The 55,118-nt window shown below is 60.5% G+C and carries 55 protein-coding genes; 32 read left to right on the top strand and 23 right to left on the bottom strand.

Annotation, left to right across the window (positions count from 1 at the left end; all coding sequences use genetic code 11):
- Positions 1-31: 31 nt before the first annotated feature.
- The gene (gene radC / locus JBO08_RS13365; RefSeq protein ID WP_065875475.1) at positions 32-706 is read left to right on the top strand and encodes a DNA repair protein RadC; all 675 of its coding nucleotides are present in this window, start codon (positions 32-34) and stop codon (positions 704-706) included.
- Between the two features lie 27 nt (positions 707-733).
- Here radC and JBO08_RS13360 read toward each other — a convergent pair whose 3' ends face one another.
- Positions 734-2,326 carry an ABC transporter substrate-binding protein gene (locus JBO08_RS13360; RefSeq protein WP_065875474.1) on the bottom strand — a complete coding sequence of 531 codons (1,593 nt, stop codon included), beginning with the start codon at positions 2,324-2,326 and terminating at the stop codon, positions 734-736.
- Between the two features lie 458 nt (positions 2,327-2,784).
- Between JBO08_RS13360 and rpmB the strand changes: the two genes are divergently transcribed.
- Both rpmB and rpmG read left to right on the top strand, forming a co-directional pair.
- Positions 2,785-3,018 (top strand): 50S ribosomal protein L28, encoded by a 234-nt coding sequence (gene rpmB, locus JBO08_RS13355; RefSeq protein WP_003176907.1) that lies wholly within the window; start codon positions 2,785-2,787, stop codon positions 3,016-3,018.
- 11 nt (positions 3,019-3,029) lie between these two features.
- Positions 3,030-3,185 carry a 50S ribosomal protein L33 gene (gene rpmG, locus JBO08_RS13350; protein WP_003176906.1) on the top strand — a complete coding sequence of 52 codons (156 nt, stop codon included), beginning with the start codon at positions 3,030-3,032 and terminating at the stop codon, positions 3,183-3,185.
- Positions 3,186-3,256: 71 nt separating this feature from the next.
- On the opposite strand, the gene JBO08_RS13345 is transcribed toward rpmG, so the two are convergent.
- Positions 3,257-3,619 (bottom strand): cupin domain-containing protein, encoded by a 363-nt coding sequence (locus tag JBO08_RS13345; protein WP_065875473.1) that lies wholly within the window; start codon positions 3,617-3,619, stop codon positions 3,257-3,259.
- Positions 3,620-3,849: 230 nt separating this feature from the next.
- Here JBO08_RS13345 and JBO08_RS13340 point away from each other — a divergent pair, with 230 nt between their 5' ends.
- Both JBO08_RS13340 and JBO08_RS13335 read left to right on the top strand, forming a co-directional pair.
- Entirely contained in the window at positions 3,850-5,343 is a 1,494-nt protein-coding gene (locus JBO08_RS13340) for an aldehyde dehydrogenase (RefSeq protein WP_065946060.1), read from the top strand.
- 179 nt (positions 5,344-5,522) lie between these two features.
- On the top strand, positions 5,523-6,665 hold the full coding sequence (locus tag JBO08_RS13335) for an MFS transporter (protein ID WP_065875471.1): 1,143 nt from the start codon (positions 5,523-5,525) through the stop codon (positions 6,663-6,665).
- A 125-nt stretch (positions 6,666-6,790) separates the two neighbouring features.
- On the opposite strand, the gene JBO08_RS13330 is transcribed toward JBO08_RS13335, so the two are convergent.
- Together JBO08_RS13330 and JBO08_RS13325 are read right to left on the bottom strand one after the other, a co-directional pair.
- Positions 6,791-8,359: a phospholipase D family protein gene (locus JBO08_RS13330; protein WP_065875470.1), complete on the bottom strand. Its 1,569-nt coding sequence runs from the start codon at positions 8,357-8,359 to the stop codon at positions 6,791-6,793.
- 62 nt (positions 8,360-8,421) lie between these two features.
- The gene (locus tag JBO08_RS13325) at positions 8,422-9,846 is read right to left on the bottom strand and encodes a PLP-dependent aminotransferase family protein (RefSeq protein WP_065875469.1); all 1,425 of its coding nucleotides are present in this window, start codon (positions 9,844-9,846) and stop codon (positions 8,422-8,424) included.
- Positions 9,847-10,013: 167 nt separating this feature from the next.
- Between JBO08_RS13325 and JBO08_RS13320 the strand changes: the two genes are divergently transcribed.
- Entirely contained in the window at positions 10,014-10,238 is a 225-nt protein-coding gene (locus JBO08_RS13320; RefSeq protein WP_065875468.1) for a DUF1127 domain-containing protein, read from the top strand.
- A 1-nt stretch (position 10,239) separates the two neighbouring features.
- On the opposite strand, the gene JBO08_RS13315 is transcribed toward JBO08_RS13320, so the two are convergent.
- The gene (locus JBO08_RS13315) at positions 10,240-11,532 is read right to left on the bottom strand and encodes an FAD-binding oxidoreductase (RefSeq protein ID WP_220074669.1); all 1,293 of its coding nucleotides are present in this window, start codon (positions 11,530-11,532) and stop codon (positions 10,240-10,242) included.
- 114 nt (positions 11,533-11,646) lie between these two features.
- Here JBO08_RS13315 and JBO08_RS13310 point away from each other — a divergent pair, with 114 nt between their 5' ends.
- Entirely contained in the window at positions 11,647-12,000 is a 354-nt protein-coding gene (locus JBO08_RS13310; RefSeq protein WP_016975913.1) for a YkgJ family cysteine cluster protein, read from the top strand.
- A gap of 117 nt (positions 12,001-12,117) precedes the next feature.
- Here the strand turns inward: JBO08_RS13310 and JBO08_RS13305 are convergent, their stop codons facing one another.
- Entirely contained in the window at positions 12,118-12,606 is a 489-nt protein-coding gene (locus tag JBO08_RS13305) for an Lrp/AsnC ligand binding domain-containing protein (protein WP_003176896.1), read from the bottom strand.
- Positions 12,607-12,762: 156 nt separating this feature from the next.
- Between JBO08_RS13305 and dadA the strand changes: the two genes are divergently transcribed.
- From dadA to JBO08_RS13275, 6 genes are all read left to right on the top strand, one after another.
- Complete coding sequence (gene dadA / locus JBO08_RS13300; RefSeq protein WP_065891318.1) at positions 12,763-14,064, top strand: D-amino acid dehydrogenase; 1,302 nt, start codon at positions 12,763-12,765, stop codon at positions 14,062-14,064.
- A complete protein-coding gene (locus JBO08_RS13295; RefSeq protein WP_065875465.1) occupies positions 14,036-14,389 on the top strand; it encodes a RidA family protein in 354 nt (117 codons plus the stop codon). The genes dadA and JBO08_RS13295 overlap by 29 nt, the downstream gene beginning before the upstream one ends.
- 78 nt (positions 14,390-14,467) lie before the next feature.
- On the top strand, positions 14,468-15,541 hold the full coding sequence (gene alr, locus JBO08_RS13290; RefSeq protein ID WP_065880281.1) for an alanine racemase: 1,074 nt from the start codon (positions 14,468-14,470) through the stop codon (positions 15,539-15,541).
- A gap of 116 nt (positions 15,542-15,657) precedes the next feature.
- Positions 15,658-16,206: a cupin domain-containing protein gene (locus tag JBO08_RS13285; RefSeq protein ID WP_003176893.1), complete on the top strand. Its 549-nt coding sequence runs from the start codon at positions 15,658-15,660 to the stop codon at positions 16,204-16,206.
- Positions 16,207-16,388: 182 nt separating this feature from the next.
- Positions 16,389-16,799: a cytochrome c5 family protein gene (locus JBO08_RS13280; RefSeq protein ID WP_003195451.1), complete on the top strand. Its 411-nt coding sequence runs from the start codon at positions 16,389-16,391 to the stop codon at positions 16,797-16,799.
- A gap of 137 nt (positions 16,800-16,936) precedes the next feature.
- Positions 16,937-18,859 carry an acetyl-CoA hydrolase/transferase C-terminal domain-containing protein gene (locus tag JBO08_RS13275; RefSeq protein WP_065875463.1) on the top strand — a complete coding sequence of 641 codons (1,923 nt, stop codon included), beginning with the start codon at positions 16,937-16,939 and terminating at the stop codon, positions 18,857-18,859.
- 128 nt (positions 18,860-18,987) lie between these two features.
- Here JBO08_RS13275 and JBO08_RS13270 read toward each other — a convergent pair whose 3' ends face one another.
- On the bottom strand, positions 18,988-19,560 hold the full coding sequence (locus JBO08_RS13270) for a xanthine phosphoribosyltransferase (RefSeq protein ID WP_003195447.1): 573 nt from the start codon (positions 19,558-19,560) through the stop codon (positions 18,988-18,990).
- A 57-nt stretch (positions 19,561-19,617) separates the two neighbouring features.
- A complete protein-coding gene (gene rep / locus JBO08_RS13265; RefSeq protein WP_049710948.1) occupies positions 19,618-21,627 on the bottom strand; it encodes a DNA helicase Rep in 2,010 nt (669 codons plus the stop codon).
- A 256-nt stretch (positions 21,628-21,883) separates the two neighbouring features.
- Between rep and JBO08_RS13260 the strand changes: the two genes are divergently transcribed.
- On the top strand, positions 21,884-23,548 hold the full coding sequence (locus JBO08_RS13260) for a bifunctional diguanylate cyclase/phosphodiesterase (protein ID WP_065875462.1): 1,665 nt from the start codon (positions 21,884-21,886) through the stop codon (positions 23,546-23,548).
- A gap of 29 nt (positions 23,549-23,577) precedes the next feature.
- Here the strand turns inward: JBO08_RS13260 and JBO08_RS13255 are convergent, their stop codons facing one another.
- A complete protein-coding gene (locus JBO08_RS13255; protein WP_065880279.1) occupies positions 23,578-24,981 on the bottom strand; it encodes a NorM family multidrug efflux MATE transporter in 1,404 nt (467 codons plus the stop codon).
- Positions 24,982-25,118: 137 nt separating this feature from the next.
- Here JBO08_RS13255 and JBO08_RS13250 point away from each other — a divergent pair, with 137 nt between their 5' ends.
- Together JBO08_RS13250 and JBO08_RS13245 are read left to right on the top strand one after the other, a co-directional pair.
- Entirely contained in the window at positions 25,119-26,039 is a 921-nt protein-coding gene (locus JBO08_RS13250; RefSeq protein WP_065875460.1) for a LysR substrate-binding domain-containing protein, read from the top strand.
- 176 nt (positions 26,040-26,215) lie between these two features.
- Positions 26,216-28,192 (top strand): methyl-accepting chemotaxis protein, encoded by a 1,977-nt coding sequence (locus tag JBO08_RS13245; protein ID WP_065880278.1) that lies wholly within the window; start codon positions 26,216-26,218, stop codon positions 28,190-28,192.
- A gap of 139 nt (positions 28,193-28,331) precedes the next feature.
- Here the strand turns inward: JBO08_RS13245 and JBO08_RS13240 are convergent, their stop codons facing one another.
- From JBO08_RS13240 to JBO08_RS13230, 3 genes are all read right to left on the bottom strand, one after another.
- Positions 28,332-29,828 carry a YifB family Mg chelatase-like AAA ATPase gene (locus JBO08_RS13240; protein WP_065875458.1) on the bottom strand — a complete coding sequence of 499 codons (1,497 nt, stop codon included), beginning with the start codon at positions 29,826-29,828 and terminating at the stop codon, positions 28,332-28,334.
- A 92-nt stretch (positions 29,829-29,920) separates the two neighbouring features.
- The gene (locus JBO08_RS13235) at positions 29,921-31,201 is read right to left on the bottom strand and encodes an MFS transporter (protein WP_065880249.1); all 1,281 of its coding nucleotides are present in this window, start codon (positions 31,199-31,201) and stop codon (positions 29,921-29,923) included.
- A 17-nt stretch (positions 31,202-31,218) separates the two neighbouring features.
- Positions 31,219-31,479, bottom strand: coding sequence for an accessory factor UbiK family protein (locus tag JBO08_RS13230; RefSeq protein ID WP_065880248.1), 261 nt, complete (start codon positions 31,477-31,479; stop codon positions 31,219-31,221).
- Positions 31,480-31,901: 422 nt separating this feature from the next.
- Between JBO08_RS13230 and glnK the strand changes: the two genes are divergently transcribed.
- The 4 genes from glnK to sutA all read left to right on the top strand — a co-directional run bounded on the left by glnK (position 31,902) and on the right by sutA (position 34,685).
- Positions 31,902-32,240, top strand: coding sequence for a P-II family nitrogen regulator (glnK, locus tag JBO08_RS13225; protein ID WP_002555808.1), 339 nt, complete (start codon positions 31,902-31,904; stop codon positions 32,238-32,240).
- A gap of 34 nt (positions 32,241-32,274) precedes the next feature.
- The gene (locus JBO08_RS13220; RefSeq protein ID WP_220074670.1) at positions 32,275-33,612 is read left to right on the top strand and encodes an ammonium transporter; all 1,338 of its coding nucleotides are present in this window, start codon (positions 32,275-32,277) and stop codon (positions 33,610-33,612) included.
- A gap of 211 nt (positions 33,613-33,823) precedes the next feature.
- On the top strand, positions 33,824-34,249 hold the full coding sequence (locus JBO08_RS13215) for a secondary thiamine-phosphate synthase enzyme YjbQ (RefSeq protein WP_049710956.1): 426 nt from the start codon (positions 33,824-33,826) through the stop codon (positions 34,247-34,249).
- Positions 34,250-34,352: 103 nt separating this feature from the next.
- The gene (gene sutA, locus JBO08_RS13210; protein WP_065875455.1) at positions 34,353-34,685 is read left to right on the top strand and encodes a transcriptional regulator SutA; all 333 of its coding nucleotides are present in this window, start codon (positions 34,353-34,355) and stop codon (positions 34,683-34,685) included.
- Positions 34,686-34,810: 125 nt separating this feature from the next.
- Here the strand turns inward: sutA and JBO08_RS13205 are convergent, their stop codons facing one another.
- From JBO08_RS13205 to JBO08_RS13180, 6 genes are read right to left on the bottom strand one after another with little or no spacing between them, the layout of a single operon-like run.
- The gene (locus tag JBO08_RS13205) at positions 34,811-35,506 is read right to left on the bottom strand and encodes an HAD family hydrolase (RefSeq protein ID WP_065875454.1); all 696 of its coding nucleotides are present in this window, start codon (positions 35,504-35,506) and stop codon (positions 34,811-34,813) included.
- Positions 35,503-36,402, bottom strand: coding sequence for a tyrosine recombinase XerC (gene xerC, locus JBO08_RS13200; protein WP_065875453.1), 900 nt, complete (start codon positions 36,400-36,402; stop codon positions 35,503-35,505). Before xerC ends, JBO08_RS13205 begins: the two co-directional genes overlap by 4 nt.
- 2 nt (positions 36,403-36,404) lie before the next feature.
- Complete coding sequence (locus tag JBO08_RS13195) at positions 36,405-37,121, bottom strand: DUF484 family protein (RefSeq protein WP_049710960.1); 717 nt, start codon at positions 37,119-37,121, stop codon at positions 36,405-36,407.
- A gap of 13 nt (positions 37,122-37,134) precedes the next feature.
- Positions 37,135-37,965 carry a diaminopimelate epimerase gene (gene dapF / locus JBO08_RS13190; protein ID WP_065875451.1) on the bottom strand — a complete coding sequence of 277 codons (831 nt, stop codon included), beginning with the start codon at positions 37,963-37,965 and terminating at the stop codon, positions 37,135-37,137.
- Positions 37,966-37,968: 3 nt separating this feature from the next.
- Positions 37,969-39,216: a diaminopimelate decarboxylase gene (lysA, locus tag JBO08_RS13185; protein ID WP_065880245.1), complete on the bottom strand. Its 1,248-nt coding sequence runs from the start codon at positions 39,214-39,216 to the stop codon at positions 37,969-37,971.
- Positions 39,217-39,225: 9 nt separating this feature from the next.
- Entirely contained in the window at positions 39,226-39,393 is a 168-nt protein-coding gene (locus JBO08_RS13180) for an LPS translocon maturation chaperone LptM (RefSeq protein WP_017845169.1), read from the bottom strand.
- A 238-nt stretch (positions 39,394-39,631) separates the two neighbouring features.
- On the opposite strand from JBO08_RS13180, the gene cyaY reads away from it, so the two are divergent.
- From cyaY to rnk, 3 genes are all read left to right on the top strand, one after another.
- Positions 39,632-39,964 (top strand): iron donor protein CyaY, encoded by a 333-nt coding sequence (gene cyaY, locus JBO08_RS13175; protein ID WP_065875449.1) that lies wholly within the window; start codon positions 39,632-39,634, stop codon positions 39,962-39,964.
- Positions 39,965-39,966: 2 nt separating this feature from the next.
- On the top strand, positions 39,967-40,185 hold the full coding sequence (locus tag JBO08_RS13170; RefSeq protein ID WP_065910078.1) for a DUF1289 domain-containing protein: 219 nt from the start codon (positions 39,967-39,969) through the stop codon (positions 40,183-40,185).
- 131 nt (positions 40,186-40,316) lie between these two features.
- Positions 40,317-40,730, top strand: coding sequence for a nucleoside diphosphate kinase regulator (rnk, locus tag JBO08_RS13165; RefSeq protein WP_065875448.1), 414 nt, complete (start codon positions 40,317-40,319; stop codon positions 40,728-40,730).
- Positions 40,731-40,742: 12 nt separating this feature from the next.
- Here rnk and JBO08_RS13160 read toward each other — a convergent pair whose 3' ends face one another.
- The 3 genes from JBO08_RS13160 to JBO08_RS13150 form a co-directional block, all read right to left on the bottom strand.
- Positions 40,743-43,583 carry a class I adenylate cyclase gene (locus JBO08_RS13160; RefSeq protein ID WP_065891322.1) on the bottom strand — a complete coding sequence of 947 codons (2,841 nt, stop codon included), beginning with the start codon at positions 43,581-43,583 and terminating at the stop codon, positions 40,743-40,745.
- 167 nt (positions 43,584-43,750) lie between these two features.
- Entirely contained in the window at positions 43,751-44,005 is a 255-nt protein-coding gene (locus tag JBO08_RS13155) for a TIGR02647 family protein (RefSeq protein ID WP_049710966.1), read from the bottom strand.
- A gap of 96 nt (positions 44,006-44,101) precedes the next feature.
- Positions 44,102-44,386: a hypothetical protein gene (locus JBO08_RS13150; protein WP_065875446.1), complete on the bottom strand. Its 285-nt coding sequence runs from the start codon at positions 44,384-44,386 to the stop codon at positions 44,102-44,104.
- A 126-nt stretch (positions 44,387-44,512) separates the two neighbouring features.
- Here JBO08_RS13150 and JBO08_RS13145 point away from each other — a divergent pair, with 126 nt between their 5' ends.
- Complete coding sequence (locus tag JBO08_RS13145) at positions 44,513-45,172, top strand: glutathione S-transferase family protein (RefSeq protein WP_065880242.1); 660 nt, start codon at positions 44,513-44,515, stop codon at positions 45,170-45,172.
- A 93-nt stretch (positions 45,173-45,265) separates the two neighbouring features.
- Here the strand turns inward: JBO08_RS13145 and argH are convergent, their stop codons facing one another.
- A complete protein-coding gene (gene argH / locus JBO08_RS13140) occupies positions 45,266-46,660 on the bottom strand; it encodes an argininosuccinate lyase (protein ID WP_065875444.1) in 1,395 nt (464 codons plus the stop codon).
- 503 nt (positions 46,661-47,163) lie between these two features.
- Between argH and JBO08_RS13135 the strand changes: the two genes are divergently transcribed.
- From JBO08_RS13135 to JBO08_RS13105, 7 genes are all read left to right on the top strand, one after another.
- Entirely contained in the window at positions 47,164-47,910 is a 747-nt protein-coding gene (locus JBO08_RS13135; protein ID WP_065875443.1) for a LytTR family DNA-binding domain-containing protein, read from the top strand.
- A 138-nt stretch (positions 47,911-48,048) separates the two neighbouring features.
- Positions 48,049-48,990, top strand: a complete 942-nt coding sequence (hemC, locus tag JBO08_RS13130) for a hydroxymethylbilane synthase (RefSeq protein WP_065875442.1) — start codon at positions 48,049-48,051, stop codon at positions 48,988-48,990.
- Positions 48,987-49,736, top strand: a complete 750-nt coding sequence (locus tag JBO08_RS13125; protein WP_065875441.1) for a uroporphyrinogen-III synthase — start codon at positions 48,987-48,989, stop codon at positions 49,734-49,736. The genes hemC and JBO08_RS13125 overlap by 4 nt, the downstream gene beginning before the upstream one ends.
- Before the next feature lie 41 nt (positions 49,737-49,777).
- Positions 49,778-50,902, top strand: coding sequence for a uroporphyrinogen-III C-methyltransferase (locus JBO08_RS13120; RefSeq protein WP_065910076.1), 1,125 nt, complete (start codon positions 49,778-49,780; stop codon positions 50,900-50,902).
- A gap of 5 nt (positions 50,903-50,907) precedes the next feature.
- Entirely contained in the window at positions 50,908-52,149 is a 1,242-nt protein-coding gene (locus JBO08_RS13115) for a heme biosynthesis protein HemY (RefSeq protein ID WP_065910073.1), read from the top strand.
- A gap of 237 nt (positions 52,150-52,386) precedes the next feature.
- Positions 52,387-52,908: a disulfide bond formation protein B gene (locus tag JBO08_RS13110; protein ID WP_065910071.1), complete on the top strand. Its 522-nt coding sequence runs from the start codon at positions 52,387-52,389 to the stop codon at positions 52,906-52,908.
- Positions 52,909-53,116: 208 nt separating this feature from the next.
- Positions 53,117-53,575, top strand: coding sequence for an Rsd/AlgQ family anti-sigma factor (locus JBO08_RS13105; RefSeq protein ID WP_065875437.1), 459 nt, complete (start codon positions 53,117-53,119; stop codon positions 53,573-53,575).
- A 53-nt stretch (positions 53,576-53,628) separates the two neighbouring features.
- On the opposite strand, the gene JBO08_RS13100 is transcribed toward JBO08_RS13105, so the two are convergent.
- Entirely contained in the window at positions 53,629-54,306 is a 678-nt protein-coding gene (locus JBO08_RS13100) for an FKBP-type peptidyl-prolyl cis-trans isomerase (protein ID WP_220074671.1), read from the bottom strand.
- Positions 54,307-54,498: 192 nt separating this feature from the next.
- Here JBO08_RS13100 and JBO08_RS28170 point away from each other — a divergent pair.
- Positions 54,499-55,118: AlgP family protein (locus JBO08_RS28170; RefSeq protein WP_258407217.1), on the top strand; the 620-nt coding region annotated here is incomplete at its 3' end.

The raw sequence follows: 55,118 nt of genomic DNA, 5'->3' as shown, positions 1-55,118 counted from the left end.
CGCATAGGACGCATAGGGAAAGGGAGGCGGGATGAGTATTCGCGATTGGCCAGCAGCAGAGCGGCCGCGAGAGAAGCTTTTGGAATGGGGCGCGGCGAGCCTGTCGGATGCCGAGCTGCTGGCGATCTTCCTGCGTACCGGGGTCGCTGGCAGGAGCGCGGTGGACTTGGCGCGCCATCTGTTGGCGCAATTCGGTGGCTTGCGCCCATTGTTGGAGGCCAGCCAGGTGCTGTTCAACCAGCAATTGGGCCTTGGGCCGGCGAAATTTGCCCAGTTGCAGGCAGTGCTGGAAATGTCCCGGCGACATATGGCCGAGCGCCTGCGTAAGGATTCGGTGCTGGAAAGCCCGGTAGCCGTGCGTGATTACCTGAAGGCTTTGCTGCGCCATGAGCCTCACGAGATCTTCGGTTGCCTGTTTCTCGACTCAAAACACAGGGTGCTGGGTTTCGAAGCGTTATCCCAGGGCACCATTGACGCGGCGATGGTTTACCCCCGGCAAGTGGTCAAGCGCGCCCTGGCGTATAACGCGGCGGCCTTGATCCTGTGCCACAACCATCCTTCCGGCAGCGCAGAGCCCAGTGCGGCTGATCGAAAATTGACCAAGTTGCTGCAAAAGGCCTTGGAAGTAGTGGACGTGCGGGTACTGGATCACATCATTGTGGGCGATGGCGATCCGTTGTCGATGGCGGAATACGGGTGGATGTAAGCCCGCCCATGGGGGCGGGCTTGGTTGTCAGGGCTTGACGCTGACCTTGGAGAAATCCTGGCGCCCGAACGGGCTCACCTGATAGCCCTCGACATTCTTGCGGGTCAGGGCAAATGCCGTAGGGTGCGCCAGCGGCAGCCACAACGCTTGCTGCTGGATCTGCGCCTGGGCCTGCTGATACAGCTTGCTGCGTACTCCCTGCTCGCTGGTGGTCTTGCCGGCGCTGATCAGCTTGTCCAGGGCGGGGTCGCAGTAGCGGGCGAAATTGGTGCCGGATTTGACTGCCGCACAGGAGAACTGCGGGGTAAGGAAGTTATCCGGGTCGCCGTTGTCGCCGGCCCAGCCCATGAACAGCAAGTCGTGCTCGCCGGCTTTGGCGCGGCGAATCAACTCGCCCCATTCGATCACGCGGATCTCGGCCTGGATGCCGACCTTGGCCAGGTCAGCCTGCAGCAGTTGTGCGCCGAGGTTCGGGTTGGGGTTCAGCAGGCTGCCGGTGGGGCGGGTCCAGATAGTGGTCTTGAAACCATCCTTGAGCCCGGCACGGTCCAGCAGCCCCTTGGCCTTGGCGAGGTCCTGTGGATAACCGGGCAGCTCTTTGGCGTAGCTCCAGGTGTTGGGCGGGAAAGGTCCGTTCGCGGCTTCGGCAGTGCCTTCAAACACGGCCTTGAGGTAACTGCCCTTGTCGAAGGCCAGGTTGATCGCCTGGCGTACTTCGGGCTTGTCCAGGGGCGGGTGCTGGCTGTTGATGGCCACGAAGGCGGTCATGAAGGCGGCGGTTTTCTCCACCTTGAGCGCCGGGTCCTTTTCGGCCTCGCCCACGTCCAGCGGCTTGGGCGAAAGGGCAATCTGGCATTCATTGCGGTGCAATTTCTGCAGGCGCACGTTGGCGTCCGGCGTGATCGCGAAGATCAAGTTATCCACAGCCGGTTTGCCGGCGAAGTAGTCCGGGTTGGCCTTGTAGCGCACCACGGCATCTTTCTGGAAGCGGCTGAAGATGAACGGCCCGGTGCCGATGGGCTGGCTGTTGAGCTTCTCCGGCGTGCCGGCCTTGAGCAGTTTGTCGGCGTATTCGGCCGGGTAGATCGAGGCAAAGCCCATGCTCAGGGCGGCGAGGAAGGTGGAGTCGGCGTGATCCAGGGTAAAGCGCACGGTCAGCGGGTCAAGAGCGTCGATCTTCTTGACCAGTGCGGGCAACTGCAGCGACTGCGCATGGGGGAAACCGCTCTGGGCGATCTTGTGCCACGGGTTGGCCGGGTCGAGCATGCGTTCGAAGCTGAAGCGCACGTCTTCCGCGGTCAGGGTACGGCTTGGGGTGAAGTATTCGGTGCGATGAAACTTCACATCCGGGTGCAGCTTGAAGGTATAGGTCAGGCCATCCGGCGAGACTTCCCAGCTGTCTGCCAGGCTTGGCACCAGCTTGCCGCTGGCCGCGTCGTAGTCCACCAGGCGGTTCATCAGCACGTCGGCTGAAGCATTGGTGGTGGTCAGTGAGTTGTATTGCACCACATCGAACCCTTCGGGGCTGGCCTCGGTGCAAACGCTCAGATTGGTGGCAGCAACAGCCGCCGGAGCGATAAATAGAGGGGCAAGCAATAGCGGTAGGGCAGCGAGGCGCATGTTCGGTTTCCTTTGCAGATCGAAGGCCCATCTGCGAGTGCAGTCTGGAAAAGTCCTACCGTAGAGGTCTGACAGATAAATGACTAGCCCATTTTTGCCTGTGCTTTTGCCTGAAATGCTGTTTTGATGGCGCCTCAGCGCGTTCCGCCGTGCGCTTCACTGCGCGCGCGGGCGCTGTAAATCATTCTGTGCGACGAGTGGTCGATTGTTACTGCGGCCCCTATTAGCAACGGTTCAGGCGTTTGCCGCCGAGATTTACGCCGGTAAAAACACACGGGCTGTTGTTGCACTAGGGTCTTTCTGGTATAAAGCAGCGCTCTTTTCTAGGGGCCCGGTTCCTTCGCTTGTAGGTGTAGCCGGTAAGACCCTAAAGAAACGCGGCGCCTGGCGCCAAATGACTGAGAGATTAAGCGGCCAACCCATGCCGGGTTGGGCATGTGGTTTTAGAGGGCTGAGGCATGTCGAGAGTATGTCAAGTTACCGGTAAGGGTCCGGTGACTGGGAATAACATTTCCCACGCAAATAACAAAACCCGTCGTCGTTTCCTGCCAAACCTGCAGCATCACCGCTTCTGGGTTGAAGAAGAGAAACGTTTTGTCCGTCTGCGCGTATCTGCTAAAGGCATGCGTATCATCGACAAGCGTGGCATCACTGTCGTGCTGGCCGAAATTCGTGCCGCTGGCAAGATTTAAGGAGCTATATCATGCGTGAATTGATTCGAATGATCTCTAGCGCCGGTACTGGTCACTTCTACACTACCGACAAGAACAAGCGTACTACCCCGGACAAGCTCGAAAAGAAAATGTTCGACCCGCGCGTTCGCAAGCACGTGATCTACAAAGAAGGCAAAATCAAGTAATTGGTTTTCTTCAATGTGAAAAAAAGCCCGTCTCTCACGATTCGGGCTTTTTTTTGCCTGCAATTTGCTGATCAGGCTTTCTGTTCAAACACTACGTAGATCTTGCGGCACGGCTCCAGCACTTCCCAGGTGCCGCTGAAACCGGCCGGGATCACGAAGCGGTCACCGGCGCGCAAGGTCTTGGCGTTGCCGTCGGCATCACGCAGGACGGACACACCCTGCACAATCTCGCAGTACTCATGCTCGCTGTAGTTGACCTTCCAGTGCCCGACCTCACCTTCCCAGACCCCGGCGCTCATTTGGCCGCACGGGCTGTTGTAGTGGTTGTAGACCGTTTGCTCGGGATCGCCCTTGAGGATTTTTTCGGCAGCAGGGCGGTAGCGCTCGGCGGCGGTCTTGGCTTGGCTGAAGTCGACGATGTCCTGGATGCTCATGTGCGGTTCCCGTCTGGCCTGCGGTTGGAGAGCCCAAAGTCTATGTTTATTAAAATGAACATCGCAAGGGCGTTTACTGGCGTTATGTCAAATATATTGAAACATCCCCAGCCGCTGGTTTAGGGTGGCAGCTGCCTTGAGCCGAACAGATGGCTGGCCGGGCAAGCATTCTTTGAGGCTGCCGGGGGACATCGCCTGGCCCTCGTATTCAATAAGAGGAGGACACTCGCATGACCACCCTGACCCGTGCCGACTGGGAACAACGCGCCAAGGAACTGAAGATCGAAGGCCGCGCCTACATCAATGGTGAGTACACCGCCGCCGTTTCCGGTGACACCTTCGAATGCATCAGCCCGGTCGATGGCCGCCTGCTGGCCACTGTTGCCAGCTGTGACGCCACCGATGCCCAGCGCGCTGTGGAAAACGCCCGCGCCACGTTCAACTCCGGTGTGTGGTCGCGCCTGGCACCGGCCAAACGCAAAGCCACCATGATCCGTTTCGCTTCGTTGCTCAAGGCCAATGCCGAGGAGCTGGCGCTGCTTGAAACCCTGGACATGGGCAAGCCGATCAGCGACTCCCTGAACATCGACGTACCCGGCGCGGCGAATGCCCTGAGTTGGAGCGGCGAGGCCATCGACAAGATCTACGACGAAGTTGCCGCCACCCCGCACGACCAACTGGGTCTGGTGACCCGCGAGCCTGTCGGCGTGGTGGGCGCTATCGTGCCGTGGAACTTCCCGCTGATGATGGCCTGCTGGAAGCTCGGCCCGGCGCTGTCCACCGGTAACTCGGTAATCCTCAAGCCGTCCGAAAAGTCCCCGCTGACCGCCATCCGTATCGCGGCCCTGGCCGTTGAAGCCGGTATTCCAAAAGGCGTGTTCAACGTGCTGCCGGGTTACGGCCACACCGTGGGCAATGCGCTGGCGCTGCACATGGACGTCGACACCCTGGTGTTCACCGGTTCGACCAAAATCGCCAAGCAACTGTTGATTCGCTCCGGTGAATCGAACATGAAGCGCGTGTGGCTGGAAGCGGGCGGCAAGAGCCCGAACATCGTGTTCGCCGATGCGCCGGACCTGCAAGCGGCCGCCGAATCTGCCGCTGGCGCCATTGCGTTCAACCAGGGCGAAGTGTGCACCGCGGGTTCGCGTCTGCTGGTGGAGCGTTCGATCAAGGACACTTTCCTGCCGCTGGTGATCGAAGCCCTCAAGGGCTGGAAGCCCGGCAACCCGCTGGACCCAGCCACTAACGTGGGCGCGCTGGTGGATACCCAGCAAATGAACACCGTGCTTTCGTACATCGAAGCCGGCCATGCCGATGGCGCCAAGTTGGTAGCTGGCGGCAAGCGCACCCTGGAAGAGACGGGCGGCACGTACGTCGAGCCGACGATTTTCGACGGCGTGACCAACGCGATGAAGATCGCCCAGGAAGAGATCTTTGGCCCAGTGCTGTCGGTGATCACCTTCGACAGCGCAGAAGAAGCGATCAAGATCGCCAACGATACCGTCTACGGCCTGGCTGCCGCGGTGTGGACGGCAGACATCTCCAAGGCGCACCTGACCGCCAAAGCCCTGCGTGCCGGTAGCGTGTGGGTCAACCAATACGATGGCGGCGACATGACCGCGCCGTTTGGTGGCTTCAAGCAGTCGGGCAATGGTCGCGACAAATCGCTGCATGCGTTCGACAAGTACACCGAGCTGAAGTCGACCTGGATCAAGCTCTAAGCAACACCGCAGTCCAAATGTGGGAGCGGGCTTGTGTGGGAGCTGGCTTGCCTGCGATGCAGACACCTCGGTATGTCAGTCATACCGAGGTGATGCGATCGCAGGCAAGCCAGCTCCTACACAAACTCAGCTCCCACACTGTTTTGTATGACCTTAAGAATTATCCACAGGAGCGGGACATGCGTTGGGCGACCTATTTCGCCGTCTTGGCCTCGGTGCTCAGTGTCGGCCTGGCGCTGGGCGTCAGTATGCCGCTGGTGTCCCTGCGCCTGGAAAGCTGGGGTTATGGCAGTTTTGCCATCGGCGTGATGGCGGCGATGCCGGCCTTCGGTGTGCTGCTCGGCGCGAAGGTGTCCAGTCGCATGGCCTCCTGGCTCGGAACCGCCAACCTCATGCGCCTGTGTTTGTGGGCGGGCGCGGTGTCCATCGGCTTGTTGGCGATCCTGCCCAGCTACCCGGTGTGGCTGGTGCTACGCCTGATGATCGGGGTGATCCTGACCATCGTATTTATCCTGGGCGAAAGCTGGATCAACCAGTTGGTGGTGGAGCAATGGCGCGGCCGTCTGGTGGCACTGTATGGCTGCACGTATGCCCTGAGCCAACTGTCTGGCCCATTGTTGCTGGGCTTGATCGGCACCGACCATGACTACGGTTTCTGGGTCGGCGTCGGTCTGTTGGTGGTGGCGCCGTTGCTGTTGCTGGGACGCTCCGGCGCACCGACTGCCGAGTCCTTCAGCGTGACCTTCGCTGACCTGTGGCGTTTCTGTCTGAGCCTGCCGGCGATTGCGTGGGCGGTGGCGTTATTCGCTGCGTTCGAGGCGATGATTCTGACGTTGTTGCCGATTTACTGCCTGCAACAGGGCTTTACCGCCGAAATCGCCTTGGCCATGGTCAGTACGGTGGTGGTCGGCGATGCGTTGCTGCAGTTGCCCATTGGTGCACTGGCCGACTACCTGCCTCGGCGCACGCTGTTCCTGAGTTGTGCGGTGCTGTTGCTTGCGTCGAGCCTGGCGATTCCGTTGTTGATGCATACGTCGTTGATCTGGCCGATCTGGGTGTTGTTCGGCGCGAGTGCTGGAGGCTTGTTTACCCTGTCGCTGATCCTGATCGGCGAGCGTTATCGCGACGATGCCCTGGTGCGCGCCAATGCCCACGTGGCGCAACTGTGGGGCATCGGTTGCCTGATCGGCCCTTTGGTGGCAGGGGCGGGCAGCCAGTGGATCAGCGGGCATGCACTGCCGCTGCTAATGGCAGCCGGTGCGTTGGGATTGGTGGTGCTGTTGCTGCGCCAAGGCGCGTTCGGCGTGGCGCAACCGGCCTGACCCTGAAATGCGATCAATATGTGGGGGCTGGCTTGCCTGCGATAGCGGTGGGTCAGCAGTTTATCCGTTGCCTGGCACTCCGCCATCGCAGGCAAGCCAGCTCCCACAGTTGATCTCCTCTGGCTCTAGAGCATGCGTTCCAAGCCAACTGACGTTGCAAACCACGCATTGAACCGTCGCCACCAACTGCCCGGCTCGCGGGTCAGGGTGTGCAGTTGGCCGTTATCCTCGGTCACCCACACTATTTGGCCATCCTGCAATTTCGCCTCATAGCTCAAGGCCGGCGCCATGCCTTGCAGCGCTAGGTTGCGCACGTGCTCCGCCAGCTCGGGGCTGTCGACCAGCACGCCGACTTCGGTATTCCACAGCACTGAGCGTGGGTCGAAGTTGAACGAGCCGATAAACGATTTCTGCCGGTCAAAGATCATCGCCTTGCTGTGCAGGCTGGAGTCCGAGCCGCGGAAGGTGCCGCGCCGGAACAGATGCGGCCCGCTGCCTGCGCTGGGGTCACCGGGTTGACGGCGCAGTTCGTAGAGCTTCACGCCGTGTTCCAGCAGCGCCTTGCGATAGGGCGCATAACCGCCGTGTACAGCCGGCACGTCAGTGGCTTCCAGGGAGTTGGTCAGCAGGCTGACCGACACCCCCGCATCGGCGCGCCCGGTCAGGTACACCAGCCCCGGTTGCCCCGGCACGAAATACGCCGAGATCATCATCAGCTCATGGCTGACCCCTTCCAGTTCCGGTGCCAGTTGAGTGGTGAGCAGCAACCGAGGGTCTGGGTCGGCTTTGGACAGCACCTTGCTTGGTGCGTCCCACAGCGCCTGGTTCCAGGCCCAGATCAGTTCGCGGCGCCAGATGTCCATGCGCGGTTGGGTCTGGTAGGTGCGCAAGCGGTTGTAGAGTGCATGGTTCTGCTGGCGCGATTCGGCCAGCGATGCTTCCAGGTACGCGCGCGCGTCGGCGAGGTCGCCTTTGGAAGGTGTATTGGAAACGAAGTTGTCGATGGGCTTGCTCAGGGCGCTGTTCCAGTACTGGTCGAAACTGTGTCCAAGCTGCTCGGCTACCGGGCCCACGCTGAGCATGTCGATATCGGTGAAGTTCAGGTTGGGCTCTGCATCGAAATACTCATCCCCCAGGTTGCGTCCGCCGACGATGGCCACGCTGTTGTCCGCCAGCCATAGCTTGTTGTGCATGCGCCGATGCTGCAGTGACAGGTTGAACAAGCGGCCCATGGCGCGCGTCACGCCGGTGCTGCGCCCCAGGTGCAGGGGGTTGAACAGGCGGATTTCGATTTTGGGGTGGGCGGCGAGCGTGGCGATGATCTGGTCGAGGCCGTCGCTGGTGGTGTCGTCCAGCAGGATGCGCACGCGCACGCCACGGTCGGCGGCCTTGAGCAGTTCGTCCACCAGCATGCGCGTGCTGATGCCGTCGTGCACGATGTAGTACTGCAGGTCCAGGCTGGTCTGGGCGTTGCGGATCAGTTCGGCGCGGGCCATGAAGGCCTCGCTGCTGTTGGGCAGCAGGCGAAAACCCGAGCGCCCTTGATACGGCGCGGCCTGGGCCTGGATAGAGCGGCCGAACGACGACTGCGCCGCGGGCAGGGCATCGCTCGGGATACGCGGTGCAGGCGCCGTGGCGCAGCCGCCCAGAGCCAGGGCTCCCAACAGGAAAAACGGTAATAGCCGTTGCATCATCAAGGGAGTTGCTTCCAGATCAGGGCGGTTGTCGGCATATGACGGCGATTTTCTGCGAAAGGTCAGTCGGCTGCCTCGGCCAGCATTTTGCTCGCGGCAGCCCCCACCTTGCGCACAGCTTCTTCAATCTGCGGCGTAGGCTTGGCAGCGTAGTTCATGCGCAGGCAGTTCCGGTACTTGCCCGATGCAGAAAAAATGCTGCCTACGGCAATCTGGACGCCTTGCTCCATCAGCACGCGGTTGAGCTTCAAGGTATCAAAGCCCTCCGGCAGCTCGACCCATAGCATGAAGCTGCCCTGGGGCCGGCTGGCGCGGGTGCCTGTCGGAAAATAGCGGCTGACCCAATCGAGTATCAAGTCGCGATTACGCTGGTATTGGGTGCGCATCCGCCGCAAATGCGGCTCGAAGTGCCCGTTTTTCAGGAATTCGGCAATGGCGATCTGCGGTTGTGTCGCCGTGGAACCCGTGCTGATGTATTTCATGTGCAGCACGCGCTCCAAGTATCGACCGGGAGCCACCCAACCAATGCGCAAACCGGGCGCCAGGGTTTTCGAGAACGAGCTGCACAGCAGTACACGGCCGTCTTCGTCGAAGGACTTGATGGTGCGCGGGCGCGGGTAGCTATAGGCCAATTCGCCGTACACATCGTCCTCAATGATTGCCACGTCAAAGCGCTGGGCCAGGGTGAGTAGTGCCCGCTTGCGCGCCTCCGGCATGATGTAGCCCAGGGGGTTGTTGCAGTTGGGGGTCAGCTGGATGACCTTGATCGGCCACTGTTCCAGCGCCAGTTCCAGCGCTTCGAGGCTGATGCCGGTGATCGGGTCAGTAGGGATTTCCAAGGCTTTCATGCCCAGGCCCTTGAGGGTCTGCATGGCGCCGTGAAAGCTCGGCGAATCCACTGCGACGATGTCGCCAGGCTCGCAAATGGCATGGATGCTGGCGGACAGCGCCTCATGGCAACCGGTGGTGATCACGATGTCCTCGGCGGTCAACTGGCAGCCGGAATCCAATGACAGTCGCGCAATTTGCTCGCGCAGCTCCATACAGCCGAGGATGTTGTCGTAATACAGGCCGGGCAGGTCCTGGCGGCGGCTCACGCGGGCGAGGCTGCGCAGCAAAGGTTTCAGGGTGGGGGACAGCACATCTGGCATGCCGCGCCCCATCTGTATGACATCTTTGCGCGGCACCGCGCGAATCAGCTCCAGCACCTGGTCCCACTGGGATATCTCTACCGGTCGTTGGGCCGGTCGACCAATCTCGGGCAGGGCTGGCAGCTCGCGGCCGACCGGTACGAAATAGCCGGATTTCGGCTTGGGCATAGCGAGGCCGTTATCTTCCAGCAATCGATAGGCCTGCTGCACGGTGCTCAGGCTGACCCCATGTTCCACACTCAAGGCCCGCACAGACGGCAAGCGATCACCGGGGCGATAGAAGCCTTGTTCGATGCGCGTGCCCAATAATTCGGCGAGGTTCACATAAAGGGTCATGGTGGTCGCTCCCCGGGGACCAGTACAGATTGGGCGAAAATACAGGATTCAGGCGCCAATAGGCAGTGTCTGTATGGATTTAATATAAGCAGGTTGAATCTGTATTGGTTTGTGCTGCGCACTCATGCTTGTCACTCAAGGCGACAACGCAAATGAGGGGCAGCAAAATGAACGGTATGAGCGATGTGCGGCTGGCGTTACACAGCCAGGAACTGGAGGCTGGGCAGGAGCGGGCGACGGCGCCGCGCAACGTCAGCCGCTGGAACCTGTTCTGGCACCGCCGTCAAACGCGCAAGGCTTTGCTGCACTTGACCCGTGAGCAATTGCGCGACGTCGGGCTGAGCGCTGAACAGGCGCGCCAGGAAGGGTTGAAACCTTTCTGGCGCAGCTGATTCACACCAGCTCTTTGAAGCGGTGCCAGAGCATCCCCAGCGCCAACAGTGGCGAGCGCAGGTGCTTGCCGCCAGGGAACGTCATGTGCGGCACCTGGGCGAACAGGTCGAAGCGGCCCTGTTGCTGGCCGCTGATGGCTTCAGCGAGCAGCTTGCCCGCCAGGTGCGTGGCGTTGAGCCCATGGCCGGCGTAGGCCTGGGCGTAATACACGTTGGGCTGCTCCGCGAGCCGGCCAATCTGGGGCAGGCGGTTGGCGCCGATGCCGATCATGCCGCCCCATTGATAGTCGACTTTTACATCGGCCAACTGCGGGAATACCTGCAACATTTTCGGGCGCATATAGGCGCCGATGTCCTGGGGATCACGGCCGGAATAGTGGCAGGCACCGCCGAACAACAGGCGGCGGTCGGCGGACAGTCGGAAGTAATCCACCGTTACCCGCTGGTCACACACCGCCATATTCCGAGGCAGCAGTTTGCTGGCCTGAGCTTCGCTTAACGGCTCGGTGGCGATGATGTAACTGCCGGCGGGCAACACCTTGCCGCTCAGGTGCGGGTTGAGGCCATTGAGGTAGGCGTTGCACGCCAGCACCAAGGTCTTGGCGCGCACGTTGCCCTGGGCGGTGTGTACGTTGACCTCGGGGCCGTAGTCGATGCGCGTGACCTGGGACTGCTCGAACAGCTTCACGCCCAATTGCTGCGCGGCGGCGGCTTCGCCGAGGGCCAGGTTGAGCGGATGCAAGTGGCCCGAGCCCATGTCGATCATGCCGCCCACGTAGCGCTCGGAGCCGATCACGCTGCTCATCTGGTCTGCTTGCAGCAGGCGCACCTCATGGCGATAACCGAGGCTGCGCAGTTCTTCGGCGTCGTCCGCCAGGCCTTTGAGGTCTCGGGGTTTGTTGGCGAGGTCGCAGTAACCCCAGGTCAGGTCGCAGGGGATCTGAAAACGTTCGACGCGCTCACGCACGATCTCCACGGCTTCCAGGCCCATCAGCTTCATTTGGCGCACACCATCGGTGCCGATCACATTGGCGAACTGGTCCAGGCCATGGCCGACGCCACGAATCAACTGGCCACCGTTACGTCCGCTGGCGCCCCAGGCGATCTTGCGCGCCTCCAACAGCACTACGCTGAACCCGCGCTCGGCCAGCTCCAGCGCCGTGTTCAGCCCGGAAAAACCGCCGCCGACCACGCACACATCGGCAGTGACTTCGCCTGCCAACACGGGGTAATCCGGTTGCGGCACGCTGCTGGCGGCGTAGTAAGAGGCGGTGTGCCGGGCGCTGGCGGTCATGGGAGCATCCCTGTTTGGAAAATTTGACGCAGGATACAGCGGTCGGACGAAGCTGTCTGCGCAGGGCGTTTTACGGCAGAATCCACACTTAGTCGCCGTTCGGTAAATGTTTCGATGAGTTGCAACAGTCAGAAAATCAGCGCGCTGCGTCGGCAGATACCTTCGTTCGAGTGCGTCCCCGGTTGCCACGATTGCTGTGGGCCGGTGACCACTTCGCCCGAGGAAATGTCGCGCCTGCCGCGCAAGACTGCTGCCGAGCAGGACGCGGCCATGGATGAGCTGAACTGCGTGCACCTGGGGCCCAACGGGTGCACGGTGTACGACGAGCGGCCGTTGATCTGTCGGCTGTTCGGCACTACCAAGACTTTGCCGTGCCCTAACGGGCGGCGGCCGGTGGAGCTGATTCACCCGCGGGTGGAAAAGCAGATCCACGAATACATGGCGAGCACGCGGCAAGTGCTGGTCTGACTCGGTTAATGTGGGAGCTGGCTTGCCTGCGATAGCGGTGTGCCAGGCCCGCATGTGCCGATTGATACACCGCTATCGCGGGCAAGCCAGCTGACACAGTTGACGGTGTTGTGTCAGTCAGTCCGGGATCGGAAGGTTCAGGCTCTCCTTCACTTCTTCCATCACGATATAGCTCTTGGACTCCCGCACATGGGGCAACTTGAGCAGGATATCGCCGAGCAGTTTGCGGTACGACGCCATCTCGGAGATCCGCGCTTTCACCAGATAGTCAAAGTCTCCAGATACCAAATGGCACTCCAGCACGTGCGGCAGTTTCAGCACGGCGCGGCGGAATTCCTCGAAGGTGTCGCCGGATTTGTAATCGAGGCTGATCTCGACAAATACCAGCAAACTGCCTTTCAAATGCTGGGGATTGAGCCGCGCGTTGTAGCCCATGATGATCCCTTCACGCTCCAGACGGCGCACTCGCTCGGTACAGGGCGTGGTCGACAGCCCGACCTTCTCCCCCAATTCCGTGAACGAAATACGTCCGTCGGTTTGCAGGATGCGCAGGATGTTGCGGTCGATCTTGTCCAGCTCCCGCTTGGTCTGGGTGTTGGTACGCATAGGGGATACGCCTCTGTGAAAAGGGTTTTTGCCGAGAATTGTCGCCAAATATAGGCAGTTATATAGTGAAATGCACTGGCAATTGTTTTTTACACTGCGCTCATCATTGCTCGAATAACACACGTCAGCGGCCATGCCCGCGATGAGGATATAAAAATGCGCGTTCTGGTCTTGGGTAGCGGCGTGATTGGTGTGACCAGTGCCTACTATTTGGCGCGGGCCGGCTTTGACGTCGTAGTCGTTGACCGTCAACCTGCCGCCGCCATGGAAACCAGTTTCGCCAACGCCGGCCAGGTGTCCCCAGGCTATGCATCGCCGTGGGCCGCGCCGGGCGTGCCGCTCAAGGCCATCAAATGGCTGCTGCAACGCCACGCACCGCTGGCGATCAAGGCCACCGCCGATATCGACCAATACCTGTGGATGGCGCAGATGCTGCGCAACTGCACCGCCAGCCGTTATGCGGTGAACAAGGAGCGTATGGTCCGCCTGTCCGAATACAGCCGCGACTGCCTCGACGAGCTACGCGCTGAAACCGGCATTGCCTACGAAGGCCGCAGCCTCGGTACTACCCAACTGTTCCGCACCCAGGCACAACTCGACGGTGCCGCCAAAGACATCGCCGTGTTGAAAGAGTCCGGCGTGCCGTTCGAACTGCTCGACCGCGCCGGCATCGCCCGCGTTGAACCGGCCCTGGCCAGCGTCACGGATATCCTCGCCGGTGCCTTGCGCCTGCCGAATGACCAAACCGGCGACTGCCAAATGTTCACCACGCGCCTGGCCGATATGTGCACGCAACTGGGTGTGGAGTTCCGCTTCGAGCAGGATATCCAGCGGCTCGACTACGCCGGTGACCGCATCAACGGCGTGTGGATCGATGGCAAGCTGGAAACTGCCGACCGCTACGTGCTGGCCCTCGGCAGCTACTCGCCGAAATTGCTCAAGCCGCTGGGGATCAAGGCGCCGGTCTACCCGCTCAAGGGTTACTCGCTGACCGTACCGATCACGAACCCGGCGATGGCGCCGACGTCGACCATTCTCGACGAGACCTACAAGGTCGCGATTACCCGTTTCGATAACCGCATCCGCGTCGGCGGCATGGCTGAAATAGCCGGTTTTGACCTGTCGCTTAACCCGCGTCGGCGCGAAACCCTGGAGATGATCGTCAACGACCTTTATCCTCAGGGCGGCGATTTGACCCAAGCTTCGTTTTGGACCGGCCTGCGCCCGACCACGCCCGACGGCACGCCGATTGTCGGTGCCACCCCGTTCAAGAACCTGTTCCTGAATACCGGTCACGGCACGCTCGGTTGGACCATGGCGTGTGGCTCCGGCCGCTTGCTGGCTGACCTGATGGCCAAGAAAACCCCACAGATCAGCGCCGAAGGCCTCGATATTTCCCGTTATGGCAACCACCAGGAGTCCGCACGACATGTCAATCCAGCGCCAGCTCACCAATGAGCGCATGAGCCAGATCGTTGTCCACGGCGGTACCGTGTATCTGGCCGGGCAAGTCGGCGACGACATGACCGCCGGGATTGAACAGCAAACCCGTGAAACCCTGGCCAATATCGAGCGTTTGCTGGGCCTGGCCGGCACCGACAAGACCAAGCTGTTGTCGGTGACGATTTACTTGAAAGACATCGACGCCGATTTCGCCGGCATGAACGCGGTGTGGGACAAGTGGCTGCCCAAGGGCGTTGCCCCGGCCCGTGCCACGGTTGAAGCCAAGCTGTGTGAACCGGAAATCCTGGTGGAGCTGTCCGTCGTGGCGGCCCTGCCTTAAGCAAGATTCCTCTCCCGGTGCCGACGTTGTCTGTCGGTACCGGTTTTTCTTCACTCTGCCGCCTAGAAGCCTGCCGCCATGCGTCCAGCCCGTGCCCTGATCGACCTCCAAGCCCTGCGTCACAATTACCAACTGGCCCGTGAAGTCACGGGGGCCAAGGCCCTTGCCGTGATCAAGGCCGATGCCTACGGCCATGGTGCCGTGCGCGTGGCACAGGCGTTGGAAGCCGAGGCTGATGGATTTGCCGTGGCATGCATCGAGGAAGCGTTGGAGCTGCGCGCCGCCGGGATTCGTGCGCCAGTGCTGCTGCTGGAAGGCTTTTTCGAAGCCGACGAGCTGCCGCTGATCATCGAGCATGATTTCTGGTGCGTGGTGCATTCGCTATGGCAACTGGAAGCCATTGAACAGGCCAGGCTGACCAAGCCGCTGACCATCTGGCTCAAACTCGACTCCGGCATGCACCGCGTTGGCCTGCACCCCAAGGATTATCACGAGGCTTATCAGCGCCTGCTGGCCAGCGGCAAAGTGGCCAAAATCGTACTGATGAGTCACTTTGCCCGCGCCGATGAACTCGACTGCGTGCGCAGTGATGAACAAGTTGAGGTGTTTGAAGCAGCGCGCCAGGGCTTGTCGGCCGAGGTCAGCCTACGCAACTCACCGTCGGTCATGGGCTGGCCGACTGTGTCCAGCGACTGGGTTCGCCCCGGCATCATGCTTTACGGCGCCACGCCGTTTGGTGAAGACCAGGCGGTGGCGGCGCGTTTGCAGCCGGTGATGACGCTGGAATCCAAGGTGATCTGTGTACGGGAATTGCCGGCCGGTGAGCCGGTGGGCTACGGCGCGAAGTTCATCACGCCCAAGCCGATGCGCATTGGTGTGGTTGCCATGGGTTATGCGGATGGCTACCCGCGTCACGCGCCGACGGGAACCCCGGTGCTGGTGGCCGGGCAGCGCAGCCAATTGCTGGGCCGCGTGTCGATGGACATGCTGTGTATCGACCTGACGGACGTACCGCAGGCCGGGCTAGGTTCTACAGTGGAGTTGTGGGGCAAAAACATCCTGGCCAGTGATGTGGCGGTTGCCGCCGAAACCATTCCCTATCAGCTGTTCTGCAATCTGCGCCGCGTGCCAAGGCTCTATTCCGGGGCCTGATCGTCAGGCACGAACACAACCGTCCGGGATTTAGGCCCAAGTGTTGTAAATACTGAACGCTGTCGCCATGATAACGCTCAATTACAACAAAGCCTGAATCCTAGGAGGCACCTGCATTGGACGTCGGCGAACGACTGCAATCCATCCGTAAACTGAAGGGTCTTTCCCAGCGTGAGCTCGCCAAGCGCGCGGGTGTCACCAACAGCACCATTTCGATGATCGAAAAAAACAGCGTCAGCCCCTCGATCAGCTCCTTGCGCAAGGTGCTGGGCGGCATCCCCATGTCCATGGTCGAGTTCTTTTCCGAGGAGATCCTCCAGGAAATACCGACGCAGATCGTCTATAAAGCCAATGAGCTGATCGACATCTCTGACGGCGCCGTCACCATGAAACTGGTCGGCCGGGCTCACCCCAGTCGGGCGATTGCGTTTCTCAACGAAATCTACCCGCCGGGCGCCGACACGGGCGAAGAAATGCTCACCCACGAAGGCGAAGAAACCGGGATTCTGGTGGAAGGTCGCCTGGAGTTGGTGGTCGGTCTTGAAACTTTTGTGCTCGAAGCTGGCGATAGCTACTACTTTGAAAGCACCAAGCCCCATCGTTTTCGCAACCCGTTCGATGTGCCGGCGCGACTAATCAGCGCAGCCACACCCGCGAACTTTTAAGAATAGAGGCGCCCTGCCAGCATTGCAGAGGTTCCCGTAGCAGTATTCCGTGAAGCTGAATCTCCCTTTGTTTAATAGGGTTGTTTCGGCCAGGCGGGCTAACCGTTATACTTTCGCCGCCTGCGAAACCGTGGCCGCAGGCGTGAATAGCCACCATTGAGGGTGAACGCGTGAACCTAATTATGAAAATGCTGGCTGCACCAGCAACCGTACTGGCCCTATGGGCTGTCAGCGCTCAAGCTGCGACCAATGATGACATTGCCAAGCGCCTGGAGCCTGTCGGCCAGGTGTGTGTTCAGGGTCAGGAATGCAAGGGAATGGAAGTCGCCGTGGCAGCGGGTGGCGGTGGGGCGAAAACCCCCGACGAAATCATCGCCAAACACTGCAACGCATGTCACAGCACCGGCCTGCTGGGCGCGCCAAAAATCGGTGATACCGCCGCCTGGAAAGAGCGAGCCGACCACCAGGGCGGCCTCGACGGCATTCTGGCCAAGGCGATCACCGGTATCAATGCCATGCCACCTAAGGGTACTTGCGCTGACTGCTCGGATGATGACCTTAAAGGCGCCATCAAGAAGATGTCCGGCCTCTAATCAGCCGATCTTCGCCAAAACAGCCGCTTACGAGCGGCTTTTTTGTGCCCGCAAATTGTGTTTCACCACTGTTCTTTGCAGCAAAGACCCGCCACTCTCTGTCCAACCCCTAATCACGGAATGTTCAGGAGGGTCGGATGGTGCAGTTGTGTTCAATCGAGCAAGCAGTTGATGACGTACTGGCGCGCTTGCCGGCGCATATCCACATGGGCATGCCGCTTGGCCTGGGCAAGCCCAACCTGTTTGCTAACGCGCTGTACCGGCGCATCGCTAAATTGCCGGATCGGGCGCTGACGATCTATACCGCCCTAAGTCTTGGCCGACCGACGATGGGCGATGGCCTGCAGAAACGCTTTCTCGAACCCTTTATCGAACGAGTGTTTGGCGATTACCCCGAGCTGGATTTCCTCGCTGACCTGCATAAAGACAGTCTTCCAAAAAATATCCACGTGCAGCAGTTCTTCATGCAGCCCGGCAGCTTGCTCCACAGCGAGTCGGCGCAGCAGGACTACGTCAGCAGCAACTACAGCCACGCTGCCCGCGACATCAACGCCGCCGGCCTGAACTTGGTGGCGCAATTGGTTGCGAGCAGCGCCGAACACCCTGATCGCCTGAGCCTGAGCTGCAACCCGGACATCACCCTCGACCTGCTGCCGATGATCGCCAAGCGACGTGATGCGGGGGAAACCGTGCTGATCGTTGGCCAAGTCCATAGCGATTTGCCCTACATGCCGGGTGACGCCGAGTTGGGCATGAACGCCTTCGACTACCTGATCGATGAAAAAGACAGCACCACGCTGTTCTCCACGCCGAATATGCCGGTGGGTTTCCAGGATCACTTTATCGGCCTGCATGCCAGCACCCTGGTGCGCGATGGCGGCACCTTGCAGATTGGTATCGGCTCGATGGGCGATGCGCTGACCGCCGCGTTGCTGGCGCGCCAAGCCGACAACGAGGCCTACCGGCTGCTGCTGACCGACATCGATGTGTATCAATGGGCGCCTTTGATCAGCCGGGAAGGTGGTGTCGATCCGTTTGCCCGTGGCCTGTATGGTTGCAGCGAGATGTTCGTCAACGGCCTGCTGGTACTGGCGGACGCGGGGATTATTCGCCGTAAAGTTTACCCGGATGTAACGACCCAGGAGCAGGCCAACGCCGGCACGCTCGACGATGCGGCGCAGCCTGATGGCATCTCGATCCACGGTGGTTTCTTCCTCGGCCCGAGAAGTTTTTACCAGCGCCTGCAGGAAATGACCCACGCCAAGCGCCTCGAATTCAACATGACTCGCATCAGCTACATCAACGAGCTGTACGGCCAGGAAGAACTCAAGCGCCTGCAACGCCGGGATGCGCGGTTTATCAACAGCGCGATTATCGTCACGTTGCTTGGCGCGGGTGTAGCCGACCAGTTGGAAGACGGTCGCGTGCTCAGCGGTGTGGGCGGGCAGTACAACTTCGTGGCCCAGGGCCATGCACTGGAAGGCGCGCGTTCGATCCTGATCCTGCGCAGCTGGCGCGAGTCAGCGGGGGAGGTCAGTTCCAATATCGTTTGGGACTATGGGCATTGCACGATTCCCCGGCACCTGCGGGATATTGTCATCACCGAGTATGGGATCGCCGATTTACGTGGGCAGACGGATGCCCGGGTTATCGAGGCATTGCTTAACATTACTGACTCACGCTTCCAGGACGATTTGATCGAACAGGCGCAAAAAGCCGGCAAGTTGCCCAAGGATTTCCAGCTGGATCCGCGCTTTGCCGATAACACGCCCGAGCGGCTACAGGCGATTCAAGCGCGCCATCGTCGGTTGTTTCCGGAATATCCACTGGGCAGTGATTTCACCGATGAGGAACGAGATTTGTTGCGGGCGCTGAACTGGCTCAAGAGCAAATTCAAGCTGACGGAGATGCTGGAGTTAGGCAAGGCGGCGTTGGATGCGCCTGAACCGGAGGCTTATCCGGAGCATTTGAAGCGGATGCGGTTGGATAAGCCGGAGGGGCTGAAAGAGGATCTGTATCAGCGGTTATTACTCGCCGGCCTCCAGGCCACCGGGCACTAACGAACATCCAGACCAAATGTGGGAGCTGGTTTGCCTGCGATGGCGGCGTGTCAGGCGACAAAGATGTCGACTGACAGGCCATCATCGCAGGCAAGCCAGCTCCCACATTTAATTGCGGTGTTATCAAGTTATTCGATGAAGGTGACCACGCCACCGGCCAGCGATTTCACGCGCGCCAGCGACTCCACCCGATAACCCTGCGCATCCAGCTCCGCGCGGCCACCCTGGAACGACTTCTCGATCACAATCCCCAAGCCGGCAACGGTCGCGCCCGCCTGTTTGATGATCGAGATCAGCGCCTGGGACGCTTTGCCATTGGCCAAAAAGTCATCGATCACCAGCACGCGGTCGCTGCTGGTCAGGTGACGTGGCGAGATGGCTACGGTGCTTTCGGTTTTCTTGGTGAACGAGTACACCGTCGCCGACAGCAGGTTTTCCGTCAGGGTCAACGATTGCTGCTTGCGCGCGAAGATCACCGGTACGCCCAGGTTCAGACCGGTCATGATCGCCGGTGCGATGCCAGAGGCTTCGATGGTGACGATCTTGGTGATGCCCGAATCCTTGAACAGCGCGGCGAATTCATCGCCGATCAGTTTCATCAGTGCCGGGTCGATCTGGTGGTTCAGGAAGGCGTCGACCTTGAGTACCTGATCGGAAAGCACGATGCCTTCTTCGCGAATTTTCTTGTGCAGTGCTTCCACGGAAAGCTTCCTCTAATGGCGCGGTGCGCGCCGAAAGTAGATTAAAAGTAGTCGATTCTAGCGCTTTAACATCGCGCGTATATCCGCCAAGGCGGTGTTGCCGCGAACGGCCTTCACCTCGGTCGGGGTGTCGTCATTGCCTTCCCAGGCCAGGTCGTCCGGCGGCAGTTCATCCAGGAACCGGCTGGGCGCGCAATCGATGATTTCGCCGTACTGCTTGCGCTTGGCTGCAAAGGTGAAGGCCAGGGTCTGACGCGCGCGGGTAATGCCCACGTAGGCCAAGCGGCGCTCTTCTTCGATGGTGTCGGCTTCGATGCTGGAGCGGTGCGGGAGGATTTCCTCTTCCATGCCCATGATGAACACATAGGGGAATTCCAGGCCCTTGGATGCATGCAAGGTCATCATCTGCACACCTTCGGCGCCGTCTTCCTCTTCTTGCTGGCGCTCGAGCATGTCGCGCAGCACCAGCTTGCCGATGGCATCCTCGACGGTCATCTCGCCGTCTTCGTCTTTTTCCAGGGTGTTCTTCAACGCTTCAATCAGGAACCAGACGTTGCCCATGCGGTAATCCGCGGCCTTGTCGCTGGAACTGTTGGTGCGCAGCCAGTTTTCATAGTCAATGTCCATGACCATGCTGCGCAGGGCGCTGATCGGGTCTTCGCCGGCGCATTGCTCGCGCACCTTGTCCATGAAGCGCTTGAAGCGCGCCAGGCGGTCGGTGAAGCGCGTGTCCAAGTGTTCGCCCAAGCCGATTTCGTCGGTAGCGGCGTACATCGAGATCTTGCGTTCCGTGGCGTAGTTGCCGAGTTTTTCCAGGGTCGTGGAGCCGATCTCCCGGCGCGGCACGTTGATCACGCGCAGGAACGCGTTGTCGTCGTCCGGGTTCACGATCAGACGGAAGTAGGCCATCAGGTCTTTCACTTCCTGACGTCCGAAAAAGCTATTGCCGCCCGACAGTCGATACGGAATCTGGTGGTGCTGCAGCTTCAGCTCGATCAGCTTGGCCTGGTAGTTGCCGCGATACAGGATCGCGAAGTCGCTGTAGGGGCGGTCGGTGCGCAGGTGCAAGGTCAGTAACTCGACGGCCACGCGCTCGGCTTCGGCGTCTTCGTTGCGGCAGCGGATCACGCGGATCTCGTCGCCGTGGCCCATCTCGCTCCACAGTTGTTTTTCAAACTCGTGGGGGTTGTTCGAGATCAGCACGTTGGCACAGCGCAGGATGCGGCTGGTGGAGCGGTAATTTTGCTCCAGCATCACCACTTTCAGGGACGGGTAGTCGTCCTTGAGCAGCATCAGGTTTTCCGGGCGGGCGCCACGCCAGGCGTAGATCGACTGGTCATCGTCGCCGACCACGGTGAACTGGTTGCGCTTGCCGATCAGCATCTTCACCAGCAGATACTGGCTGGCGTTGGTGTCCTGGTATTCGTCCACCAGCAGGTAGCGCACCTTGTTCTGCCATTTTTCGAGGACGTCGGCGTGTTCCTCGAACAGCTTGACCGGCTGCAGGATCAGGTCATCGAAGTCCACCGCGTTGAACGCCTTTAGTGTGCGCTGGTAGTGGGTGTAGACGATGGCGGCAGTCTGTTCCTTGGGGTTGCGTGCGTTTTCCAGGGCCTGGGCGGGCAGGATCAGGTCGTTTTTCCAGGCGCCGATCATGTTCTTGATCTCATCCACGCCGTCGTCGCCTGCGTATTCCTTTTGCATGATGTCGGTCATCAGCGACTTCACGTCGGTCTCGTCGAAAATCGAGAAACCTGGCTTGTAGCCCAGACGTGCATGCTCCTTGCGGATAATGTTCAGCCCCAGGTTGTGGAACGTACACACGGTGAGCCCGCGGCCTTCGCCACCCTTGAGCAGGGTGCCGACACGTTCTTTCATTTCCCGCGCGGCCTTGTTGGTAAAGGTCATGGCGACGATGTACTGGGCGCGGATGCCGCACTGCTGGATCAGGTGCGCGATCTTGCGGGTGATCACGCTGGTCTTGCCGGAGCCTGCACCGGCGAGCACCAATAGAGGGCCGCCGACGTAGTTCACGGCTTCTTGCTGCCGGGGATTGAGTCGGGACATACGGAATTCAGGGAGTCGTTATTCAAAAGGGCGGGCATTTTAACAGGCTGGCAGGATTCTGCCCTGTCAGAACGACAGTGTGACGTACCACTCGATCTAAATTTGCCGGTTTTGATACTTTGCCGCAGGATGTGGGGGTTGTTTGAGACTAATGTTTACATTTTGAGTGTTTGATAACCCCTATCATTGGTGATTCTAAGGGCGCACGTCATAATGCCCGCCGCCAACGAAATATTGCAGAGTCTAGGGAGCTAGCTTGTCTACGCCTGTCGAACCCTTGCGTTTGCTGCTGCTGGCCGATGAGCCCGCGTGGGCAGCGTTATTGCGCGAGTGCCTGGCGCCGATGGGCGATGGGGCTGTGCTGATCAGCGCGCCAAACTGGGAGTCCGTGAGTCGTTTGTTCGATGACGACCACAGCGCCGTGCTATTGACCACGCCCAGCCTGCAACCCGGCCCTGGCCGCTGCAGCCTGCCGTGCGTGTTACTGCTGGAGCAAGAGCCCCTGGTGTCGCCCCTTGGCGTCAGCGATTGGCTGGTCAGTGATGTATTGGACGCCGATACACTGCGCCGCTGCCTGCGCCACGTTCGCGAGCGCGGGCTGCTGGAAAATACCTTGCAGCGCCTGGCCGAACAGGACCCGCTCACCGGCATTGCCAACCGCCAGGGCTTCCAGACCCTGCTGGCCGCGCGGCTGGCCGAGAATGAGGGGCGCGGCCTGGCCCTCGGTCACCTGGACCTCGACAACTTCCGGCACGCCAACGATGCCCTCGGGCACCAGGCTGGCGACCGGCTGATCCTGCAAGTGGTCTCACGGCTCAAGAGCCAGCTTGAGGTCGGAGACCAATTGGCGCGCCTGGGCAGCGACGAATTCGCCCTGCTGATCGACACCCGCCGTGCACCCCAGCGTGCCGAGTGGATGGCCGAGCGCATCACTGAAGTCATGGCCGAACCCTACTGGGTGGATGGCGAAAGCCTGCTGATCGGTTGCAGCCTGGGTGTGGCGCATGCTCGGGCTCGCGCCGGTGCCGACCCGCTGATGTGGCACGCCCATATCGCCATGCAGCAAGCCAAGAGCACCCAGGGCTGCACCTTTCATATCTTCAACGAACGCATCAACCGCAACGCGCGCAGCCTGGCCGACCTGGAAAGCGAGCTGCGCCGCGCCTTGCGTCGTGATGAACTGGAGCTGCATTACCAGCCGCGCCTGGACCTGGACGACGGGCACATCGTTGGCCTGGAAGCCCTGGTGCGCTGGCGTCATGGCGAGCGGGGCCTGTTGCCGCCGAGTGAATTCGTACCGTTGGCCGAGCAAAGCGGTTTGATCGTGCCGCTGGGCTACTGGGTGATTTCCCGAGCCCTGCGCGACATGCAGGACCTGCGTGAACGCGGCCTGCCGCCGCTGCACATGGCGGTCAATCTGTCGTTTCGCCAGTTTCAGGACAGCCAGTTGCTTTCGACCCTCAGCCGGCTGATTTCCGAGCGTGGTGTGGAAGCGCAATGGTTGGAGTTCGAGCTGACCGAAACGGCGGTGATGCGTCGCAGTGACTTGGTCAAGCAGACCATGGATGCGCTGGGTCGCCTTGGCGTGCGGTTTTCCCTGGACGATTTCGGCACCGGTTTCTCATCGTTCGTGCACCTCAACAGCCTGCCGATTGCCTTGTTGAAGATCGACAAGAGCTTTGTCGGTGGGATGGAAGAGCGTGAAGAAAACCGCAAACTGGTGCACGCCATGATCAACCTGGCCCACAACCTCAACCTGGAAGTGGTTGCCGAGGGGGTGGAAACGCCTGAGCAGCTAGCGTTGTTGAGGCTGTTTGGGTGTGACCAGGCGCAGGGTTACCTGATCAGCAAGCCACTGCCATTACCGGAGTTAGTGGATTACCTGACGTTTGGCAAGGGACAGCAGGCTTTGCTGGGTTGAGCGGTAAACCCAATCCAAATGTGGGATTTCTAGTCAGGCTGCATCGCCTGGAATCCAGTGCGAACCTCCGGCTCCCGCCGAATCATCCGCTTCATCTTCACTTCAAACGCCCATGTCAGGCTGACCGCCGCACACGCCAGGCCCAGCGCCAAACCCCACCACACGCCGGTCGGCCCCCAGCCCAGGGTGAAGGCCATCAGCCAGGCCGAAGGCGCACCGATCAGCCAGTAGCAGCCTAGGCCGACCAGGAAGGTGGTCTTGGCATCTTTCAACCCGCGGATACAGCCCATGGCGATGGTTTGTACGCCATCGAACAACTCGAACCAGGCCGCGACGGCCAACAGGCTGACGGCCAGCACGATCACGTCGTGAAACGCCGGGTCGTTATGGTCGAGGAACAGCCCGATCAGCGGGTCGGAGAATAGCCAGAACACCAGCGCAAATCCCAACATCACGGCAGCACCAAAGCTGATCCCGACGCGACCGGCCATACGCGCCTGCAACAACTGACCGGCACCGTAGTGCTGGCCGATGCGCATGGTGATCGCGTAGGACATCCCCGCCGGCACCATGAACGCCACCGAGACGATCTGCAGCGCGATCTGATGCGCTGCCAATTGCGTGCTGCCCATGGTGCCCATGCACAGCGCCGCAAAGGCAAACAGCCCGACTTCCACCGCGTAGGTGCCCCCAATCGGCAGGCCCAGGCGCCACAATTCGCGCAGGTATCGGGTGTTGAGACGTAGCAGGCCGTTGCTCAGCGGGTACGCCGCGTAGGTGCGGTTGTGGGAGATGTACCACATCAACGCCAGTGCCATCCCGTTGGCGACGATGGCCGTGACCAGCCCGATGCCCATCAGGCCGAGCTTCGGCAGGCCAAACATGCCTTCGATCAGCGCGTGGTTGAGCAGGTAGTTGGCCACCGCACCGCCGAGGCTGATCACCATTACCGGCGTCGCCTTGCCTATCGCGCTGGTGAAGCCGCGCAGGGCCATGAAGCTCAGGAAGCCGGGCAGGGCGAACGGCAAAATCGTCAGGAATTGCCCGGCGGAGTGCACATTGGTTTCGGTCTGGCCAAACAATAGCAACAGCGGTTTGAGGTTCCACAGCAACAGGCCGGCCGCCAAAGCCATCAGCCAAGCCAGCCATAGCCCGGCCTGGGTCAGCCGAGTGGCGCCTTCGATATCGCCCGCGCCGTGACGAATAGCCACCAGCGTACCCACGGCGGCGATCACGCCGATGCAGAAAATCGACACGAACGAATAGCTCGCCGCACCCAGGCCGCCACCGGCCAGGGCTTCGGGGCTCAGGCGGGCCATCATCAGGGTGTCGGTCAGCACCATCAGCATGTGCGCCAACTGTGAGGCAATCAACGGCCCTGACAGCCGCAGAATGGCCCAGAGTTCGGTACGTGCCGGATGCTGCATGATCATCACGCTCGAAAAGTCAGAGGGGTGGGGAAGGGTTGATTCTCGGCGCTCTCCGACCGTTGCACAAAGGGATAAATGCGATCGTTCGCATGACTAAAACTCATGGTAGGGTGCTGCATTGTTCTGTAGGAGGTTTCCATATGTCGCGTCGTCTTCCTCCGCTTTATGCGTTGCGCGCATTTGAAGCCGCGTCCCGGCACAACTCCTTTACCCGCGCGGCAGAGGAGCTTTCGATTACGCAAAGTGCAGTGAGCCGACATATCCGCACATTAGAAGAGCATTTCGCCTGCCGCCTGTTCCAGCGCAGTGGGCGCACCTTGCAACTCACCGAAGCCGCGCGCCTGCTATTGCCCGGTGTCCGCGAAGGTTTCGCCGCGCTGGAACGGGCCTGCCATACCCTGAACGCCGAAGATGACATCCTGCGCATGAAGGCACCGTCGACCCTGACCATGCGTTGGCTGTTGGCGCGGCTCAGTCGCTTCCGCGCATTGCAGCCGGGCAACGAAGTGCAATTGACAAGCGCCTGGATGAACATCGACGAAGTGGATTTCAATCAGGAGCCGTTCGATTGCGCGGTATTGCTGAGTAATGGCCACTTCCCGGCAGATTGGGAGGCGTGTTACCTGTTTGCCGAAATGCTGATACCGGTCGGCGCCCCCAACCTGCTGAACGACGGCCCTTGGGATGTGGCACGGCTGGCAGCCACCGAGCTGCTGCATCCGACGCCAGATCGTCGTGACTGGCGTTACTGGTTGGAGCGCATGAGGTTGTCATCCGAAGTGTCGCTCAAGGGCGGCCAGGTATTCGATACCCTCGAGCTGGGCATGATCGCCGCCGCACGGGGTTATGGTGTGTCGATGGGCGACTTGCTGATGGTGGCCGAAGACGTGGCCCAGGGGCGGCTGAGTTTGCCCTGGCCAACCGCCGTGGCCAGTGGCGAAAATTACTACCTGGTGTGGCCGAAAACCCGTCCCGGTGGCGAGCGTTTGCGGCGCTTGGCGGAGTTTCTGCAGGCGGAAGTCAAGGCGATGGAGTTGCCCCGGGTCGAATGCCTCGATTGAGGGATGGCAAACCGTTCGTGCAATCGTTTGCGCGATACCCCTGTAGATCGCTCAAGTATTGTCTCGACCTGCCGAAGTAGGTGTGTTGGAACCTTCGTGCACAACGTTCCCCACCAGATAATTTGCCGAGCAGCGCTATGAGATCAGGATGATCCTGGCCTCGGCCAGGAGCCTTCATGTCTCAACCTCGCGCCCGGATAGCCTCACAGTTAGGTATCGCTTTAGCCTTGATTCTGGCTGTCGCCATTGGTGGCAGCACTGTCTTTGCCCTGCGCTCCCTCGACTCAGCCAACCTCGATACCCGCGAGGAACACCTGGCCAGTGAAGCGCGGCTGCTCGCCGACCAACTCAACACGTTCCACAGCACGCTGCGTGAGAGCACCGAGCGCCTGACCGGGTTGTTCGAGAAGCGCTTCAGTGCCGGCTTGAGCGTACGGGCCGATCAACCAGTCGCGGTCGCCGGCGTACAGACCCCGAGCCTCTTCCTGGGCAGCGATCTCCTGAACAACAACTTCCAGGAAGTGGACGAGTTCAAGCAGATGTCCGGTGGCGTGGCCACGGTATTTGTGCGCAGCGGCGACGACTTCATCCGTGTCAGCACTTCCCTGACCAAGCAGGATGGCAATCGCGCTATTGGCACTGTGCTTGACCGCAATGGGCCGGCCTATCCGCGTGTATCCAGTGGCCAGACCTACATCGGCCGAGCGGTGTTGTTCGATCGTTCCTACATGACGCAATACAGCCCGGTGCGCGACACCAGCGGCAAAGTCATCGCGGTGCTGTTCATCGGCTTTGACTATACTGACGCCCAGAACGCGCAGTTCGAGAACCTCAAACGCTTCCGTATCGGTAAGACCGGTTCCCTGGCGTTGCTGGATGAGCAGAAGCGCTGGTTGGTGCCGCCGGCTGGCGTGCAGGCGCCGGATCAAGCGGTGCCCGTTATGTTGGACCTGGCTAAGGCGCCCAGTGTTGGCCGTTTTTGGGCTGACAAAAATGAAGACTTCTACAGCGTGTCGGTACCCTTCGAAGGCGGGCCGTGGGCCGTGATTGCGAGCATGCCCAAAGCGGAGATTCGCTCTGTGACGTGGGATGTCGGCATCCGGCTGGTGATTGGCAGCGTGCTGGCGATGCTGCTGGCAGTGGGTGCAACCGTCTGGCTGCTGCGCAGCAAACTGGCGCCACTGGGCGACCTGGTGCGCCAGGCCGAAGCCTTGGGCGCGGGTGATTTGAGCGCACGCCTGAATGTGTCCAGCCATGATGAAATCGGCCAGCTGGCGCGCAGTTTCAACCAGATGGGTGAAGCGCTGTCGACCATGGTCTCGCACATCCGTAACGCCGCCGGAGAGGTCAACAGCCGCGCCCAGGCGTTGTCCGGTTTGTCCGGTGGTGCCTATGAAGGCATGGAGCAGCAGTCCGGCGAGATCACCAGCATGGCCGGCGCGGTAGAAGAGTTCAGCGCCACCTCGCTGAACATCGCTGACAACATGGGTGCCACCGAGCGCCTGGCCCAGGAAAACGCTCAGCAAACCCGCATCGGCCGTAACTCGATGCAAGAGGCGTCGTCGTCCCTGGAGCACATCGCCACGGCCCTCAACAGCACGGCCACGGTGATCAACACCCTGGGCCAGCGCTCCCAGGAAATTGGGGGGATCGTCGGGGTGATTACGTCGATCGCCGATCAGACCAACCTGCTGGCACTCAACGCGGCTATCGAGGCCGCACGGGCCGGTGAGCAAGGGCGTGGTTTTGCCGTGGTCGCCGATGAAGTACGCAACCTGGCGTCGCGCACCCGAGAGGCTACGGACGAAATCTCTGGGATGATCCAAAGTATCCAGCAAGAAACCGGCAATGCCATCAGCACCATGGAGCACGGTAACGTGCTGATGCAGGAAGGTCTGTCGCGTAACGCCGACGTGGCTTCGGCCCTGGCGCGTATCGATGAGCAAAGCCGCTCGGCCGGTGAGCAGTTCGCTGCGATCACCACGGCCACCCAGGAACAGAGCAGCACGGCGACCTTGCTTAGCAGCAACTTGCAAAGCATTGCGCTGGCCAACAGCGAGCAGCGTGAAGTGGTGTCGAACCTGGCAATTACCGCCAAGGAACTGGAGACGCTGGCGGCGGGTTTGCGGCATGAGGTGGATCGGTTCCGCTGAAACTGCGCAGATCAATTGTGCGACCTGGCTCGTGTGGGAGCCGGGCTTGCCCGCGATGCAGGCACCTCTGGTTTTCGGATGTACCGAGGTGACGTTAACACAGGCAAGCCAGCGCCCACATTTTGGCACTGTGCCAGGCTCAAGTGATCGCTGCCGGCCGGTATTGCAGGGCTTCTTTCAGATGATCGCGGGAAATGGCGTCGGTCTGTTCGATGTCGGCCAACGTGCGCGCAACCTTCAACAGCCGGTGGGCCGCGCGCAGCGAGAGTGTCAGTCGTTCGCAGGCGGTCTCCAGCCAGCCCTCATCGACCTTGGTCAGCTTGCAATGCTTGCGTAGCCCAGGCAGATCAAGAAACGCGTTGGCACACCCCTGGCGTTTTTGCTGATGCTCTCGGGCCTGGGCGACCCGCGCCGATGCATGAGCCGTTGTGTCGCCAGCTTGGTGGATTGGGTTCAGCGCAGTCGTTTCCCGTGCCACCGTCAGGTGCAAGTCAATCCGATCCAGCAATGGCCCGGAGAGTTTGTTGCGGTAGCGTTGAATCTGCTCCGGCGTACAACGACAACGCCCGCTGGGTTCGCCCAAGTAGCCGCAAGGGCAGGGGTTCATGGCGGCCACAAGTTGAAAACGCGCCGGGAAACTCACGCGGTCGCGAGCGCGGGAAATCACGATATGGCCAGACTCCAATGGCTCTCGCAGCACCTCCAGCACCTTGCGATCAAACTCCGGCAACTCGTCCAGGAACAGCACCCCGTGGTGAGCCAGGGTGATCTCCCCCGGTTGCGGCTTCGACCCGCCGCCCACCAACGCCGGGCCTGAAGCCGAGTGATGGGGCTGGCGAAATGGCCGATGCGGCCAATGACTCAGCGGGGCCAGGCTGACCACGGATTGAATCGCTGCCACCTCCAAGGCTTCCTGCTCACTCAAGGGCGGCAGCAACCCTGGAAGGCGACTGGCGAGCAACGTTTTACCGGTACCAGGCGGACCGCTGAACAGCAGGTTATGCGCCCCCGCCGCCGCTATCAGTAACGCCCGCTTGGCCGCCAACTGGCCCTGTACTTCACTCAGGTCCGGGTAAGGCTTATTCAAATACAGCAATCCGTCGGACTTGTACGGCTCAATCGGCTGGTGCCCATTCAGGTGCGCAACCACCTGAAGCAAGTGATCCACTGCGATCACTTTCAACCCCGACGCCAGGCACGCCTCTTCGGCATTCGCCCTGGGCACTATCACGGTACGCCCGGCCTTGCGCGCCGCGAGCGCCGCCGGCAACACGCCTTTCACGGCCCGGACTTCACCGGACAGCGCCAACTCGCCCAGGCATTCCACATCATCCAGCATCAACGCCGGCACCTGCACACTGGCCGCCAGGATGCCCAGGGCAATCGCCAGATCAAAGCGCCCGCCGTCCTTGGGCAGGTCGGCGGGCGCGAGGTTGAGGGTGATGCGCCGGGCCGGGTATTGCAGGGCGGAGTTGAGGATGGCGCTGCGCACGCGGTCCTTGCTTTCCTTGACCGCCGTTTCCGGCAGGCCCACCAGCGTCAGGGACGGCAAACCATTGGCCATATGCACTTCAACGGTGACGGCGGGGGCTTCGACGCCGATCTGGGCGCGGCTGTGGACGATCGCGAGGGACATGCTCGTTCCTTGAATGGGAGGCCGCTTCCTGCGGTTTTTCAAGGGTAGACGAGGGGTGGCGGGGGTAAGGGATCAGACTTTTACAGGACGTATCAACGCGCAAAGGCGTCGGGATATTTATCCAGATAAGCATCGCTGAGTTGTGTGTCGGGGGAGCGCATGAAGGTGCGGAAATCGGGAATCAGGAACACCAGCAGCGATAACCCCAGCACCATCGCACCCAGTGACGTGATGGTCAGTGCGACACCGAGGTGAGCGATCAGGCCGTTCATGGCAAAACTGCCCAGCGGGCTGGCGGCTGCGGAGAGGAAGGACACGGTGGCAAAGATCCGATTGCGATGCTGCTTGGGTGTCGCCAGCAACCTGACGGCAGAGGTCGGAATGTTGATCAGCATCAGCCCGACCCCGCCGCAGAAAAACGCCAGCGGTACCACGAACGTCGACGAGAGCGTACCGGCCACCCACATATTGCCCCCCAACAGTGCAAACCCCGCAGCGACACAGAGGTCACGGGGCACACGCTCGCCCAGCCAGCCGACGATCTTGTAGCTGCCCGCCAAAATGCCCAGGCCGAAACACGCATCCAGCAGGCCGAGGTAGGTCACCGGGTACTGGATAACCGTCTTCACATACAACGGCAGCAGGATGGTAAAGAACGGAAAGAGGGCAAAATTGACGAGCATCGCCACGAGGGCGAGGTAGAACTCGACTTTCACGCCATAGACCGCCTTGAATCCCGAATAAATCATTCTGAAGCCGTTGGAGGTTGGCGCTTGTTCATCCGGAGCACTGGCGCCGAGCTGGCTTGGGACCGTTGCAACCAACAGTGCCGCTCCCAGCATCGCAAAACAGTCGACGGTAAAAGTCAGCGTGGTTCCAAAACCGAAAATCAGCGCGCTGGCAATGACGGGGCCAAGCAAGTTGGCAATGGACGACAGCATGCTTTTGGTGCGAACGGCGAGTGAGACCTGATCGGCGCCTGCGAACAACGGAATAATCGACGATTGCAGCGGGTCGCGCACGCCGGCGACGGCACTGCCGACCAGCATCAGGGCGCCGACGCTCCACGGGTTGAACAACTGCGTAGCGGATAGCACAACCATCAGCAACGCGGTCAGCACGCTTGTCAGGGAGGCCAGCTTGAGGATCAGAATCTTGTTGTACTTGTCACCCAGCCATCCCAGCAGTGGCCGGGCGAGCACTTCCGCCGCGATTGAACAGGCGATCATGTTGGCGAAGGCGAGGGCGGAACCGGTTTCCTGCAAGGCCCACCACGCTACAGCCAGCTGGTTGCAGCGTCCACCCAGCACCACCAGCAAAAAGCTGAATTGTATTTTCAGCAGGCGCCGGTCAAGGGCGGGCAAGCCCCACATGGAGGATTTGATGCCGGTTAATCGCCCGCTGGCGTCAACCGTGCTTCCAACTCCGCGACTTTAGCCTCCAGGGTCTCCAATCGCGCACGCGTGCGGGCAAGCACCACCATCTGGCTATCGAACTCTTCCCGGCTGACCAGATCAAGTTTGCTGAAGCCGCTTTGCAGTAATGCCTTGAATTGGCTTTCGATCTCATTGCGAGGCAACGGGGTATCACCGTTGAACAAGCGAGAGGCGTGGCCGCTCAGGGCGTCGAGGAGGTCTTTGGGCGCGAGCATGGGAAATATTCCGGAAAACTGTTGGCCGGCAGTGTATCACGCAGCGTCTATAGTCTTTTTCATGGCGGCGCACGCACGCTTTTCGCGCAGAGGGTTGGGCGCTGGCGCACTGTTTTTGTGCGCATTGCCGCCGCCATTAGGTCCTGCAGGTGGGCATAAGTGGGCAAAGGACTGATTTCAGTGATTTTTACGGAGCTGGCAAGGTTTCTGCTTAGACGATCATGACCCATGCACTGATGCAGTCGCTGTGACGAATGCAGTGCGCCGACGGATCAGGGGTACAGGTTTCGTCACCAGTGGTTTGCTGGCGTCGCAGAGGCAAATGCCGAGGCGACGACGCGTTACAAAGCCAGGCACTGCGCTTAGACTTGAGACGGGTTTGTTTTCCTGGGGCAAGTCCACCAATTCGGGAGAGAGTTTTCATGAAGCTAGTCACTGCCATCATCAAGCCGTTCAAGTTGGACGATGTACGCGAGTCGTTGTCCGAGATCGGCGTGCAGGGCATTACCGTTACTGAGGTCAAAGGCTTCGGTCGGCAGAAGGGTCACACCGAGCTGTATCGCGGCGCGGAATACGTGGTCGATTTCCTGCCAAAGGTGAAGATTGATGTCGCCATTGACGACAAGGATCTTGACCGGGTTATCGAGGCGATAACCAAGGCCGCCAACACCGGCAAGATCGGTGACGGCAAGATCTTCGTGGTCAATCTGGAACAGGCTATTCGCATCCGTACCGGCGAAACCGATACCGACGCAATCTAAGCCGCCAAACCCCAACGCCCCAGGAGAAAACAATATGACTCTGCGTAAATTCGCAGGGCTCGGAGCCCTGTTGTCCATCGTAATGCCAAGCCTGGCCATGGCGGCAGACGAAGTGGCGGCTCCAGTCCTCAATTCCGGCGACACCGCGTGGATGCTCACGTCCACCGCGCTGGTGCTGTTCATGACCATTCCAGGCCTGGCGCTGTTCTACGGCGGCATGGTGCGCTCCAAAAACATTCTTTCCGTGATGATGCAGTGCTTTGCCATCACCGGCCTGATCAGCATCCTGTGGGTCGTCTACGGCTACAGCATCGCGTTTGATACGACTGGGATGGAGCAGGGCGTCGTCAACTTCAACTCCTTCTTCGGCGGCATGGGCAAGGCGTTCCTGGCGGGCGTTACCCCGGCCAGCATCACCGGGCCTGCGGCACTGTTCCCTGAAGCGGTGTTCATCACCTTCCAGATGACCTTCGCCATCATCACCCCGGCGCTGATCGTCGGTGCCTTCGCCGAGCGCATGAAGTTCTCCGCGATGCTGATCTTCATGGCTATCTGGTTCACCCTGGTCTATGCGCCAATCGCGCACATGGTCTGGAGCGGTAACGGTGGCCTGTTGTGGGACTGGGGCGTGCTGGACTTCGCTGGCGGCACCGTGGTGCACATCAACGCCGGTGCGGCTGGCCTGGTAGCGTGCATCGTGCTCGGCAAGCGCAAAGGCTTCCCGACCACCCCAATGGCACCGCACAACCTGGGTTACACCCTGATCGGCGCGGCCATGCTGTGGGTGGGCTGGTTCGGCTTCAACGCCGGTTCCGCTGCTGCCGCCAACGGCACCGCCGGCATGGCGATGCTGGTTACCCAGATCGCTACCGCTGCTGCGGCGCTGGGCTGGATGTTCGCTGAGTGGATCACTCACGGTAAGCCAAGCGCACTGGGTATCGCCTCGGGCGTAGTGGCTGGCTTGGTTGCAGTGACCCCGGCTGCCGGCACCGTCGGCCCGATGGGCGCCCTGGTGATCGGTCTGGTCGCCGGTGTGATCTGCTTCTTCTGCGCCACCAGCCTTAAGCGCAAGCTGGGCTACGACGACTCCCTGGACGCGTTCGGCGTGCACGGTATCGGCGGTATCGTCGGTGCGATCCTCACCGGTGTGTTTGCAGCCCCGGCACTGGGCGGCTTCGGCACTGTGACTGACGTGGCTGCACAGGTCTGGATCCAGTGCAAAGGCGTAGGTTTCACCGTGATCTACACGGCTATCGTGACCTACATCATCCTCAAGGTGCTGGACATGGTCATGGGCCTGCGTGTCACCGAAGAGGAAGAGGCTGTCGGCCTCGACCTGGCGCAACACAACGAGCGCGGTTACAACTTGTAATTACGCGAAAAAAAGATGCCCGGCTTGCCGGGCATTTTTTTGCCTGGCGTTTGTCAGTCATACCAAGCTGTACCGGTTTTTAAGCAGCGTTTGTGATGGGATGCACACGGCGCTTTTCAGCGTGCCAATGTCTTACAGGCATGTAGGCGTATTCGGCACTTTGTTTTTTCCCAGAGCGCGCTAGAATGCGCGCCGATGGGCGGAGAACTGTATGTGGCAACAGACCTTGATTACCCTGCGGGCCAAGCCCCGGGGCTTTCACCTGGTGACCGATGAGTTGCTGGCCGGCTTGCCTGAATTGAAGGCCTGTCGCGTGGGCTTGTTGCATTTGTGGCTGCAGCACACCTCGGCCTCGTTGACCATCAACGAGAATGCCGACCCGGCGGTTCGCCGTGACTTCGAACGTTTTTTCAACTCGCTGGTGCCGCAAGGGCGTGCAGGGTTCGAACACAACGACGAAGGTCCGGATGACCTGCCGGCGCATTTCAAGGCCAGTCTCCTGGGCTGCCAGCTGAGTTTGCCGGTGCAGGCCGGCCGCTTGGCGATAGGGACCTGGCAAGGTGTTTATCTGGGCGAGCACCGTGATCATGGCGGTGCTCGTAAAGTCCTCGCCACCTTGCACGGTGATGGGGCGTAAGCCACTGGTTATCCGGTGGATGTTGATTTTTTTCCGGCAGCCGTCGACAGAGGGTGAAGCTGGGCTATAACTAATCTGCTTTTCGCAAGTCATGAGGTAGAACATGAGCGACGATGATCTGGAAAACGACGAACTCGAAGTAGGTGACGACGACGAGACCGAGGAAGGTCTTGAAGCGGCGGTCGAAGACGTTGCTGACGAAGGTGATGACGCTGGTGATGACGCACCTGTCAAAGCAGCCAAAGGCAAAGCCAAGGCAGCTGTGTCGGTAGATGAATTGCCAAGCGTTGAAGCCAAGAACAAAGAGCGCGACGCCCTGGCCCGTGCGATGGAAGAATTCCTCGCTAAAGGCGGCAAAGTGGTCGAAGTCGAGGCTAACGTGGTGGCAGACCCGCCGAAGAAGCCTGATAACAAGTACGGCAGCCGGCCTATCTAAGGTCAATTGCATGCTTGCGTGAAAAGCCCGCCGTCGCTGCGGGTTTTTCATGGGTGGAACAAAATTCGCGGTCTGCCGTAATACTCTGTGGGAGCAGGCAAGCCAGCTCCACATTGGGTTCGGTGTTAGTTCCAGCTACCCAGCAATGCTGGCAACTCCGTCAGGCTTCGAATCTGCGCATCCGGGCGTTTTTCCCCCTCCCAAGCCTTGCCCGCCGGATTGAACCACACCGCCCGAAGCCCCGCCTGCTGTGCCCCGGCAATGTCATCCCCTGGATGATCGCCAATATGCACCGCTGCGCTGGCGTCCACGCCACCGCGCTGCAACGCTTCCTGAAACAATCGCGCATCCGGCTTGGCGATGCCTATGTCTTCGGCACGCAGCGCAAAGTGGAAATAATCCGCCAGGCCCACCCGCTGCACATCGGCGTTGCCGTTGGTGATCACCCCCAGCAGAAAGTGCTGGCGTAGCGCTTGCAGCATCGGCTCGGCTTCGGGGAATGGGGTGATCTGGTGCCGCGCATGGATGAATGCTTCGAAACACACGTCCGCCATCTCCCTGGCCTGAGGCTGTGGATAACCGGCCTCTTCAAATGCATGCATCAACACCCGGTGGCGCAGCAGGCTGATACGGTGTTTCAGCTCAGGATGACGCTCCAGCACCTGTTGGCGCAGAGTGGCGAAATGCTCCAGAGGCAGGTCGCCGACCTTGGACGCGTGGGTGACCAGCCATTCACGCATCGACGCTTCGGCGCTGATGATGACGGGTACGTTGTCCCAGAGTGTGTCGTCCAGGTCGAAGGTGATCAGCTTGATACTCATGAGTCGCCGCCCTTGATGCGTTTGGCCCTTGGATGGGCGCTGTCGTACACGGTTGCCAAGTGTTGGAAATCCAGATGGGTGTAGATCTGCGTGGTCTTGATGTCAGAGTGGCCGAGCAGCTCTTGAACTGCGCGCAAGTCTTGAGACGATTCCAGCATATGGCTGGCAAAGGAGTGTCGCAGCATGTGTGGGTGCAGGTTTTGCCCCAATTCGCGCTCACCCGCCGCCTTGACCCGCACTTGAATCGCCCGTGGCCCCAGGCGGCGGCCTTGCTGGCTGACAAACACCGCGTCGTCTGCCGGGTTGGTCAATAGACGTAGCGGTAGCCACAACTGCAAGGCCTCCCGCGCTTTGCGGCCTACGGGCAGCACTCGGGTCTTACTGCCCTTGCCGAGCACTTGCACCAGGCCGTCCGCGAGGTCGAGTTGATCCAGGTTCAGGCCGGTCAGCTCCGAGAGACGCAAGCCTGATGAATAGAACAGCTCAAGGATCGCCTGGTCGCGATGGGCCAGGAAGTCATCCTCGACGGCACCCTCGAGCAGTTGCAGGGCGCGGTCGGTGTCCAGGGTCTTGGGCAGGCGCCGCTCGCCCTTTGGCGGCGACAGGCCATTGGCCGGGTCGTGGTCGCACAGGCCTTCACGGTTCAGATAATGATAAAGCCCGCGGACCGCCGAGAGCAGGCGCGACAGGCTGCGCGAAGATTGGCCCGCCTGGTGCAGGCGCGCGACCAGGCTGCGCAGGCTCTGGATATCCAAGGCCTTCCAGCTGCTGATCTGTTGTTTTTCGCAGTACGCCAAGACCTTGTTCAAGTCCCGTCGGTAGGCTTCCAAGGTATGGGGCGACACCTGGCGCTCGTTGCGCAGGTGAGCGCAGTAAGCGTCCAGTTGCCGTTCCATCGCTAGCGCACCGCGCGCAGGGCGGTGGTGAAGCGCGGCAAGACGCGGCCCAGCACTTCCGCGATGTAGGTCAAAAACAGCGTGCCTACTGAGCTCTTGTAGTGCTGAGGGTCGCGACTGGCGATCGCCAGCACGCCGTGCAAGCCTTGATGGCTGAGGGCGACCACGGCGGTGGAGCCGATCTGCTGGCGCTGTTCGGCGCCAAACAGGAAGTCCAGCTCATGCTCGCGCAAGGTGCCGCTGATCGTCTTGCCTTCGGAGAGCAGGCCGCCAATCGCCGTTTGTGCTTCGCTGCCGCTGACCCAACGACCTACCGGCATCGGGTTGTCGCTGAACAGGATCAGGCTGACAAAGGGCACCTGGAAGTCCTGGCGAAGGCTGTCTTCCACGGCGATCACCGTTTCTTCCAGGCTGGTGGCGTCCATCAGCGTAAGAATAAGACGGCGAGTCTTGTCGAACAGGCGGTCGTTGTCGCGGGCGACGTCCATCAGGTGCGAAAGCTTATGGCGCATTTCGATATTGCGCTCGCGCAGGATCTTCATCTGCCGCTCCACCAGCGACACGGTGTCGCCGCGCTGGTGGGGGATGCGCAGGGCCGGCAGCAGTTCTTCGTGTTCGACAAAGAAGTCCGGATTCGCCTCAAGGTACGCCGCGACGGCAGCGGCCTCCAGGCTGTCGCTCGGGGTAGCGTGTGCGGGTACTTGAGGCTTATCGGTCATTGGCTTGGCTCACTCATAGACGGACCTGTCCTTCGTATACGCGCGAGGCCGGCCCGGTCATCATCACCGGGTGGCCAGGGCCTGCCCACTCGATGGACAACCGTCCACCGGGCAGGTCGATCAACAGCGGCGAATCCATCCACCCCTGGCTAATCGCGGCCACGGCAGCGGCGCAAGCACCGGTGCCGCAGGCCTGGGTTTCGCCGGCGCCGCGTTCCCACACACGCAATTGCGCGCGGGAACGGTCGATCACCTGCAGGAAGCCCACATTGACCCGTGCCGGAAAGCGCGGGTGGTGTTCGATCTTCGGCCCCAATTCATGCACGGGCGCATTGTTGATGTCGTTGACCCGCAGGACGGCATGGGGGTTGCCCATGGACACGGCGGCCAGGTCGACGATCTTACCGTCGACCTCAACGGCATAGCTGGAGGCTTGTTCAGTGGCCTGGAACGGAATGTCCGCTGGCACCAGGCGTGGCGCGCCCATGTTGACGCTGATCTGGCCGTCGCTGCGGATGTCCAGCTCGATCACGCCGCTCTTGGTCTCAACGCGGATCTGCCGCTTGGCGGTCAGGCGCTTGTCCAGCACAAAGCGCGCGAAGCAGCGCGCACCATTGCCGCACTGTTCCACTTCGGAACCGTCGGAGTTGAAGATCCGGTAACGGAAATCCACCTCCGGGTTGGTCGGTGCTTCCACCAGCAGCAATTGGTCGAAACCAATGCCGGTATGACGGTCGCCCCACTGTTTAGCGTGTTTGGGCAGGATGTGCGCGTGCTGGCTGACCAGGTCGAGGACCATGAAATCATTGCCCAGCCCGTGCATCTTGGTAAAACGCAGCAGCATGGCTTACTCCGGCAGCAGGCTTTCGCCAGCATACAACTCGGCTACCGTCTCGCGGCGACGCACTTCAATCGCTTGTTCACCGTCCACCAGCACCTCGGCGGCACGCCCGCGGGTGTTGTAGTTGGAACTCATGACAAACCCGTAGGCACCGGCCGAATGCACGGCCAGCAGATCGCCTTCCTCCAGCGCAAGCTGACGATCCTTGGCCAGGAAGTCGCCGGTTTCGCAGATCGGGCCGACAATGTCATAGGCGCGGGCTTCGCTTGCGCGAGGCGTCACGGCGGTGACATTCATCCAGGCCTGGTACAGCGCCGGGCGGATCAGGTCGTTCATCGCCGCATCGACGATGGCGAAGTCCTTGTACTCGGTGTGCTTGAGGTACTCGACCTGGGTCAGCAGCACGCCTGCGTTGGCGACGATATAACGGCCCGGCTCGAACATCAGGGTCAGGCCGCGGCCTTCAGTGCGCTCGCGCACAGCCTGGATGTAATCGGCGATCAGCGGCGGCTCCTCGTCGCGATACTGCACGCCCACACCACCCCCCAGGTCGATGTGTTGCAGGTAGATGCCGCACTCGCCGAGGCGGTCGGTCAGCGCCAGCAGGCGGTCGAGCGCATCGAGGAATGGAGGCAGGCTGGTCAGTTGCGAGCCGATATGGCAGTCGACGCCCAATACTTCCAGGTTCGGCAACTGCGCGGCGCGGATGTATACGTCTTCGGCGTCGGCAATGGCGATGCCGAACTTGTTCTCTTTGAGACCGGTGGAAATGTACGGGTGGGTGCCGGCGTCAACGTCCGGGTTGACGCGCAGGGAGATCGGCGCGCGAACGCCCATCTCGGCGGCCACGACTTGCAGGCGCTCCAGCTCGTCGGTGGATTCGACGTTGAAGCAATGCACACCGACTTCGAGGGCGCGGCGCATGTCTTCGCGGCTCTTGCCGACGCCGGAGAAGACGATCTTGTCAGCCTTGCCACCGGCAGCCAGTACGCGTTCCAGCTCGCCACGGGACACGATGTCGAAACCAGCGCCCAGGCGCGCCAGGACATTCAGTACACCCAGGTTGGAGTTGGCCTTGACCGCGTAGCACACCAGGTGCGGCACGCCGTTCAGTGGGTCGGTGAAAGAGCGGTACTGGGCTTCGATATGCGCACGGGAGTACACATAGGTCGGGGTACCAAAGCGCTCGGCAATCGCGGACAACGCCACGCCTTCCGCGAACAGCTCGCCGTCCCGGTAGTTAAAAGCGTCCATGGGGTTCCCTTAGTAGGTGTCGTGCTTATGCGCTTTGGCTGGTTTCTGCGACGATTGCGCCTGTTCATTCGGGTCTTTGCTGTCATCGGGCAGGTACAGCGGGCCTTTTTGACCACAGGCACTAACGAGGCAAGCGACCGCGACGAGCGCAGCAAGGGAAGAGATCAGGCGCTTCATGGCGAAATCCTTGAATATGCATTAATTGCGCCCGAGTATACCGACCACCCGCCAGCTTGCCTATGCGCCGGAATACCCGTCTGGCGGGGGTTTGCCGAGATAGTCGGGAAGCGCACTACGCTGTTTGAGGATATTTCACGCCGTCAATCGTGTTGAAATCGGTATCCTTTGCAATCGGCGGGGCTCGCCCGTATCGTGCGGCGCTTGAGCAAAACCAGACACTTTTGAGGTTGCCACAATGAGTTTGACCGAAGCCCGTTTTCACGACCTAGTGGATTCGACCCAGGAGAAGTTGGAAGATATTTTCGACGACAGCGGCCTGGACGTGGACCTGGAAAACTCGGCCGGCGTGCTGACCGTCAAGTTTGAGAATGGCTCCCAGTTGATCTTCAGTCGCCAGGAGCCGCTGCGCCAGCTTTGGCTGGCCGCGCGTTCCGGTGGCTTTCACTTCGACTTCAACGAAGAAGACAATAACTGGCAGTGCGATAGCAGCGATGAGCTGCTCAGCGAAATGCTCGCGCGCCTGGTCTTGGAACAAGCCGGTGCCGACCTGGATTTCGACGAGATCTGATAGTGAGCCAGCCAGCCCCCGTACGCCCGCCGAAACCGCTGTTCAGCAATGTCAGCCCGGCGGTGCCGTCACCTTGTATCAGTTTGTGTCGCCTGGACGAGCAGAAAGTCTGCATCGGTTGCTTCCGACACGTGGAAGATATCCGCGAATGGCGCTCTGCCGACGACGCGCGGCGCCGAGTGATCTGTGCCGAGGCTGAGCAGCGCCGGGCCCACGCCTGAGGCCGTCTTGTTTATTTGTGACGCTGTGGTAGTGTCCGGGTACGCCTCAACTCATCGAGGCCCGTGAGAACCCCGCCTTTTCCTGGCGGGGTTTTGCTTTTTTGTGCAGAAAAAAGGAGTCTGCCTGAATCATGACCACCGCACCGTCCATCATCCTCACCCGTCTTGACGTGCAGCGTCTGGAGCAACTGATCGACCGCTTGGGCGACGAGTTTCCCGGTGTCGAAGCGTTGCAACACGAACTCGACCGCGCCGAAGACGTGGTTGGCCACGATGAAGTGCCTGCAAGTGTCGTGACCATGAACTCCAGCGTGCATTGCCGCGAGCAAGGCAGCGGCAAGGACTATCACCTGACCTTGGTTTATCCCAAGGACGCCAACGCCGACGAAGGCAAGATTTCGATCCTGGCGCCGATGGGCAGTGCGTTGCTCGGCCTGCAAGTGGGCCAGCATATCGACTGGCCGGCCCCCGGCGGCAAGACCCTCAAGCTGGAATTGCTCAGTGTGGAAGGTCAGCCCAAAGACGGCGGCCCTTTCTCTCTTTAAAACAGAGTCGCTCTAAATCTGGCTCAGCGCCTCATTGAGCGACAGCTCCAGTTCGGCCTTGTAACGCAAGTAAAGGTTGCTCGGGCTTTGTACATCACCGAGCAGGCCGGACAGGTCCAGATCGGTGATGTAACAGCGGTAACGCTCTGTTTCCTGGCGTTGCCCGACGATTTGCTGGGCGACCACTGCAAACAGCTGGTCGCCAAACTCCAGTTCGGAAAACTCCCGCTGATTGCAATACAGTGTAATGCCCACCTGGCCCGGCGCGGCCTTGCCGATAATTGCCTGCACGTCATAAAACGGTTTGTTTGCCAGATTCACCGGTGCTGGTCGAGGCTCGATGCTCCGTGCGCGACCGCTGCCGGAGGGCAATAGCTGGTAATACATGACTTGCACGGCCCCCAGCGGTTCTTGCTGGTCCAATGGCGACAACGCATCCCGTCGATAAATAATCGACTGCAAAAAGCGCTGCAACGGCGCCAGCAAGCTCTGCTCATCATGAAACGGCAGACGTTGTTGCCAGAGTGCGTTGAACTCATCCAGCACATACAATTCGGCAGAGCCTTCGCTGACCCGATAGAACACCTGCACGCAATCGGGCATGCCCATCGGCAGCAGCAGCGCCAGGTCGTGCTCTTCCAAGGCCATGGCATCCAGGTGCAGCGGGCTGTAGCTGGCAAGTTCTTCGCTGAGGTAGGCGATCAGCGCCTCCTGGGTCGCCAGGGAAACGTGGGTGGCTTGGCCTGGCATCAACTCCATCACGTGATAGTGCTGCTGCACTTGCAGCAGGTAGCGATGATTGGACTGACCCAGCAGCAGGTGCTGCGCAGTGTCGAAGATTTCTTCCACGCGTTGGGCAATGAACTGCGCACGGTTGTGACAGAAGCAGCGCACTCGTAGCCGTGGCAGGTGGTCCGGCGGCAACTGGTTGAGGTAGTCGCGCAGGCAGTCGAGCAGTGCGTGGGGGCCGTCGTAGCGGCTGACCATCACTTCGTTCCAGCTATTGAGCGTGACCTGGTCCAGGGTCAGCACCAGGTTGTCGCGCACGCCGGCATAACTCAGGGAGTCGGTGCGCTCGGTGGTCATCAGGATATTCAGGTCGCGGTGGTGCTTGAGCGGATCAACGCCAACGTTGATCAGCAGCAACACTTCCTCGGGCACCGCCGAACGCAGCAGGCGCTCTTCATCAACGCTGGCCAGGGGCAGGGCGACGGTCTGTTGCAAGCTGCCCAGCAGGTTGAACAACTCGAACTCAGTCATGTCGCTGGTGCCGGGGTGCAAGGCCAGGCGGGTGCTGCTGTCGATCACGCCGTTGCGGTGGCACCAGGTGAGCATCTCCAACAGGTCACGGCTGCGCTTGATCGGCGCGAAGTGTTCCCATTCCAGTGCAGTGAGGTTGCCGTTGTACAAACCCCAGTGGTGCTGACCGGGCTCCTTGCGGTTGGGCGATTGCACCAGGGTCAAGGTGTCTTCGGCCAAGTCCGGGGCGATGCCGGGGTTTATGAACTCGACTTTGCCGGCCTTGCGTTCAAAGGCGGCGTACAGGCGCCTGCCCAGCACATTGATGTCACGCTTGTTGATCAGGCTGACGGTCTGCTCGGTGCGGGCGAACTGGGTCAGGAAGCGGTAGCTGTAATTCAGTTCGTTGACCAAGGCGCGACGCTCGGAGGCGACTTGGCGCACTTTCCACTGGCTGCGGCTGTCCAGCAGCGCCAGTTGGCGTTGGTCCCAGTCCCACTCATGTGCCAGGCGTTCGAGCAGCAAGCGCTGCCAACTGGTGCTACGTTGACCGGCGGTGAGCTTGCAGTTGACCTTCAGGTACAGCGCACGCCGCACCAGTTCCAGGCGCTCGGGCTCGTTTCGGGCCTTGAGGTATTCCTCGATGCGGCGGTACACCACGATGTACGGGTCCAGCTCGTCCAGGTCCATCTGGTTGGCGAACACCGCCCGCTTGAAGCGCAGGCTCAGGCACTGCACGTTAGGGTGTTCGCTGGCGTAGACCTCGATCAGCAGCAGTTTGAGCACCGATTTGTAGGGTGACTCGATGCCTTTGAACAATTGCCACAGCCCGGCACCGATGAATTCACCTGGGGGAATCCGTGCCAGATGGCCAAGATCGAGGGTTTCATCGGCGCGGATAAAGCGCTTGGAAATCAGCGTGTGGGTGAACTCGGCGTAGCGGGGTTCTTCATACACCGGCACCAGCCACCAGATTGGCGTACGCCCGGCCAGCCAGATGGCGGTGCGGTAGAACTCGTCCAGCAGCAGGTAATGCTGGGTGGTGCCGCAGTCTTCCGAGCTGAGCTGGGTGTCGCGCTCGCCGAGCACAAAGCGTGTCGGCTCGATCAGGAAAAAGTGGGCCTCTGCGCCCATGGTCAGCGCCCAGGCTTCCAACAGTTGGCATTTCTTGCGCAGTTCAGCCAGTTCATTTTCGCTGAGGTCCGCCGCGTGGCAGACCCACACGTCCATATCGCTCTGGTCGGCCTGGGCCAGGGTGCCGAGGCTGCCCATCAAAAACAGTCCGTGAATCGGACGTGGCGGGTTGCCGTGACGTGGTTTGTAGGAGAACGAACGGGTGAGGCGCTGGGCTTCTGTCAGGGCTTGGGTGTCGGGCTCAAAGTTGGATAATCCGGCCGGCGTACTGCCCGACACATAGCCCGGCAGCAGTGGATGGTTGACGTGGAAAAACAGCGGCAATAGGGTCAACACGCTTTGCTGGCGTGGGGTCAGTCCCTCGATGGCGCGCGCCATGCGGCCTTCGTTGAGGGCCATGAACCGCGCGCGCAGTTGGGCCAGCACCTTGCGGTCGATGCCTTCGTCCAGGTCGGGGCGGATTTCATGGGTGCGGGTCATGTCGAAGTCGGTGGCTCGCAGAGCCCGACGTGGGCGGCCATGTAGGAGTTTACAGCCAGTAGCGTAGGAGGTTTAGCGGGAAATGGTTTTTGACGTCAGAATTTTCGCACTTGCGCAGCAACACCCGCGGAATCCGCAAGTGGCGGACTCCATGGGCGTATCAGGTATCAGGCGGCTTCTTTGGCGGTGACGGTGGTCAGGATGGTCAGCAGGGTTTTGGCTTGTTCTGCGGCATCCCGGCCAAGTGGGGTCAGGTAGCCCCCGTCTTTCTGATCGATCAGTCCTTTCTCGAACAGGCGCTTGGCAGCGGCGATGGCAGTAGGGGCAGCGGTCTGATGGACTTTCAGACCTTCCTGGGTGCTATCCAGGCTGAAGAGTACAAGGATTTCCAGTTCGGCAACCAACTCAGGGGTAAACGACATAAGGACTCCAGACTTTCTAAGAATTTATTAGAGGCTAGCAGGCCATAAGGTGAACGCACTTTGCCGAACTGTCCAGTGTGTTGCTGCGTGTTGGATTTATTGCTTTTCGGGCGGCAATTCCGGCAGTGCACGCAGTGCAGTTTCATACCATTCGGTATTGAAAGCACGGTCCTCTTCCAGTAGCGCATCTATCTCGACAGCGAGCACGTGGGCCATCAGTTGCAGGATTTCTTCACGCTCATAACCCACCAGGGTCAGCTTGTTGAAAGTTGCCTTGGCGGCGGGTGGGTTTTCGCTCTCGATCTGGTTTTCGATTGCTTCGATCAGGGTGGTTTCAGTGAATTCTTCTTCGTCGTTGTCGATATCGGTCGGCTCGCTCATGGCAGGCTCCTCTGGGAAAGGGCGCCAGTCTACCCCCATTCAAGCCGGTGATGCTGCTGGCAAGGCCCGGCACGGGGAGCTATAACGCATGCAGCCAACCCCATTCCCGGCTCGGAGGCAACCGCAATGCTCAAACTCTACGGATTCTCGGTCAGCAACTACTACAACATGGTCAAGCTGGCGCTGTTAGAGAAAGAGCTAGCTTTCGAAGAGGTGCCTTTTTATGCCGGACAAACCCCCGAAGCCCTGGCAGTCAGCCCACGTGGCAAAGTGCCGGTGCTGGGCGTTAAACAGGGTTTTATCAACGAGACCAGTGTGATTCTCGAATACATCGAGCACACCCAGGAAGGGCCTGCACTGCTGCCGGCCGAGCCGTTCCAGCGTGCACAGGTGCTGGCGCTATGCCGGGAAATCGAGTTGTACATCGAACTGCCCGCGCGGGCGTGTTTTGCCGAGGCGTTTTTTGGTATGCCGGTGCCGGAGGCGATCAAGGAGAAGTCCAAGGCCGAATTGCTGTTGGGCTTGAGTGCGCTGGGCAGGCACGGCAAGTTCGCGCCGTTTGTGGCAGGGGAGCGTTTCACGATTGCGGATTTGTATTTCATGTACAGCGTGAACCTCGCCTGTGCGGTGGGCGAGAAGCTGTTTGGAATGGATTTGCTGGCAGAGATGCCGGCGGCCAAGGCGTTGCTGGAAAGGTTGCATGCCATGCCCAACGCTCAGAAAGTGGCAGCGGACAGGGAGGCCGCAATGCCGGCGTTTATGGCGATGATCGCTGCCAAAAAATAGACCTTTGGCGTCTGGCAGGACGCTATCGCGGGCAAGCCCGGCTCCCACCTTGGAATGCGATTTCCTGTGGGAGCTGGCTTGCCTGCGATGCTTTTATCGGCTGGCGAGGAGGGCCTGGCCGCGCACGACAGCTGCCTTCACCTGCGCCGGCGCAGTACCGCCGATGTGATTACGGGCATTCACCGAGCCTTCCAGGGTCAGCACGGCAAACACATCCTGTTCGATCTGGTCGCTGAACGTGCGCAGTTCTTCCAGGCTCATTTCCGCCAGGTCCTTGCCGGTGTCCACGCCATATTTCACGGCGTGGCCGACGATTTCGTGGCAGTCGCGGAACGGCAGGCCACGGCGCACCAGGTAGTCCGCCAGGTCGGTCGCGGTGGAGAACCCGCGCAGTGCCGCTTCACGCATGATCGCGTGCTTGGGCTTGATCGCCGGGATCATGTCGGCAAACGCGCGCAGCGAGTCACGCAGGGTGTCGGCGGCGTCGAACAGCGGTTCTTTGTCTTCCTGGTTGTCCTTGTTGTAGGCCAGGGGTTGGCCTTTCATCAGGGTCAGCAGGCCCATCAGCGCGCCGAATACACGGCCGCTTTTGCCACGTACCAGTTCTGGCACGTCGGGGTTTTTCTTTTGCGGCATGATCGAGCTGCCGGTGCAGAAGCGGTCCGGCAGGTCGATGAACTGGAACTGCGCGCTGGTCCACAGCACCAGCTCTTCCGAGAAGCGCGACAGGTGCATCATCGCGATGCTGGCCGCGGCGCAGAATTCAATGGCGAAGTCACGGTCTGACACACCATCCAACGAGTTGCCACCGACGGCATCGAAGCCCAGCAGCTGCGCGGTGTATTCGCGGTCGATCGGGTAGGTGGTGCCAGCCAGCGCGGCGCTGCCCAAGGGCATGCGGTTGGCGCGCTTGCGGCAATCCACCAGGCGCTCGTAGTCGCGGCTGAGCATTTCGAACCAGGCCAGCAGGTGGTGGCCAAAGGTCACAGGCTGGGCGGTCTGCAGGTGAGTGAAGCCCGGCATGATGGTGTCTGATTCGCGCTCGGCCTGTTCCAGCAAACCTTTCTGCAGGCGGGTGATTTCGGACAGGATCAGGTCGATTTCATCACGCAGCCACAGGCGAATATCGGTGGCCACCTGGTCGTTACGGCTGCGCCCGGTATGCAGCTTCTTACCGGTCACACCGATGCGGTCGGTGAGGCGCGCCTCGATATTCATGTGCACGTCTTCCAAGTCGACGCGCCAGTCGAACGTGCCAGCTTCGATCTCACCACGAATGGTGGTCAGGCCGTCGATGATGCTGTCGCGCTCGGCGTCGGTCAGCACGCCGACCTTGGCCAGCATCGTCGCGTGGGCGATGGAGCCCATGATGTCGTGGCGGTACAGGCGCTGGTCGAAGGTGACGGAGGCGGTGAAGCGGGCGACGAAGGCGTCGACGGGTTCACTGAAGCGGCCGCCCCAGGACTGGTTGGTCTTGTCGGTGCTCATGGATTCGCTCGTGATCTGCTTAATAAAGAGGCATGGAGTTGTGCCGGCGATGATAACAGGGTTGCCCGTGGAGGCGGGGCTGCGGGTCGTCGGCATTTTTATTTATGCAAACGATGGCTAAGTGCCTTGCCGCCGACCGCGTCCGGGACGAGACTGGGTACAGGGGCTTATTGAAACGATATTTGTCGATTCAGCAATGTCGTCTCAGCGAGCGTCTACAGTTGGACTGATAGTGTGTGAATGCACCAAAGTCGGGTGATGCGGTCATAGCCCAGACTATCCATTAGAAAGGGGGGTATTCGATTGTGTATCAGCAAACCCTACGACGATGCCCGAAGGCAGCAGGTCTTGGGCGCTATTGAACAGGTCCGGGTAAATATGGGTGCCACTCTCAGGGCACTTTTTGCCGCTCGCGCTAGTCTTAGCGTGGATCGCTGTGACGCAAGTCACCGCACCTGTCTACGCTATCCTTGTGCGAGACTCACGCAGGAATCCAGCGCAATATGAATGTCCTGATCGTTGATGACGAACCCCAAGCCCGCGAGCGACTGAGCCGTCTGGTCAGTGAACTCGAGGGTTATGCAGTATTAGAGCCGAGCGCCACCACGGGCGAAGAGGCGTTGACGCTGATCGACAGCCTCAAGCCTGACGTGGTGTTGCTCGATATCCGTATGCCGGGCCTTGACGGCCTGCAAGTTGCCGCCCGACTGAGCGAGCGAGAGTCCCCACCGGCCGTAGTGTTCTGTGCAACGGGCGAAGAGTTTTCTGCGCAGACGCTGGAAGACAGCGGAGTCAGCTTTCTCATCAAACCGGTGGCGGGCGAAGCATTGCTCAAGGCCCTGAAAAAGGCCGAGCGCCCAACCCGCATACAGCTCGCCGCGCTCACTCAGCCAGCCGCTCAAAGTGGTAATGGGCCACGCAGCCATATCAGTGCCCGTACACGCAAAGGCATTGAACTGATCCCTCTGGGCGAGGTGGTCTATTTTATTGCCGATCACAAGTATGTGACCTTGCGCCACCAAGGCGGCGAAGTGTTGCTTGATGAGCCGCTCAAGGCGCTTGAGGATGAGTTCGGCGACCGCTTCGTGCGTATCCACCGCAACGCGCTGGTGGCCCGCGAGCGAATTGAACGCCTGCAACGCACGCCCCTGGGTCATTTTCAGCTATTCCTGAAAGGCCTTAACGGCGATGCGTTGATCGTCAGCCGAAGGCATGTTGCCGGCGTGCGCAAGATGATGCAGCAGCTTTAGCCCAGCGTCTGTGGCGAGGCCTGCATTCCTTATCCCGGTGCGTTGTGGCCAGGGAGGCCCCGCACTTGCTGATTCAAATCAAAGCGTATTTCCCTGAGCTGTTATTATCCGTCATATCTTTTCAGTACGGATTGATCCATGTCCTCTCGCGAAATCCGCATCGCCACCCGTAAAAGCGCCCTGGCCTTGTGGCAGGCCGAATACGTCAAAGCACGCCTGGAGCTGGCCCACCCTGGCCTCAAGGTGTCCCTGGTGCCTATGGTCAGTCGTGGCGATAAGCTGCTCGACTCGCCTCTGTCGAAGATCGGCGGCAAGGGTTTGTTCGTCAAGGAACTGGAAACAGCGCTGCTGGAGAACGAAGCCGACATCGCCGTGCATTCGATGAAAGACGTGCCCATGGACTTCCCTGAAGGCCTGGGTTTGTTTTGCATCTGCGAACGCGAAGACCCGCGCGATGCTTTCGTTTCCAACACTTACGCGTCCCTGGAAGCATTGCCCCTGGGCAGCATCGTCGGCACTTCGAGCCTGCGCCGCCAGGCACAGCTGCTGACCCGCCGCCCGGACCTGCAGATCCGATTTCTGCGTGGCAACGTCAACACCCGCCTGGCGAAGCTGGACGCCGGCGAATATGACGCGATCATCCTCGCAGCGGCGGGCCTGATCCGCCTGGGTTTCGAAGACCGTATCACCTCGGCCATCAGCGTCGAGGACAGCCTGCCCGCAGGTGGGCAAGGCGCCGTTGGCATCGAGTGTCGTACCGCCGACAGTGAAATCCACGCCCTGCTCAAACCCCTGGATCACCACGACACCGAAGTGCGCGTCACGGCCGAGCGTGCCCTGAACAAGCACCTCAACGGTGGCTGCCAGGTGCCAATCGCCTGCTACGCCGTGCTCGAAGGTGAAAACCTGTGGTTGCGCGGCCTGGTAGGGGACCCGGAAGGTGGCACCTTGCTGACGGCCGAGGTGCGCGGCCCGCAGCGTGACGCGACGGCACTGGGCATCCAGGTGGCCGAAGAGCTGTTGGACAAAGGCGCCGGTGCCATCCTGCAAAAAATCTACGGCGAGGCCGGTCCGCAGTGACCGAATGGCGTGTGCTGCTGACGCGGCCTGCCGAGGAGTCGTTGGCCCTGGCGGGGACGTTGGCCGGCGCCGGCATTTTCAGCAGCAGCCTACCGTTGTTGGACATCGAGCCGCTTCCCGTTACACCTGAACAGCTGGCAGTCTTGCGCGACCTGGGCCGCTATTGTGCGGTGATTGTCGTCAGTAAGCCCGCCGCGCGCTTGGCCGTGCGACAGCTGGATCGAGCATGGCCGCGACTGCCGTGGTTCAGCGTCGGCGCAGCCACTGCGCAGGTACTGGCCGAACACGGCCTCAACGTTCACTATCCCCCTACTGGCGATGACAGCGAGGCCTTGCTTCAATTGCCTGCGTTGCGCGAGGCTATCGCTCGCCCGGATGCACGCGTGTTAATCCTGCGGGGCGAGGGCGGTCGCGAGCTGCTGGCGGAGCGTTTGCGCGCGAGTGGTGCTAGTGTCGACTATCTGGAATTGTATCGCCGTTTCCTTCCGGCCTACGACGCCGGGGTACTGATGCAACGCATCCAGTTGGAACGCTTGAACGGCCTGGTGGTCAGCAGTGGGCAGGGTTTTTTGCACCTGCACGCCTTGGCCGGAGCCGATTGGCCACAGGTGGCACAGCTGCCGTTGTTCGTGCCGAGCCCGCGAGTCTTCGAGATGGCGCGGGGCGCTGGCGCAGAAAAAGTTGTGGATTGCCGCGGTGCGAGTGCCGCGGCTTTGTTAGTGGCGTTACGCAGCGTTGCCCTATGAGGCATGCCGTAGTCACTCTCTGAAACGCAAAGGACGGATACGTGAGCGAAACAGCCTTGCCTAAAGATGAAGCCCAACCCGCACTTGGTGCGCCGGTTGAGTCACCGGTCACCGCGCCGCGCCGTGGCAATGGCCTGGCAGTCGTCGCCTTGCTGCTCGGCGCCGCCGGTGTTGCCGCCGGCGGTTGGGGGATCTGGCAGGTCCGCGCCCTGCAAGCCAGCAGCCAGCAACAGCTGGGCCAAGTGCAGACCCTCGATGACCAATCCCAGTCCCTCAAGCAGAGCCAGCAACAACTGGCCGCGCGGCTGGCGCAGTTGCCGGGTACGGATGAGCTGGAGGAGCGCCGTCGCCTGGTGGCCCAGTTGCAGGGCGATCAGCAGCGCCTGAGCCAGCGCCTTGAGACCGTGTTGGGATCCAGCCGCAAGGACTGGCGTTTGGCCGAGGCTGAACACTTGATTCGCCTGGCGAGCCTGCGTCTGTCTGCCTTGCAAGATATCAATAGCGCCCAGGCGCTGGTGCAGGGCGCCGACGAGATTCTTCGCGAGCAAAGCGATCCAGGTTCCTACGCCGCCCGTGAGCAGTTGGCCAAGAGCCTTGCAGCGCTGCGCAGCACCGAGCAGCCGGATCGCACTGGGCTGTACCTGCAATTGGCGGCCTTGCGTGACCAAGTCGTGCAGCTGGCTGCGATTGCGCCGGAATATCAACTGACCGAGCCTGCTTCCGACGGGCGTCCGACCACGGATACGGACAGCCGTTGGCGCCAATGGTGGGAGCAGATTTCCCGTTATTTCCGCATCGACTTCAATCCGGATGACAACATTCGCCCACTGCTGGCCGGCCAAGGCCTGAACCAGGTGCGCCTGGCGTTGAGCCTGGCCCTGGAGCAGGCGCAATGGGCGGCGCTCAACGGGGAGTCGGCTGTGTACAGCCGCTCCCTCGGCGAGGCGCGTAGCGTGTTGCAGGATAACTTTAACCAGGACAACCCGCAGAGCAAGGCGATGCTCGCGCGTATCGCCGAACTTGAGCCCAAGGCGGTGTCGGTGGTGACGCCGGACCTGGCCGCGAGCCTGGCTGCTGTGCAGGCGTATCTTGAGCGTCGTCATCTGTCTGCTGACGAAGCCAAGGCAGCGGCCACACCGGCGGCTACGTCGGCGAAGCAGGAGTAGAGCCGATGAAACGTTTCTATGTGATCCTGGTGCTGGCGATTGCAATCGCGCTGGCGCTGGCTGTGGGCATTTCGAAACACACCGGCTATGTGTTGATTACTTACCCTCATGTGCTGCACTACGAGTCGAGCTTGTGGGCGACGGTGGTGGCGGTGTTTGCCATTGGTTTGGTGATCTACCTGATCCGTGTGCTCTTGAGCCTGGTCACCACCTCCGGTGGCGTGGTCAACCCGTGGTCGCGGCGTAACCGCAGCCGCCGCGTGCAGATCGCCATCGAGCAAGGCCAGATGGACCTCGCCGAGGGCCGCTGGGCCAGTGCCGAGCGCCACCTGCATCGCGCCGCCGAAGCCGAGCGCCAGCCATTGCTGTACTACCTCGGCGCCGCGCGCGCTGCGAATGAGCAGGGTCGTTATGAAGAGTCCGACGGCTTGCTGGAGAGAGCGCTGGAGCGTCAGCCCCAGGCCGAGCTGGCAGTTGCCTTAAGCCATGCGCAACTGCAACTGGACCGCGGCGATACCGACGGTGCACTCACCACCTTGCAGGCGATGCACGAGCGTCACCCGCATAACGGCCAGGTCTTGCGTCAATTGCAGCGCCTGCATCAGCAGCGGGGCGATTGGTCGTCGGTGATCCGCCTGTTGCCGGAGCTGCGCAAGGATAAAGTCCTGCCTGCCAGCGAACTGGCTGAGCTTGAACGCCGTGCCTGGGGTGAGAACCTGAGCCTGGCTGCCCAGCGAGAAGAGCAGGGCGAAGCCGGTTTGCAGTCCCTTGAGCGGGCCTGGCAGCAACTCACTTCAGCCCAGCGCCAAGAGCCGCAACTGGTTCTGGCTTACGCCGAGCAACTGCGCCAATTGGGCGCCGATGCCAAGGCCGAGGAAGCGCTGCGTGGCGCCATCAAGCGTGGCTACGACAGCCACCTGATCCGACTATACGGCTTGCTGCGTGGCAGTGATCCAGCTCGGCAGTTGAAGTTTGCCGAGGGCTGGCTCAAGGACCACCCGGGTGATGCCAGCCTGCTGCTGACGTTGGGCCGCCTGTGCCTGCAAAACAGCCTGTGGGGCAAGGCGCGGGATTATCTGGAGAGCAGCCTTCAAGTGCAGCGTAATCCCGAGGCCTGTGCCGAGCTCGCTCGCTTGTTGGCCCAACTGGGTGACACCGAGCGTAGTAACCAGCTGTTTCAAGAGGGACTTGGACTGCTGGATAACCGTTTACTGGCGTCTCCGCTACCTGTCCCTGCTCGGGTTTGAAGTAGGACAGTTGGCAAGGGTTGGCTCAGACGTATCTGACAGCCAACCTTTCGTTAGCTCGAAAAGACTGGCGGGCAAGCGTTCGGCGGCAAAGTCCGACGCTCGATTGCCCAAGGTCTTCCATCTTCTGACGGAAAGTCCTTACCTTCTCGCGGAATCGTCTGCTCTGGCATGTATTGAAAGCGGTCAGGGCTTTCCTCTACCGTAGCGACCTATCTTTCGCGATGCGGATAAAGCATGTCTTTGGCCCCTTCACGCTCCTTGTTTTTCCTCGCGTTCCTGGCGGGTACGCTGACGTTGGGTGCGTCCTTTTACCTCGAGTTCGGTGTCTCGTTGCGTCCGTGTTTCCTATGCCAGATGCAAAGGGGGTTCCTGGCCGCTTTCACATTGATCAACCTGGTCGCCGCCCTCCATAACCCCAAGCGTTCCGTTATCTGCCTGTATGGGCTGGCAAGCATGGGCTGTGCCTTGCTCGGCGCCCTTACCGCCGTGCGCCAGGTGCTGCTGCAAAATGGCGCGCCGGATGAGGCTGCCGATTGCTGGCCCAGCCTGCACTACATGATCGAAAACCTATCGTTTTGGCAGGCCCTGCAGTTGACGTTCAAAGGCACTGTCGACTGCGTGGAAACCAACTGGACGCTGTTTGATTTGAGCCTTCCCGAGTGGAGCCTGCTGTTCTTCATCGGGATGTTGATCCTGGGCATCATGCAGTTCTCACGGCTGTTTTTGAGCCAGTGTTCGCGCCCGGCGAGGCGCTGAAAGCCCGTCGCAGTTTGGAGAGCGGGATTAAACACTTGTATGAACTTTCTGTCCTGCGTACCTTGAAGCCATAGTCATGCGGGCATAATCTGGCCCGCACGTGTTATTGAAACCGTTTGTCAGATGTGGCCTTGTCCGGCGCCGCTTTATCCTTGAAGTATTGCGCGGGCACCAGGCGGCAGCGCCCCTATAGGGAAGAGAGATCATCATGCTGGAAAGTTGTCAGAATGCTCAGGAACGCTGGGGTGGGGTGCACAAGCTGATCGACAATTGGCTGAAGGCGCGTCACGAACTGGTTCTGTCCTTTGATGCGCTGGGCGCCAAGCCCGAGGCACTGGCTGAGAACCGTGAGCCGTTGCAGGACTTCTGCGCGGTATTGGTGGACTACTTGTCGGCTGGCCATTTTGGTGTCTTCGATCAACTGACCAAGGAGGCTGAAGCCTTCGATGATCAGCGTGGCCTGGACCTGGCTGAGACCATTTACCCGCGCATCGATGTCATCACCGAGAAGCTGCTGGCATTTACCGACCTGTGTGATGCCGGAAACTGTGTTGCTGAAAAATTCAAAGAGTTGGGCGCGTTGCTGCACGAGCGATTCGAGTTGGAAGATTGCCTGATCGAAGTGCTGCACAACGCTCACAAAGAAGAGCCTGCTACCCAGGCCTGACCCTCGACAGCGGTACGAAAGACGGTGCGCATGGCGCGCCGTTTTTTATGGGGTCAAGGACGGGTACCGAGCAACTCGATCTCGAATACCAGCGGTGTATAAGGCGGGATCAACTCGCCGGCACCGTCGGCGCCATAAGCCTGGGCCGATGGAATCACCAATCGCCATTTCGCACCCACGGGCATTTGTTGCAACGCGCTGCTCCAGCCGCTGATCACACTGTCCAGACGAAACCATTGAGGTTGCGTGCTCTGGTCGAACACTGTCCCATCGGGTAATCGCCCCACGTATTTCACTTCAACCTGGTCGCTGGCCTTGGGCTTTCCACCCGTGCCGGGAGTGAGTTCGGTGAGCAGGATTCCATCCGCCAATTCGCGCACGCCTTTTACGGCTTTTTCTTTGCTCAAAAATTGTTGTTCGGCCGCCAGGGCTTTTTCGCTTTGAGGTCCCTGTGCTTCGGCTGCATTTTGTGCTTCGTGCTGGGCAAGAATCTGTTCGATACGTGCGTTGTCCAGCGCCAGCGGCTTGCCTTGATAGGCTTGCTTTAGGCCGTCGATCAACGCCTGGATCTGCAGGTCAGGGACCTCCTGGCGCAGGCGTTCACCGAGGCTTGCGCCCAGGCTGTAGGCGAGGTCATGCTGATTTTGGTCAGTGGTTTTGGACGGTGATTGCTCGCTCGCATTGGCCACCGAAATCGCCAGGCCAAGCACAAGAAAAAGGTAACGCGACATGGGTGGTCTCCCGCCGAAAGTGCGACGGATTATGCCAGTGTGAGAGGGTAAAAAGTGCCGCGTACTTTCGTTATAACGATAAGAATTTTCGTACGGTGCAACGCAAGTCAAATGATACTGTCAACATGCCCTAGCGGCGGTAAGAGCAGAGGGCTAGTATGAGCCGCACCCAAGTCAGCCAGGAGGTAAACCATGTCGGCCAAACAGAAGCCTGTTAATACCCCGTTGCATTTACTCCAACAACTCTCGGGCAGTTTGCTCGAGCATCTGGAAAGCGCTTGTTCCCAAGCCTTGGCCGATGCAGAAAAACTGCTCGCCAAGCTGGAAAAACAACGCGGTAAAGCGCAAGAAAAGCTGCACAAATCCCGCACCAAACTGCAAGATGCCGCCACTGCCGGCAAGGCCAAGGCTCAAGCCAAAGCCAAAGACGCTGTCAAAGAACTTGAGGACCTGCTCGACGCCCTCAAGGATCGCCAAGCTGAAACCCGCACCTACATTTCCCAACTCAAAAAAGATGCCCAGGAAAGCCTGAAACTGGCCCAGGGCGTTGGTCGTGTGAAGGAAGCTGTAGCTAAGGCGTTGGGCGCCCGTACGCCTGCAAAAGCTGTTGCAGTAAGCGCGGCGAAGAAGCCTGCAAGCAAAGCTGCTGCCGCCAAGGCACCTGCTAAAGCAGCCGCGAAGCCAGCTGCCAAAACCGCTGCTGCTAAACCGGCCGCCAAGCCAGCTGCTAAAACTGCTGCTGCAAAGCCAGCCGCGAAGCCAGCTGCTAAAACCGCTGCTGCAAAGCCAGCCGCGAAGCCAGCTGCTAAAAC

Source organism: Pseudomonas sp. LAP_36, from assembly GCF_019456785.1.
GTDB lineage: Bacteria > Pseudomonadota > Gammaproteobacteria > Pseudomonadales > Pseudomonadaceae > Aquipseudomonas > Aquipseudomonas tritici.
The sequence above is the reverse complement of the archived record's forward strand: the minus strand, read 5'-3'. Positions and strand labels throughout refer to the sequence as shown.

What these genes read in the sequence shown, in the direction of transcription:
- JBO08_RS13325 (WP_065875469.1), bottom strand. Translation starts at nt 9,846, where the DNA reads ATGACCCTTTATGTGAACCTCGCCGAATTATTGGGCACGCGCATCGAA.
- JBO08_RS13310 (WP_016975913.1), top strand. Translation starts at nt 11,647, where the DNA reads ATGAGTTGCAACAGTCAGAAAATCAGCGCGCTGCGTCGGCAGATACCT.
- rnk (WP_065875448.1), top strand. Translation starts at nt 40,317, where the DNA reads ATGACCACCGCACCGTCCATCATCCTCACCCGTCTTGACGTGCAGCGT.
- JBO08_RS13315 (WP_220074669.1), bottom strand. Translation starts at nt 11,532, where the DNA reads ATGACCGCCAGCGCCCGGCACACCGCCTCTTACTACGCCGCCAGCAGC.
- JBO08_RS13100 (WP_220074671.1), bottom strand. Translation starts at nt 54,306, where the DNA reads ATGTCGCGTTACCTTTTTCTTGTGCTTGGCCTGGCGATTTCGGTGGCC.
- glnK (WP_002555808.1), top strand. Translation starts at nt 31,902, where the DNA reads ATGAAGCTAGTCACTGCCATCATCAAGCCGTTCAAGTTGGACGATGTA.
- JBO08_RS13195 (WP_049710960.1), bottom strand. Translation starts at nt 37,121, where the DNA reads ATGACCGATAAGCCTCAAGTACCCGCACACGCTACCCCGAGCGACAGC.
- JBO08_RS13235 (WP_065880249.1), bottom strand. Translation starts at nt 31,201, where the DNA reads ATGTGGGGCTTGCCCGCCCTTGACCGGCGCCTGCTGAAAATACAATTC.
- xerC (WP_065875453.1), bottom strand. Translation starts at nt 36,402, where the DNA reads ATGGAACGGCAACTGGACGCTTACTGCGCTCACCTGCGCAACGAGCGC.
- JBO08_RS13360 (WP_065875474.1), bottom strand. Translation starts at nt 2,326, where the DNA reads ATGCGCCTCGCTGCCCTACCGCTATTGCTTGCCCCTCTATTTATCGCT.
- JBO08_RS13280 (WP_003195451.1), top strand. Translation starts at nt 16,389, where the DNA reads ATGAAAATGCTGGCTGCACCAGCAACCGTACTGGCCCTATGGGCTGTC.
- JBO08_RS13250 (WP_065875460.1), top strand. Translation starts at nt 25,119, where the DNA reads ATGTCGCGTCGTCTTCCTCCGCTTTATGCGTTGCGCGCATTTGAAGCC.
- JBO08_RS13180 (WP_017845169.1), bottom strand. Translation starts at nt 39,393, where the DNA reads ATGAAGCGCCTGATCTCTTCCCTTGCTGCGCTCGTCGCGGTCGCTTGC.
- JBO08_RS13145 (WP_065880242.1), top strand. Translation starts at nt 44,513, where the DNA reads ATGCTCAAACTCTACGGATTCTCGGTCAGCAACTACTACAACATGGTC.
- JBO08_RS13240 (WP_065875458.1), bottom strand. Translation starts at nt 29,828, where the DNA reads ATGTCCCTCGCGATCGTCCACAGCCGCGCCCAGATCGGCGTCGAAGCC.
- cyaY (WP_065875449.1), top strand. Translation starts at nt 39,632, where the DNA reads ATGAGTTTGACCGAAGCCCGTTTTCACGACCTAGTGGATTCGACCCAG.
- argH (WP_065875444.1), bottom strand. Translation starts at nt 46,660, where the DNA reads ATGAGCACCGACAAGACCAACCAGTCCTGGGGCGGCCGCTTCAGTGAA.
- JBO08_RS13320 (WP_065875468.1), top strand. Translation starts at nt 10,014, where the DNA reads ATGAACGGTATGAGCGATGTGCGGCTGGCGTTACACAGCCAGGAACTG.
- JBO08_RS13305 (WP_003176896.1), bottom strand. Translation starts at nt 12,606, where the DNA reads ATGCGTACCAACACCCAGACCAAGCGGGAGCTGGACAAGATCGACCGC.
- dadA (WP_065891318.1), top strand. Translation starts at nt 12,763, where the DNA reads ATGCGCGTTCTGGTCTTGGGTAGCGGCGTGATTGGTGTGACCAGTGCC.
- JBO08_RS13160 (WP_065891322.1), bottom strand. Translation starts at nt 43,583, where the DNA reads ATGACCCGCACCCATGAAATCCGCCCCGACCTGGACGAAGGCATCGAC.
- JBO08_RS13335 (WP_065875471.1), top strand. Translation starts at nt 5,523, where the DNA reads ATGCGTTGGGCGACCTATTTCGCCGTCTTGGCCTCGGTGCTCAGTGTC.
- JBO08_RS13205 (WP_065875454.1), bottom strand. Translation starts at nt 35,506, where the DNA reads ATGAGTATCAAGCTGATCACCTTCGACCTGGACGACACACTCTGGGAC.
- JBO08_RS13150 (WP_065875446.1), bottom strand. Translation starts at nt 44,386, where the DNA reads ATGAGCGAGCCGACCGATATCGACAACGACGAAGAAGAATTCACTGAA.
- rpmB (WP_003176907.1), top strand. Translation starts at nt 2,785, where the DNA reads ATGTCGAGAGTATGTCAAGTTACCGGTAAGGGTCCGGTGACTGGGAAT.
- JBO08_RS13295 (WP_065875465.1), top strand. Translation starts at nt 14,036, where the DNA reads ATGTCAATCCAGCGCCAGCTCACCAATGAGCGCATGAGCCAGATCGTT.
- radC (WP_065875475.1), top strand. Translation starts at nt 32, where the DNA reads ATGAGTATTCGCGATTGGCCAGCAGCAGAGCGGCCGCGAGAGAAGCTT.
- JBO08_RS13340 (WP_065946060.1), top strand. Translation starts at nt 3,850, where the DNA reads ATGACCACCCTGACCCGTGCCGACTGGGAACAACGCGCCAAGGAACTG.
- JBO08_RS13135 (WP_065875443.1), top strand. Translation starts at nt 47,164, where the DNA reads ATGAATGTCCTGATCGTTGATGACGAACCCCAAGCCCGCGAGCGACTG.
- lysA (WP_065880245.1), bottom strand. Translation starts at nt 39,216, where the DNA reads ATGGACGCTTTTAACTACCGGGACGGCGAGCTGTTCGCGGAAGGCGTG.
- JBO08_RS13220 (WP_220074670.1), top strand. Translation starts at nt 32,275, where the DNA reads ATGACTCTGCGTAAATTCGCAGGGCTCGGAGCCCTGTTGTCCATCGTA.
- JBO08_RS13230 (WP_065880248.1), bottom strand. Translation starts at nt 31,479, where the DNA reads ATGCTCGCGCCCAAAGACCTCCTCGACGCCCTGAGCGGCCACGCCTCT.
- JBO08_RS13255 (WP_065880279.1), bottom strand. Translation starts at nt 24,981, where the DNA reads ATGATCATGCAGCATCCGGCACGTACCGAACTCTGGGCCATTCTGCGG.
- JBO08_RS13275 (WP_065875463.1), top strand. Translation starts at nt 16,937, where the DNA reads ATGGTGCAGTTGTGTTCAATCGAGCAAGCAGTTGATGACGTACTGGCG.
- dapF (WP_065875451.1), bottom strand. Translation starts at nt 37,965, where the DNA reads ATGCTGCTGCGTTTTACCAAGATGCACGGGCTGGGCAATGATTTCATG.
- rep (WP_049710948.1), bottom strand. Translation starts at nt 21,627, where the DNA reads ATGTCCCGACTCAATCCCCGGCAGCAAGAAGCCGTGAACTACGTCGGC.
- JBO08_RS13345 (WP_065875473.1), bottom strand. Translation starts at nt 3,619, where the DNA reads ATGAGCATCCAGGACATCGTCGACTTCAGCCAAGCCAAGACCGCCGCC.
- alr (WP_065880281.1), top strand. Translation starts at nt 14,468, where the DNA reads ATGCGTCCAGCCCGTGCCCTGATCGACCTCCAAGCCCTGCGTCACAAT.
- JBO08_RS13155 (WP_049710966.1), bottom strand. Translation starts at nt 44,005, where the DNA reads ATGTCGTTTACCCCTGAGTTGGTTGCCGAACTGGAAATCCTTGTACTC.
- JBO08_RS13105 (WP_065875437.1), top strand. Translation starts at nt 53,117, where the DNA reads ATGCTGGAAAGTTGTCAGAATGCTCAGGAACGCTGGGGTGGGGTGCAC.
- JBO08_RS13330 (WP_065875470.1), bottom strand. Translation starts at nt 8,359, where the DNA reads ATGATGCAACGGCTATTACCGTTTTTCCTGTTGGGAGCCCTGGCTCTG.
- JBO08_RS13245 (WP_065880278.1), top strand. Translation starts at nt 26,216, where the DNA reads ATGTCTCAACCTCGCGCCCGGATAGCCTCACAGTTAGGTATCGCTTTA.
- hemC (WP_065875442.1), top strand. Translation starts at nt 48,049, where the DNA reads ATGTCCTCTCGCGAAATCCGCATCGCCACCCGTAAAAGCGCCCTGGCC.
- JBO08_RS13110 (WP_065910071.1), top strand. Translation starts at nt 52,387, where the DNA reads ATGTCTTTGGCCCCTTCACGCTCCTTGTTTTTCCTCGCGTTCCTGGCG.
- JBO08_RS13215 (WP_049710956.1), top strand. Translation starts at nt 33,824, where the DNA reads ATGTGGCAACAGACCTTGATTACCCTGCGGGCCAAGCCCCGGGGCTTT.
- sutA (WP_065875455.1), top strand. Translation starts at nt 34,353, where the DNA reads ATGAGCGACGATGATCTGGAAAACGACGAACTCGAAGTAGGTGACGAC.
- JBO08_RS13115 (WP_065910073.1), top strand. Translation starts at nt 50,908, where the DNA reads ATGAAACGTTTCTATGTGATCCTGGTGCTGGCGATTGCAATCGCGCTG.
- rpmG (WP_003176906.1), top strand. Translation starts at nt 3,030, where the DNA reads ATGCGTGAATTGATTCGAATGATCTCTAGCGCCGGTACTGGTCACTTC.